The sequence below is a fragment of the Cupriavidus sp. C3SS-1 genome (assembly GCF_057073755.1).
Genome location: NZ_CP172699.1, coordinates 2712787 through 2769046, shown reverse-complemented (window position 1 = coordinate 2769046; position 56260 = coordinate 2712787). Strand labels below are relative to the sequence as shown.

Here is a 56260-nt window from a genome sequence, read left to right as displayed (position 1 = left end):
GCTCGACGCCCCGTGGCCGCTGGTCGATGAAGGCGCGCTGGTGCGCAGCGAGATCGAACTGGTACTGCAGATCAACGGCAAGGTGCGCGGCAGCGTGACCGTGCCGGCCGATGCCGACCGCGCCGCCATCGAGGCCGTGGCCGCCGCCAGCGAGACCGTGGCCAAGTTTGCCGAGGGCAAGGCGCCCAAGAAGATCGTGGTCGTGCCTGGCCGGCTGGTCAACGTGGTGCTGTAAGCGCAGGGATCGGAAACCGATAAGCGGATGAAGGAATCGCCGAGAATGGATCGACTGGACAAGGGCCGCCGCAAGCTGCTCGCTGCCATGCTGGCTACCGGCCTGCTGGCGGGCTGCGGCTTCCATATGCGCGGCAATGCCGACTTCGCGTTCAAGCGGCTCTACATCGGCATTCCGCCCAATACGCTGATGGGTTCGGATCTGCGCCGCGCGATCCGCGGCGGTTCGGACACCGTGATCGTGGCTGACCAGAAAGAGGCCGATGCGCTGCTGGACGTGCTGCAGGACACGCGCACCAAGACCATCCTGTCGATCACGACCGAAGGCGTGGTGCGCGAATACCGCCTGACGCAGCGCTTCAGCTTCCGCCTTCGCGATGCCGCCGGCAAGGAACTGATTCCGCCGTCGCAGCTCATCCTCACGCGCGACCTGACGTACAACGAAGCCAACACGCTGGCCAAGGACTACGAAGAGCAGCAGCTCTACCGCGACATGCAACGCGACATCGTGCAGCAGCTGATGCGCCGCCTGGCCGCGGTCAAGGCCATCTGAGTACGGGCCATCGCACCGGCATGCAGCTCAAGCTAGACGGACTCGACGCCCACCTGCGGCAGGCCAAGGCCAAGGGCCTGGCACCACTGTACGTGGTCCATGGCGATGAGCACCTGCTGGTGCTCGAGGCCGTCGACCGCCTGCGCCAGACCGCGCGCGAGGCCGGTTTCTCCGAGCGCGACGTGCTCGTGGCCGAGCGCAATTTCCACTGGAGCCACCTGGTCGAGGCGCAGCAGTCGATGTCGCTGTTCGGCGACCGCAAGATCGTCGAACTGCGCATTCCCTCGGGCAAGCCGGGCAAGGACGGCGGCGAGGCGCTGCGCGCCGTGGCCGCCCAGCCCTCGCCCGACGTGGTGATGCTGGTGACACTGCCGCGGCTCGATTTCGCCGCGTCCAAGTCGGCATGGTTCCAGGCGCTGGAAGGCGCGGGCGTATCGATCAAGGTCGATTCCGTGGACCGTACGCGCCTGCCGGCGTGGGTGGGGGAGCGCCTCGGGCTGCAGCAGCAGCGCGTGGAAGGCGGCGAGCCCGGCCGGCGCGCGCTGCAGTTCATCGCCGACAAGGTCGAAGGCAACCTGCTGGCCGCCCACCAGGAAATCCAGAAGCTCGGCCTGCTGTATCCGCCCGGCGAACTGACGTTCGACCAGGTGCACGATGCGGTGCTCAACGTCGCCCGCTACGATGTCTTCAAGCTGTCCGAGGCCATGCTGGGCGGTGACATCCCGCGCCTGGTGCGCATGCTCGAAGGGCTGCGCGGCGAGGGCGAGGCCACGGTGCTGGTGCTGTGGGCGCTGACCGAGGAAATTCGCGTATTATCCAAGGTCCGGCAAGGCATTGCGGCCGGCAAGCCCGCCGCCGTGCTGATGCGCGAGCTGCGCGTCTGGGGCCCGCGCGAACGCCTGGTGCCGCAGGCCGCGCAGCGGCTGACGCAGGCGCGGCTCGATGCGGCGCTGGCCATGGCGGCGCGGCTGGACCGGCAGGTGAAGGGTCTGTCCGACCTGCCGCCACCGGGCAGCGGCCCGTTGCCGGCGGAGCCATGGGATGGCTTGCAGCAGCTGGCGCTGATGATCGCGCGCTGATCCTTGCCCCGCTCTCCCGCTCGCGGGAGAGAAGAAACATTCTCAGACGGCCGTCGTCTGAAGGCCACGAACATGACCGAGCTCGACCTCAACCAATACATGGACCGCGTCGGCCGCCAGGCACGCGCGGCATCGCGCGCCATGGCGCGTGCCTCCACCGCCGACAAGAACCGCGCGCTGCTGACCATCGCAGCGGCGATCCGCCGTGACGCCGACAAGCTCAAGGCCGTCAACGCGCGCGATGTCGAGCGCGCCCGCGCCAATGGCCAGGACGCCGCCTTTGTCGACCGCCTGACGCTGTCGGACAAGGCCATCAAGACCATGGCCGAGGGGCTGGAGCAGATCGCCGCGCTGGCCGACCCGATCGGCGAGATCTCGAACATGAAGTTCCGCCCGACCGGCATCCAGGTCGGACAGATGCGCGTGCCGCTCGGCGTGATCGGCATCATCTACGAGTCGCGTCCCAACGTGACCATCGACGCGGCGGCGCTGTGCCTGAAGTCGGGCAATGCCACGATCCTGCGCGGCGGTTCGGAAGCGATCGAATCCAACACCGCGCTGGCCGCGCTGGTGGCCGAAGGCCTGGCCAGCGCCGGCCTGCCGCCCGAGGCCGTGCAGGTCATCGGGACCACGGACCGCGCAGCGGTCGGCCGCCTGATCACGATGACCGAGTATGTCGACGTGATCGTCCCGCGCGGCGGCAAGAGCCTGATCGCGCGGCTGATGGAAGAAGCGCGCGTGCCGATGATCAAGCACCTGGACGGCATCTGCCACGTGTTCATCGACGCCGACGCCGACCTCGACAAGGCCGTGCGCGTCTGCGACAACGCCAAGACCCAGCGCTACGCGCCGTGCAACACCATGGAGACACTGCTGGTGTCGCAGGACATCGCCGCGCGCGCGCTGCCGCCGCTGTGCCGCATATACCAGGAAAAGGGCGTCGAGCTGCGCGTCTGCGCGGCCACCCGCGCCACGCTGGACGCCGCGGGCTTTGGCGGTCTCGTCGATGCCACCGAGGACGACTGGCGCCTGGAATACCTGGCCCCGATCCTCGCCATCAAGACGGTGCCGGGGCTGGATGAAGCCGTCGCGCATATCAACGAATACGGTTCGCACCATACCGATTCGATCATCACCGAGAACTACTCGACCGGCATGCGTTTCATCCGCGAGGTCGATTCGGCCAGTGTGATGATCAATGCGTCGACGCGTTTTGCCGATGGCTTCGAATACGGCCTGGGCGCGGAGATCGGCATCTCCAACGACAAGCTCCACGCACGTGGCCCGGTGGGGCTGGAAGGGCTGACTTCGCTGAAGTACGTGGTGTTCGGCCACGGCGAGATCCGCACCTGAGAATCGAGGGCGGGCCAGCCTTGCCCGCCGCAAAGAACAACAACTACTGCCGCACGCGTCGCTGAATGCTCTGGGTCAAAGCGCTTCATATCGTCTTTGTCGTGTCCTGGTTTGCCGGCCTGTTCTACCTGCCGCGCATTTTCGTCAACCTGGCCATGGAGACCGAACCCGCCAGCACGCAGCGACTGCTGCTGATGGCGCGCAAGCTGTACCGCTTCATGACCATGCTGGCCGTGCCGGCGGTCGTGTTCGGGTTGTGGCTGTACCTTGGCTATGGCATCGGCCGTGGTCCGGGGCAGGGCTGGATGCATGCCAAGCTGGCGCTGGTGGTGGTGCTGATCGGCTACCACCACGGCTGCGGCAGGCTGCTGAAGAAGTTCGAGGCGGGCGGCAACACGCGCTCGCATACCTTTTACCGCTGGTTCAACGAACTGCCCGTGCTGGTGCTGCTGGCGGTGGTGATCCTGGTGGTGGTCAAGCCGTTCTGAAACCTGGTCCGTCGGGACTCTCCCAATCGAGCGAAAGATGAGCAAGCAGGTCGATTACTATTTCTCGCCGCAGTCTCCGTACGTCTACCTAGGGCATGAGCGCTTTGCCGCCGTCGTGGCCAGCCACGGCGCCCTGGTCAACCTGAAGCCATGCGATCTCGGCAAGGTGTTCTCGGTGTCGGGCGGCCTGCCGCTCGCGCAGCGTCCGCCGCAGCGCCAGGCGTACCGCCTGGTCGAGCTGGCGCGCTGGAGCGAGTTCCTGGGCAAGCCGCTGAACCTGCAGCCGACGTATTTCCCGGTGTCCGGCGACCCGGCCAGCAAGCTGATCATCGCGACCCAGCTCGCGCATGGCACGGCGCGCGCCATGCAGCTACTTGGCGCGATTGGCACGGCACTCTGGGCGCAGCAGCGCAATATCGCGGATGCCGCCACGCTCGCGCAGCTGGCCGACGAGGCGGGTCTTGACGGCGCCAGCCTGCTCAAGGCCGGCGACGGGCAGGCCGTGCTGGCCGCCTACGCGCAGAACACGCAGGACGCGATCTCGGCGGGCGTGTTCGGCGCCCCGTGGTACGTCTATGATGGCCAGCCCTACTGGGGCCAGGACCGGCTCGACTTCCTCGACCGCGCACTGGCGGCCGCTTGAACCGTCGCCTAGGCTAATTTGATTCCCGTCCGCCACGGCGGACGTTTTTGTTTGCAGGAAACCTGAATCCATGACCCAAGCTTTCTTTGCTCCCTGCCCGCGCGGCCTCGAGGGCGCGCTGGCCGAAGAACTGCGCGAGATCGCCGCGCGGCCCGGAATGGCGTCGGTGGCCCCGTTCGAGGTGCATCGCGAAGTGCCGGGCGGCGTCAGCTTTTCGGGCGAACTGGCGGCCGCGTATGCCGTCAACCTGCATTCGCGCATTGCCAGCCGCGTACTGATGCGCGTGGCCGCGCGCGGCTACCGGCACGAGGACGACATCTACGCGCTGGTGCGCAACCAGCGCTGGGAACAGTGGTTCTCGCCGGACGAGTCGATCCGCGTGGACCTGACCTCCACCAAGTCCCAGCTGCGCAGCCTGAACTTCACGGCGCTGCGCATCAAGGACGGCATTTGCGATGGCATGCGCGAACGCCTGGGCGCACGGCCCAGCGTGGATACCGTGAGCCCGGATGTGCGCATCTATGCCCACCTGACGGAGTACGACTGTACGCTGTACATCGATACCACCGGCGAGCCGCTGTTCAAGCGCGGCTGGCGCATGGAGAAGGGCGAAGCGCCGCTGAAGGAGAACCTGGCAGCGGGCATCCTGCGCCTGGCCGGCTGGGTGAAGGGACAGACCAACCGCCCGTTCTATGACCCGATGTGCGGCAGCGGCACATTCCTGATCGAAGCCGCGCAAGTGGCGCTGGATATCGCGCCGGGCGGCAGCCGCAGCTTTGCCTTTGAATGGCTCAAGGGTGCGGACACGAAGGCCTGGCAGAAGCTCAAGTCGGACGCGCAGCGCGCGCGCATGCTGGCATCGACCGAGGGCCTGCAGATTGCCGGATCGGACATTTCTACCGACATGCTGGCCATGGCGCATGCCAACTGGACGCGCGCCGGACTGCCCGACGAAGCCCGTACCAAGCAGGTGGATGCGCGCTTCGCGCAGCCGCCGTTCGCCGAGCCGGGCCTGATGCTGATGAACCCGCCCTATGGCGAGCGAATCGTGGTGCGCGGCGAGCGCCGCATGGCGCAGGACGAAATGCCGCGCGACGAGGCCGAGGAGGCCGCCGCCAACCAGTTCGCCAGCGCCTTCGCCACCACGCTCAAGCAGAACTTCGCGGGCTGGCAGGCCTGGGTCTTTACCGGGGATCTGTCGATGCCGAAGCGCCTGCGGCTGAAGGAGTCGCGGCGCACGCCGCTCTACAACGGCAATATCGAATGCCGCCTGTTCCGCTTTGACATGGTGCGGGGCGGCAACCGCGGGCCGCAGCAGCCGGCCTGACGGGCCGGCGCGATGGCCGCCTGAACCTCAGGGCCGCTTGCGGCCCGTCAGCGTGTCCGGGTTGCGCGCGAAGTCGGCCAGGAAGGCTTGCTGGCTGACCACCGGCTCCTGCAGCAGGTGGCGCGGCAGGTCGAACAGGGCGTAGACATATTCCTCGCGCCCCTCGCAGCGTTCGGCCGGCAGGCAATATTGCTCCCAGTCGACGCAGGCTGGCGTGTACATGCCGTTGCCGGGCCAGAAGAAGGGCACCAGGCGGCCTTCCCGCAGCCCTTCGATCAGCGCCGCCGGCGCGTCGTAGGCCTCGGCCGATTCCACCTGGCTCATCAGCCCTACGCGGGTTTCGATCACCATCAGCGTGGCATGGCCCTGCGCCGTCAGCATCAGGATGCCGACCGGATTGGGGTACAGGTAGTACTCGACAAAGCCATAGCGCGCGGTGATCTGCCGCACGCGCTCGGTCATGGCCGGATCCGACAGGAACGAGTACGAATGCCGCGTCAGCAGTTCGCGCAAGGTGCGCGACAGCGTGGCGAAGTACTGTTGCTGCAAGGCGTCAATTTCCTGGCTCAGGCGCTCGACCATATTGGCTTCGTGCTTTTTCACGTAGCGGTCGATCAGGCCATGGTTGAAGCCCTGCACGGCGATGCTTTCGTCCGCGGTGCCGGTCAGCAGGATGGTCTTGCACGGCAGGTCCTGCAGCGCCTGGCAGAATTCCAGCCCGTCCATCTGCGGCATCGAGTAGTCCACCACGATCACGCCCGGCTGCAGGAAGCGGTTGACGTCGTGGATCTGGCGGTGGATGCGGTCGATGTCGAGCTGCACGGTGCGCCGCTCGGTGAGGAAGGTCAGGTCGTCGTGCGTGACCCGCACCGGCAGGAAGGCGGGAAAGCGGGTGGCGTATGCGTCGCGGATCCACTGCAGCGCTTCGCGCGGGTCCGTGAACGTGACCACCGCGCGAGACGCGTCCATCTGGAAGGCCAGGCTGTCGATGAACGACTTGCTGTCATCGACCAGGACGGTCAGGATCGGGTGATGGAAAACCGACAGGTTCCGGTCGTGCGGGTTGAAGGTCATGGTGCGTTCGAGCCATGCGGCAACGCTGGGAATTCAGCGCAGGCCAGTATAACGCGCTGCCGCCACGGCGGGCGGCAACGCGTCGTATCCTGCACGGATTCCGGTCGATCGCGTGGTTAATCGACCGCCTTGAACATGTCCTCGACCACCTTCTTGGCGTCGCCGAACACCATCATGGTCTTGTCCATGTAGAACAGTTCGTTGTCCAGCCCGGCGTAGCCTGCGGCCATCGAGCGCTTGTTCACGATGATGGTCTTGGCCTTGTAGGCCTCCAGGATCGGCATGCCGGCGATCGGCGATTTCGGGTCGGTCTTCGCCGCCGGGTTCACCACGTCGTTGGCGCCGAGCACCAGCACCACGTCGGCCTGGCCGAACTCGCTGTTGATGTCTTCCATCTCGAAGACCATGTCGTACGGCACTTCGGCTTCGGCCAGCAGCACGTTCATGTGTCCCGGCATGCGGCCCGCCACCGGGTGGATCGCGTACTTCACGGTCACGCCCTTCTCGTGCAGCTTCTCGGTCAGTTCCTTGAGCGCGTGCTGGGCACGCGCCACGGCCAGGCCGTAGCCCGGCACGATGATGACCGTTTCGGCATTGCCCATCAGGAAGGCCGCGTCGTCGGCGGAGCCCGACTTCACGTTGCGCTGGGCCTGCGCGCCGGCCGCGCCCGCCGCTGCCGCTTCACCGCCGAAGCCGCCCAGGATCACGTTGAAGAACGAACGGTTCATCGCCTTGCACATGATGTACGAGAGGATGGCACCGGACGAACCGACCAGCGAGCCGGCGATGATCAGCATCGGGTTGTTCAGCGAGAAGCCGATGCCGGCGGCCGCCCAGCCCGAGTACGAGTTCAGCATCGACACCACCACCGGCATGTCGGCGCCGCCGATCGGGATGATGATCAGCACGCCGAGCACGAAGGCGATGGCCAGCATCACCAGGAACGGCAGCCAGTCCTGGGTCATGAAGAACGCGATGCCGAAGCCGACCATCGCAACCGCCAGCGCCAGGTTCAGCATGTGCTGGCCCGGGAACACCACCGGTGCGCCCTGGAACAGGCGGAACTTGTAGCGCCCGGCCAGCTTGCCGAAGGCGATCACCGAACCGGAGAACGTGATGGCGCCAACGAAGCAGCCGATGAACAGCTCGATGCGGTTGCCGGTCGGGATCTCATGCGAGCCCGCAGGTGCGATGCCAAACGCCGAAGGCTCGGCCACTGCGGCCACGGCAATGAACACCGCGGCCAGACCGATCAGCGAGTGCATCGCCGCGACCAGTTCGGGCATCTTGGTCATCTCGACCTTCTTCGCCACATAGGCGCCGACACCGCCGCCCACCACCAGCGCGCCGAAGATCAGCGCCAGGCCCGAGGCGACCGAGGACTGCGCCGTGCCCGCCGCCAGGAACTCGTTCTTGAGCTTGATGATCAGCACCAGCGTGGTGACCACGGCAATGGCCATGCCGATCATGCCGAAGGCATTGCCCTTGCGGGCCGAAGCCGGATGCGAAAGCCCCTTGAGCGCCTGGATGAAGCACACCGAGGCGACCAGGTAGAGCAGGGTGACAAGGTTCATGCTGACGAGTTCGGTCATCACGCACCTCCCTTGGCACCGGCCTTGGCCTTGGGCTCTTTCTTCTTGAACATCTCCAGCATGCGCTGTGTCACCAGGAAGCCGCCGAACACGTTGACGGCGGCGAGAGCGACTGCCAGCGTGCCCATGATGCGGCCCGTGGCGCCCTCGGTGAGGCCGGCCGCCAGCATGGCGCCGACGATGATGATGGCCGAGATTGCATTGGTCACGGCCATCAGCGGGGTGTGCAGCGCGGGCGTTACCGTCCACACCACGTGGTAACCCACGTAGATCGCCAGCACAAAGATGATCAGGTTGATCACCGTGTGGTTCACCATCTCCATCGACTTCTCCTCCCTTGATTGAATCCTGGATGCCGCTTGCGTTGTCTGTTTTGGAATGCGAACGACCGGGATGTCGCGGGCCCTTAAGGCGCCTGCGCCCGCACTGGTGCCAGCGTTGCCGCCGCCGCGCCCGGGGCCGGGAACACACGGGCCCAGTCGCGCTTCATGCTCACCACGGTCCAGCCGCGTTCCGCCGCGGCTTTCAGCGACGCGCCGTCGTTTTCCGCATATGCGGATTCGCGCTCGGCGTCGTCATGGTTGACCAGCAGCTGGAACGACGGCCCCTTGCGCGCCTGCGAGTACGACAGCATGGCGATATCGCCCTTGCCGCCGACATTGCCGGCCGCGAACACCGGCCGCTTGCCGATCTGCAGCGCAATGTTGACCGGCTTCATCTGTTTGTCGTTGAAGCTTTCGATCTTCGGCTCGCGCCAGATTTCATTGTCGCGGCCACTTTCGCGGAACTGTGCGGCAAGCCGCGAACCGATCACCTGTTGCGGAGGAATGCCGTAGTACGACTGCGACACGGCGCGCATGAAGTCGGTCGTGCCGCCCGAACAGATCCAGGTCTGGTAGCCATGGGCACGCAGCAATGCCAGCACTTCCAGCATTGGCTGGTAGGTGCCTTCGCGCAGCGGCGCTTTGGATTTCGGGTGGCGCGCATTGGCGAAGTAGCGCCGCGCGTCTTCCTGGAAGGCGTCGAGAGAGGTGTTGCCGTAGAGCTCGTTGAGCAGGCGCACGGCGCCTGCCTCCCCGGTCGATTTGAAATAGGCCGCGGGGTCGGCCAGGAATTCCTTGTAGGGCGAACGACCGGCCAGTGCCGGTTCGGCCCGCGCGCGCTCCTGCGCGCGGCTGACCACAAACAGCAATTCCACCACCGGGTCTTCGCGCCACAGCGTGCCGTCATTGTCGAAGACGGCGATGCGGTCTTCCGGCGCGACGAACTCGGGGCTGCCCGGCGTGGTGGTCTTGCTGACGAAATTCAGGATGGACTGCTTGGCTGCCCCATCGCGCCATGCGGGCAAGGGGTCGAGCAGCCTGGGGCCGCTGGTCGCGGCAGCGCTTGCGGAACCCGACGCACTGCCGCCGCCCGATGTCCCGCACGCCGCGCACAAGGCCAGCAGGCCGATGCCGGCCGCCTGCGCGAACCGCATGCCAAGACGGGCACGCCACGGTGCCGCCCTTGCTACGGAATTCCGACACAGGCTGGCCGTCATGGGCTTACACCTTCTTGATTTCCTTGATGCCGTTCTTCTCGTCGACCAGGATGATCTTCGGCTTGTACGTGGCGATCTGCTCCTCGGTCATCGGCGCGTAGGTGCAGATGATCAGATGGTCGCCGATATGCGCGCGGCGCGCGGCGGCGCCGTTGAGCGAGATCTCGCCGCTGCCGCGCCGGCCCTTGATGATGTAGGTGGAGAAGCGTTCACCGTTCTGCACGTTGTACAGGTCGATCTTCTCGAACTCCTTCATGTCGGCAGCTTCGAGCAGGTCCTCGTCGATGCCGCACGAACCCTCGTAGTGGAGGTCCGCCTGCGTCACGGTGACGCGGTGGAGCTTGGCGCGGAGCATGATGCGTTGCATGGGTGATACGTCCTTATCTTGATGCGGAATGCAGCCGGCGCCTGCGGGCGCCGGTAAGACTCACGCCGCCTTGCGCACGACTTCGCCGCTGTTGCACATCAGGCAGGCCGCGACGATGTCGTCTTCGAGGTTCAGCGTGAACTGGCCGTCCTTGTCGATGACCAGCTTGAGGAAATCCAGCACGTTGCGCGCATAGAGCGCCGAGGCGTCGGCCGCGACCATGCTGGCGAGGTTGGTGTGCCCGATCAGGGTGACGCCATTGCGCTCGACCACTTCGTCGGCCACGGTCAGCGGGCAGTTGCCGCCTTGCGCGGCGGCCAGGTCGACCACCACCGAGCCCGGCTTCATCTGCTGCACTGTGGCTTCCTGCAGCAGCACGGGCGCCTTGCGGCCCGGGATCAGCGCGGTCGTGATGATGATGTCGGCCTGCTTCGCCCGCTCATGCACCAGTTCGGCCTGGCGACGCATCCAGTCGGGCGGCATCGGGCGGGCATAGCCGCCGACGCCTTGCGCGATCTCGCGTTCTTCGTCGGTGATAAACGGCACGTCCAGGAACTTGCCGCCGAGCGATTCGATCTGTTCCTTCACGGCCGGGCGCACGTCCGAGGCCTCGATCACCGCGCCCAGGCGCTTGGCCGTGGCGATGGCCTGCAGGCCCGCCACGCCGGCACCGAGGATCAGCACGCGCGCCGCCTTGACGGTGCCCGCGGCGGTCATCAGCATCGGCATGAAGCGCTGGTAATAGTGCGCGGCGATCAGCACGGCCTTGTAGCCGGCGATATTGGCCTGCGAGGAGAGTACGTCCATGCTCTGCGCGCGCGTGGTGCGCGGCGCGGCTTCGAGCGCGAAGGCGGTGATCGATGCCGCCGCCATGCGCGCATTGTTCTCGACATCGAACGGATTGAGCATGCCCACCAGCACCGATCCCGGCTTCATCTGGGCCAGCTCCGCGGCTTCCGGCGCGCGCACCTTCAGCACCAGGTCGGCGCCAAGCGCCTCGGCGGCGCTGCCGATGGTGGCGCCGACGGCCTCGTAGGCGCTGTCAGGCTGGCTGGCCCGTACGCCGGCACCCGCCTGCACCACGACCTTGTGGCCCTGTGCGACATACTTCTTGACGGTTTCAGGGGTGGCGGCGACACGCGTCTCGCCGGCCCGCGTCTCCTGCGGGATGCCGATGTACATCGTCAATTTCTCCTTTGCTGGCGTCATATCTGATGGGCGGGCCGACGTCTGGCCCGTTGCGCGCCAACGGTTGTTGACACCCGCAGCGCACAATTTTTTACGCAGCTTACAGGAATCCGACGATTATTGGTGACTGAGCGGTCGGGTATTGGAAGGGGGCCGCGAGAGGATCGGACCGCCGCCGCCGCGCTGCACAATGCCCGCGCAACCGGTAAAATGCCGAATTGCCTAAAAAATGTGCATCATGCCACGTGACTGGAATGCCAGCGTGACGGTTGCCGCGGTCATCGAGCGCGGCGGGCGGTTCCTGCTGGTGGAAGAAGAAACCCGTGACGGCCTGCGGCTGAACCAGCCGGCGGGCCACCTGGATCCGGGCGAAAGCCTGATCCGCGCCGTCATCCGCGAAACGCTGGAAGAGACCGCGCACACCTTCGAGCCGCGCGCGCTGCTGGGCTGCTACATGGGCCGCGCGGCGTCGTCGCGCACCGATTCGGACGTGACCTATGTGCGCTTTGCCTTCACCGGCGACCTCGGCTCGCTCGACGCGGGCCGCCAGCTCGATACCGGCATCGTGCGCACCGTCTGGATGAGCGCCGACGAGATCCGCGCCTGCCCCGAGCGCCACCGCACGCCGCTGGTGCTGGCCTGTATCGACGACTATCTGGCCGGCAAGCGCTTTGCGCTCGATGCGCTCTACACGCACCCGTCCGTCCTGGCCACCGGAGACGGATTGTGAGCGGCAAGCGGGTCGTGGTCGGCATGTCGGGCGGGGTCGATTCGTCGGTGACCGCGTGGCTGCTAAAGCAGCAGGGCTATGAGGTCATCGGCCTGTTCATGAAGAACTGGGAGGACGATGACGACAGCGAATACTGCTCCACGCGGCAGGACTGGCTCGACGTGGTGTCGGTGGCCGACCTGATCGGCGTGGATGTCGAGGCAGTGAACTTTGCCGCCGAGTACAAGGACCGCGTGTTCGCGGATTTCCTGCGCGAGTATTCCGCGGGCCGCACACCGAACCCCGACGTGCTGTGCAATGCCGAGATCAAGTTCAAGGCCTTTCTCGACCACGCCATGTCGCTGGGCGCGGAGACCATCGCCACGGGCCACTATGCGCGCGTGCGGCAGAACGCGGCGGGCCGTTTCGAGCTGCTCAAGGCGGTGGACCACACCAAGGACCAGAGCTACTTCCTGCATCGCCTGAACCAGGCCCAGCTTTCGCGCACGCTGTTCCCGCTGGGCGAGATGCCGAAGACCCGCGTGCGCGAGATCGCCGCCGAGATCGGCCTGCCGAACGCGAAGAAGAAGGATTCGACCGGCATCTGCTTTATCGGCGAGCGGCCGTTCCGCGATTTCCTGAACCGCTACCTGCCAACCAGGCCGGGGCCGATGAAGACGCCCGATGGCAAGGTGGTTGGCGAGCATATCGGGCTGGCCTTCTACACGCTTGGGCAGCGCAAGGGCATCGGCCTGGGCGGCAGCCGCGACGGCAACGGCGACGCGTGGTATGTGGCGCGCAAGGACATGGCCAGCAATACGCTGTATGTCGTGCAGGGCCACGATCATCCGTGGCTGCTCACGCGCACGCTGGCCGCGGCCGACCTGTCCTGGGTGGCGGGCGAGCCGCCTGCTGCCGGTGCCGCCATGGCGGCGAAGACGCGCTACCGCCAGAGCGATGCGCCGTGCGTGGTCGATGGGGTCGATGGCGAGACGCTCAGTCTCGCGTTTGCCGAAGCGCAGTGGGCGGTGACGCCGGGCCAGTCGGCGGTGCTGTATGACGGCGATGTCTGCCTGGGCGGCGGCATCATCCAGTCGGCGCAGTAAGCGTGCCCTGAAAGCGAAAAACGCTCGCGCAAGCGAGCGTTTTGCATTGGCGCCAGGTTCAAGCCGCCGGTGGCTCCGTGTCGATGAACGACTGGCGCTTGGCAAGTTTTTCCTGGTACGCCGCCAGGTTCGGATGGCGCTCGCGCCAGTGGATTTCCGGGAAGCGGAAATCCAGGTAGGACAGCGCACAGCCCACGGCCACGTCGGCGAGCGAATAGTGGTTGCCGCTGCACCACTGGCGATCGGCCAGGTCGTTCGACATGGCGGCCAGTGCGGCGTCGATCTTGCCAAGCTGGCGCTGCACCCAGCGCTCGCTGCGCTCGTGCGGTTCGCGCTGGGTGTTTTCCAGGCGCGCCAGCAGCGCGGCATCGAGCAGGCCATCGGCCAGCGCTTCCCAGCAGTGCACTTCCAGGCGTTCGCGGCCGCCTTGCGGAATCAGGCGGCTGACCGGCGTCAGCGTGTCGACGTATTCGACAATCACGCGCGAGTCATAGATCGAGCTGCCGTCCTCCATGACCAGGCAGGGCACCTTGCCGAGCGGATTGTATTGGCCGATCACCGTATCGGGTGACCAGACGTTCTCTTCGATCAACTGGTAGTCGATCTTCTTTTCCGCCATCACTACGCGCACCTTGCGCGCGTAGGGACTGGTCTGGGACGCGAACAGCTTCATTTTCTCCCCTCGAGCTTGTTATGAAGTGCATCGACGCTCGGCGGCAAGCGGCGCAGGAGTCCCTGGCTTTCAGCGCTTGCCCGATGCACTTCATAACAGGCTAGTGGAACGGCGAGCGCGAGTATACCCGCGCCGCATGGCGAACGAGGTCTCCCGCACGGATGCCCCATGGCTACGCTGTAGCGTTGCCCCGGGACGGCGGCATGGGTGGTAAAATCGCCCGTTGCGCGGCGCCGGCCCGTCAGCGCCGTTCGCCGCGGAACCCACGCGGTGCGGCGCATCGGCCGCTTGCCAGTTGCCCGCGGGGTGCCCCCCGCGCCTGGCGCGCTTGCGATCCAATCCCGTACTCCCCTCATTTTTCCCCGGTTGCCAGCATGTCCACCTCTTCGCTTTCGCCGCTCACCGCCCTGTCCCCCATCGATGGCCGTTATGCCTCCAAGGCCGATGCGCTGCGCGAATGGCTGTCCGAAGCGGCCTTCATGCGCAACCGCGTCAAGGTCGAAGTGCACTGGCTGATCGCACTGGCCCAGGCCGGCCTGCCCGACATGCCCAAGTTCTCCGCAGCCTCGGAAGCCGCGCTGCTGGCGCTGGTCGATAACTTCTCCGAAGCCGACGCAGCCCGCATCAAGGACATCGAAGCCGTCACCAACCACGACGTCAAGGCAGTCGAGTACTGGCTCAAGGAGCAGGTCAAGGGCAACGCCGAGCTGGAAGCGGCCAGCGAGTTCATCCACTTCGCCTGCACTTCGGAAGACATCAACAATACCTCGCACGGCATGATGCTCAAGGGCGCCCGCGAGGGCGTGGTGGTGCCGGCGCTCAAGCGCGTGCAGGCCCGCCTGGTGGAGCTGGCCAAGGCCAACGCCGCCCAGCCGATGCTGTCGCGCACCCACGGCCAGCCGGCCAGCCCGACCACGCTCGGCAAGGAAATGGCCAACGTGGCCGCGCGCCTGGCGCGCGCCATCGAGCGCATCGAACGCGTGGAGCTGCTCGGCAAGATGAACGGCGCCGTGGGCAACTACAACGCGCACCTGTCGGCCTACCCGACGTTCGACTGGGAAGCGTTTTCAAAGCAGGTCATCGAAACGCGCCTGGGCCTGACCTTCAACCCGTACACCATCCAGATCGAACCGCACGACTACATGGCCGAGCTGTTCGATGCCGTGGCGCGCGCCAACACCATCCTGCTGGACCTGAACCGCGACATCTGGGGCTATATCTCGGTCGGCTACTTCAAGCAGAAGACCAAGGCCGGCGAGATCGGCTCGTCGACCATGCCGCACAAGGTCAACCCGATCGACTTCGAGAACTCGGAAGGCAACCTGGGCCTGGCCAACGCGGTGCTGCGCCACCTGTCGGAGAAGCTGCCGGTGTCGCGCTGGCAGCGCGACCTGACCGATTCGACCGTGCTGCGCAATATCGGCGTGGCCTTCGGCTACAGCCTGCTGGCCTATGAGGCCTGCCTGCGCGGCCTGGGCAAGCTGGAAACCAACCCGGAACGCCTCAACGAAGACCTCGACAACTGCTGGGAAGTGCTGGCCGAGCCGGTGCAGACCGTGATGCGCCGCTTTGGCGTGCCCAACCCGTACGAGCAGCTCAAGGAACTGACGCGCGGCAAGGGCATCTCGCGCGAGGCACTGCAGACGTTCATCACCGGCCTGGCCATTCCGCAGGACGCCAAGGACCTGCTGCTGGCCATGACGCCGGCGAGCTACATCGGCAAGGCTATCGTTCTGGCCGAGCGGATCTGACGCGCCTCCTCGCTTGAAGCAAAAAAGCCACCCGATCGGGTGGCTTTTTTGCTTGTTTCGATCGGAATGGTGGGGGCATGCCCTGCGACAGAATGCCACTTCAAATCATTTGAATAACTTAATTAAGGACTGTCCTGCATCGGCGCACACTCCACCGCAATAATGCGAGAATCTGAAGCGCGGGGCCAGGTTTCCCGTTGCAGAGTTGCCCAAAGATTGTGAAATGCCCGCGACAAGGGCTGAGGAATTTGATGCGTTCGAACGCTACTGCTACCGGCTACGGTGCCACGGCCATCGGCCTGCACTGGATCATTGCCTTGCTGATCTTCGCCGCCTTCGGGCTCGGCTGGTACATGACCGGCATCCCCGGGCTGACGCCGACCAAGCTCAAGCTGTTCTCGTGGCACAAATGGCTCGGCGTTACCGTGTTCATCATCGCCGTGCTGCGCGTACTCTGGCGCGCCACGCATGCCGCGCCCCCGGTTGCCCCGGGCACGCCGGCATGGCAGGCCAAGGCCGCCGCGGGCGCCCATCACCTGCTTTACATGCTGATCATCGTGGTGCCGGTCACCGGTTACCTGTACAGCATGGCAGCGGGCGTGCCCGTGGTCTACCTGGGCCTGTGGAAGATGCCGGTGCTGATCGAGGCCAATGAAGAACTCAAGGCCGTCTTCAAGGTCGCGCATGTCGCGCTGAACTACCTGATGGCGGGCGTCGTGGCGGTGCACGCGGCCGCTGCCATCAAGCACCAGGTCGTCGATCGCGACGGCACGCTTGGCCGCATGCTGCCGTTCCTGCGCTAGGCCTCGCGACCGGAGCAGGTCGCTTCGGTCGTTGCTGTTCGGGAAATCCCTTTTCGGTTCTGATGCGCGGCGCAGGGCGCCGCCCACTGACAGGAGTCATTGATGAAACGCATTCCCCGCCCCGGTTCGCTGCTGCTGGCCGCCGTGCTGACCACCACCGGAGTCGCCGCCAACCTTGCCTGGGCGCAGATCGACACCGCCAGGAGCGCGGTGACCGCGGTGGCGCGCCAGATCGGCGTGCCCATGGAAGGCAAGTTCAAGAAGTTTGACGCCAACGTCGACTTCGATCCCGCCAGGCTCGCGACGTCGTCGGCCAAGGTCGAGATCGACGTGTCGAGCTTCGAGATCGCCGACGCCGAGACCACCAAGGAAGTGAAGGGCAAGGACTGGTTCGACGCGGCGAAGTACCCGAAGGCCGTGTTCCAGTCCACCAGCATCAAGAACGGCACGCCGGGCAAGTACGAGGTGGCCGGCAAGCTGACCATCAAGGGCAAGACCCAGGACATCGTCATCCCGGCTACGTATCGCCAGGACGGCGCTGCCCAGGTGTTCGAAGGCGTGCTGCCGATCAAGCGCACGGCCTTCAATATCGGCGACGGCGAATGGAAGGATACTTCCGTGGTCGCCGACGACGTGCAGATCAAGTTCCGTATCGTGACGGCAGCAAAGAAGTGAAGCCCGGCTGCGCCGGTCTTCTCGAACTGAACAGCTGTTGCCATTCCCGTTGATGTTCCTCTCCAACCTTTTGTCGGGAGATCCCATGAAACTGCGTACTCTTATGACCGCCATGGCGGCCGTTGCTGCAACTGCCGCCTTCGGCGTGGCTTCGGCCAACACCGTGACCTATAACCTTGATCCGACCCACACCTACCCGAGCTTCGAAGCCGACCACCTCGGCGGACTGTCGACCTGGCGCGGCAAGTTCGAGAAATCCAGCGGCGTGGTCACGCTGGACCGCGCCGCCAAGAGCGGCACGGTGGACGTGAAGATCGATCCGGCCTCGATCGACTTTGGTAATTCCAAGCTGAACCAGCACGCCAAGAGCCCGGACATGTTCGATGTCGAGGCCTTCCCGGAAGCCAGCTACAAGGGCAAGTTCAGCAAGTTCAAGGGCGACGTCCCGACCGAAGTGGAGGGCGTGCTGACCCTGCGCGGCGTGTCCAAGCCGGTCAAGCTGGAAATCCGCGACTTCAAGTGCATCCAGCACCCGATGCTCAAGCGCGAGGCTTGCGGCGCCGACGCGATTGGCCAGTTCAACCGTGCCGACTTCGGCCTCGACTATGGCGTGAAGATGGGCTTCAACCCGCAGGTCAAGCTGGCGATCCAGGTCGAAGGCGTCCGCGCGGAGTAATCCTGGGCGCTGCAGCCCAATTTGAAAAGGCCGGCCTTGCCGGCCTTTTTTGTTTTCCGCATGCTTGCCCACACATGTACCAGGGAGTACGGGGGACGTTTCATCCACTTGGTTGTATGGGCCGCTCTTGCCACAGTACAATGACCCGCAGCAAATTGTCTTGAATCAGATTCTTCCCGATACAGGCGGGCAACCGGAGCACCCCCGGTGACCAAGCCTCCAACAGGCATTCGCGCACCCGACATGAGCATTCGCTGTACATTCCGAAAACGGTAGGCGTCTCCGCGACCCTGTTGCCCCTCCTGTGCTGTACCTGGCCGCCCGGTCCGTCCGGCTGCATGGCCTCCAGCCTTTCTCGGATTTCCCTGGCGTAATACCGTGTATTCCAAAACGCAAATCGATCCGGTAGTCAGCTTTCGCAACTCGCAGGGCGAGCAGGTGCGGGGCACGATCATCAATCTCCAGAGAAAGTCTCTGGTGATGGAAATCTACAATCCGTATTCGATCGTGCAGGTCAGCGAGGTGCTGAGCGAACTCAGCATCCGCATGGGGCCAAAGAACGCCTATCTCGGCAAGGCCGTGGTGATGAGCCTGGTGAATACCGGCCTGACTGCGGTCGTGTCACTCACGCTGATCGACGAGTGGCTGGAGCTGAGCAACCTCGACAACGAGCCGAATTCGGTTGCGCGCGAGTCGCAGCGCTTCGTGCAGGACTGGAACGAGCGTTTCAATATCCGGCGCGACTACCAGATCGTGGTCAATGAAATGCGCGCATTCCTGTCGGAGGTGTCGCGCTGGGTCGAGCAGGTCGACATGTCTAGCGCGTTGCCCAAGGAGGGCGATACGCTGCGCATGGACGTCTTCGAGGAGCTGGCCACGCCGATCGCCCTGAAGATACGCCAGTATTCCGCCGTGCTCGATGGCGAAGCCGCGAATGTGCCGGAAGAGCAGACCGTGATGCACCGCACCTTCACGCAGGCGGCGCTGCATCCGTTGCTGCTGCGCTCGCCATTCGTGTTTCGCACCTACACCAAGCCGCTCGGCTACGCGGGCGACTATGAGATGGTGAACCAGATTCTCTCGGATCCGCGCGAGGGCCCGAACACCTATTTCCAGATCGTCAACGCGACCTTCCTGCAGTCCTCCGTGGCCGCTGCCCACCGCAACCGCATCGACCTGCTGGTCGATTTCCTGGTGCGCGTGGCCGAGCAGGCCAAGGCCGCTGGCAGGCCGTTTCGCCTGCTCAATGTCGGTTGCGGGCCCGCGGTGGAGATCCGCCGTTTCATTGCCGAGTACCCGGAACCGCAGTGGCTGTCGTTCCAGCTGCTCGACTTCAGCGAGGAAACGCTGGATTACACCCGCGCGCGCATCGAGGAAAGTTGCCGGCAGGCCGGTGTGAAGGTCGATGTCGAATACGTCCATCACTCGGTGCATGAGCTGCTCAAGCGGCGCATCGAGATAGATCCGTCGCTGCGCGAGTTCGACGGGGTCTATTGCGCCGGCCTGTTCGACTACCTCTCGGATCGCGTTTGCGCGCGCCTGCTCAATTATTTCTCGTCGCGCACGCACCCCGAGGGACGCATCCTGGCCACCAACGTTCACGTCAACAATCCGGAACGGTACAGCATGGAACATATGCTGGAGTGGTACCTGATCTATCGCGATGAGCCGGGCATGCAAGCGCTGCTGCCCTCCAACACGCGCGACGGCCGCACGTACGTCGATGTCACCGGCGTCAATGTGTTCGTCGAAGCCGTCGTGACCGATCCGGCCAAGGCCTGACTACCATGTTGAAACGGACTGCAGGGCAGTATTCCCGGTACGAGGCCGAGCTGGGCGACTTCCGCCTGATTTCGAGCCGGGCCGGCGCGCTGACGGCCATCGTGCTGGTGATGGCTGGCGTCGGTCTCGACTACGGTATCTATCCCGGCCACCAATTGCAGTTCTTCGTGGCACGCCTGGTGGTCTCGGTATTGATCGGGCTGATTTTCCTGCTGCTGGTAAAGGGGGCCGGACGGCGCTTTGTCCAGCCGCTCACGCTGGCCTGGCTGCTGCTGCCGCAGGTGATGATCGCCTGGATGATTGCCACGACCGACGGCGCCTCCTCTATCTACTATGCGGGACTGAACCTTGTCATCTTCGCGGTCGGCATAGCGATGCCCATGGGCCTGTGGCAGACCGTCGGCTTCGGCGCGGTGACCTATCTGCTGTACTTCGTGGCCTGCCTGGTCCATCCCGAAGGCCTGGCACAGAATGGGCACTTCCTCGTCAATTCGCTGTTCATCGTGTTTTCGATCGTGGCCAGCGCCGTCTACACGTTCATGAACGAGCGCGGTCACTTCCACCTGATCCGGCTCAAGCAGGAGCTGGCGGGCAAGAACGAGGAACTGGCCGACATCAACCGCCGGCTCGCGGACATCAAGGGCCAGATGCTGCAGCAGGAAAAGATGGCGGCCATCGGTACGCTCGCGGCAGGCCTGCTGCATGAGGTGAACAATCCGGTCAACTTCTGCCTGATGGCCATCGAGGTGGCCATGGAAGAGCCGCAGACCAAGGAAAATCCGTCGCTGGAGGAATGCCTGGTCGATGCCAAGCAGGGCATGCAGCGCATCCAGCATATCGTGTCGGACCTGAAGACCTTCGCCTACCGCAAGCCCGGTGCCGAGGTAGAAGGCACGCCGTTCCTGTTCGAGAAGGCGCTCGATTCCTCCGTCCGCCTCACGGCCCACGAGCTGCGCGGCGTCAAGATGACGCGCGAACTGCCCGATGACACGCTGGTGCTCGGCGACGAAGCGGCCGTCATCGGCGTGCTGATCAACCTGTTCTCCAACGCCGCGCTGGCGATGCGCAAGGCAGGCACGGTGGCGCCGGCCATCCATACCACGATCCGTTGGGTGGAAAGCCGCCTGCATGTGCGAGTCCAGGACAACGGCCCGGGCATTGCGCCGGAGAACCTGGCGCGCGTGTTCGAGCCGTTCTTTACCACGCGCGACGTAGGGCAGGGGCTGGGGCTGGGCCTGTCGATCAGCTATGCGGTGATCGAGCGGCACGGCGGCCAGCTGTTTGCCGAGAGCGAATTCGGCAAGTGGGCCGCCTTCAGTTTCGACCTGCCGCGCGCGGAGTGATCTGGCCATGAGCGAAGTCCAGCAGGCACGGCCGACCGTGCTTTACGTCGACGATGAAGACATGGCGCTCAAGTACTTTGCGCGCGCCGTGGGCAACGAGTATGAAGTCCTGACCGCCGCCGGCGCCGACGAGGCGATCGACATTCTGCGTGGCGCCGGCGCGCGCACGGCAATCCTGGTCACCGATTTCCGCATGCCGGGACGCGATGGCGGCGACCTGTTGCGCCAGGTGGCCGAGGAATTCCCGCAGATCGTCCGCATTCTCGTCACGGCGTATGCCGACAAGGACGTGCTGCTGCAGACCGTCAACAGCGGCGAAGTGTTTCGCATCCTGGAAAAGCCGCTGAGCGTAGGCGATGTGCGCAATGTCCTGCGCCTGGCCGTGGAGCGCTCGCGCGAGCGGGCCCTGCGGCAGCAGCGGTTGATGGCGATCGACGAAACGCTGGCCTTCCTGGCCCACGAGCTGAATACGCCGCTCGCGGCCATTGCCAATTTCGCGCGCGGCATCGAGGGGCGCGTGACGGCCGAATACACAGCACAGCGCCAGGGCGAGATCGGCCAGGCCGCCAGCGCCATGCGCGACAACGCCCAGTATTGCCTGGCGGTGCTGTCGTCGTTCCTGCAATCCGTGCGCAGCAGTGCGGGCAGTACGCCGGGGCGGCAGGAGCCGGGCACCGAAGTGAGCGCGGGCGCGCTGGTCGCGTCGCTGCTCGATAGCTATCCGTTCAATGCCGACCAGCGCAACTGGGTCCAGGTGGAGATGCACGGCGATTTTCCCGTGCAGACGCTGCCCAACTGCGTGGCGCTGGTGCTGTCCTCGGTCATGAGCAATGCGCTGCGCGCGCTCGGCGACGTCGGCGCGCCCCTGCTGCGCTTTGTCGTGGTGTCGAAGCCGCGTCAGGAGATCCGCATCTGCGACAACGGCCCGGGGATTCCGCCCGAGGTGATGGAGCGCCTGCTCGTGGACCCCGTCACCACCCACGCGGGGGCCGGCGGCAGCGGCCTCGGCATGATTTTCTGCAACCGCGTCATGCAGTCGTTTGGCGGCGGCATCCGGATCGCCTCAGCGTCCGGAGCCGGCACGACCGTGACGCTGGACTTCCCAAATTTCAAGAATCGAATGAACAGGAGTGACCGATGAACGAACCGAATGCCACCCAGGCACCACCCCCGGCGATTCTGTTCGTCGACGACGAAGCCACGGCCGTCAAATATTTCCAGCGCGCGATCGGCGCGCTGGCCCCTGTGGTGACCGCCGGCTCGGTGGAAGAGGGCAAGGCACTGCTCGAAGCGCACGCCGACAGCCTCGCGGTACTGGTGTCCGACCAGCGCATGCCGGGCGAGTATGGCAACGAGCTGCTGCGCCATGCGCGCGAGCGCTATCCGCATATCGTGCGGATCCTGACCACCGCGTATTCGGAACTGGACCAGACCGTCGAGGCCGTCAACCAGGGGCAGATCCACCGCTATATCAAGAAGCCGTGGGACATCACCGCGCTGCGCATGGAACTGAAGCAGGCACTGGAGATGGCCGGCCTGCGCAAGGAGCGCGACCAGCTCGTGCGCGAAAAGTTGGGCGTGCTGCAGACCCAGACCGTGGCCACGCGCATCGGCATGATCCACGCGCTGTGCGCGAGCCTGATCGGCCCGGGCCGCTTCCAACCCGTCGAGACCTACCTGGCCGGCACGGAGCTGGGCGGCGCGCGCAATGCCGAACCCGACTGGCAGCGCATGGACTATGCCGACCTGGTAGGCGCCGAGAGCGAGCGCAGCGGTACCTTCGGCCATGCCGTGGGCACGCAGCTGGCGGCCTTGCGCACGCAGCATGCCGGGCGCGGCGCCGCCGATGCGCTGCAGGTGGTGGCCGAGGCGCTGGGCGACAGCACCGTGCGCCGCGAAGGCGAGACCGTGGTATGGACCGCACCGTCCGCGCTCAGCGAATTCCTTGCCAAGCCGGTGGGCGAGGCGGTTTCCGCGCAGCATGCGGCGTGGCTGGCCAGCCTGCTGTGGCTCGAAGAAGCCGGCGGCGCGCTGCAGTTCTCGCGCGAAGGCGAGACCATTGCCTGCCGTGCCGGCACACGCACGGCCAGCTTTTCGACGGACCGGCTGGCGATCTGGATCGAGCGGTTTTCGGAACGGGGGTGAGCGGCCGCACCGGCTCAGCAACCTTGATCCGAGCAACAAAAAAGCGCACCGAAAGGTGCGCTTTTTTTGTCCGGCATCAGTCTCAGGCCTGCGCGCCGTAGTTCGGATCATCGCGATCCGTGCCCCCGGCCTTCTTGTCGCCCTTGACCAGGTCTTCGCGCTTGACGCCAAACCACATGGCCAGCGCCGCGGCAACGAACACCGACGAGTAGATACCGAACAGGATACCGACCGTCAGCGCCAGGGCGAAGTAGTGCAGGGTGGGGCCGCCGAAGAAGAACATCGACAGCACCATCATTTCGGTCGAGCCGTGGGTGATGATGGTCCGCGACATCGTGCTGGTGATCGCGTGGTCGATGACCTCGTGCGTGGTCATCTTGCGGTACTTGCGGAAGGCCTCGCGGATCCGGTCGAAGATCACGACCGACTCGTTCACCGAGTAGCCGAGCACCGCCAGGATAGCCGCCAGCACCGACAGCGAGAATTCCCACTGGAAGAACGCGAAGAAGCCCAGGATGATCACCACGTCGTGCAGGTTGGCGATGATGCCCGCCACCGCGAACTTCCACTCGAAGCGGAAAGACAGGTAGATCACGATGCCGATCACCACGCACAGCAAGGCCAGCAGGCCGTCGGTGGCCAGTTCCTTGCCGACCTGCGGGCCGACGAACTCCACGCGTTGCAGCTTGACGTCAGGCGTGGCCGCCTGCAGTGCGCCCATGACCTGCTCGCTCTGCTGGGCCGAGGTGACGGGCTTGCCGTCCGGGCCCTTCTGCAGCGGCAGGCGGATCATGACGTCGCGCGAGGTGCCGAAGTTCTGCACCTGCACGTCGGTATAGCCGAGCTTGCCCACCTGGCCGCGGATCTTTTCGAGATCGGCCGCCTGCTGGTAGTTGACCTCCATCACCGTGCCGCCGGTGAACTCGATCGACAGGTGCAGGCCCTTGTGCCACAGGAAGAATACGGCGGCGGCAAACGTCAGGAAGGACACCACGTTGAAGATCAACGCGTGCTTCATGAACGGAATGTCGCGCCGGATGCGGAAGAATTCCATGATGTTGTCCTGATGTATCCGTGCTTACTTGGCGACCGGGGTGTCCGCACCCGGCTTCCAGATCTGGCCGATGGCCACGCTCTGCAGCTTCTTCTTGCGGCCGTACCAGAGGTTGACCAGGCCGCGGTTGAAGAACACCGCCGAGAACATCGAGGTCAGGATGCCCAGGCAGTGCACCACGGCAAAGCCGCGCACCGGACCGGAGCCGAAGGCCAGCAGCGCCAGGCCCGCGATCAGCGTGGTCACGTTGGAGTCCAGGATGGTGGCCCAGGCGCGCTCGAAGCCGACGGCGATCGCCATCTGCGGCGAAGCGCCCCCGCGAAGTTCCTCGCGGATACGCTCGTTGATCAGTACGTTGGCGTCGATGGCCATGCCCAGCACCAGCGCGATAGCGGCAATGCCCGGCAGCGTCAGCGTGGCCTGCAGCATCGACAGCACCGCAATCAGCAGCAGCAGGTTGATGCCGAGCGCCGCCACCGAGAACACGCCGAACAGCATGTAGTACAGCACCATGAACACGGCGATGGCGCCGAACCCATAGGCCACCGAGTCAAAGCCCTTCTGGATGTTGTCAGCGCCCAGCGACGGGCCGATGGTGCGTTCCTCGATGATTTCCATCGGCGCGGCCAGCGAGCCGGCGCGCAGCAGCAGGGCCAGGTCGTTGGCGGCTTCGGTCGAGTAGGAGCCGGTGATCTGGAAGCTCGAACCGAGTTCGGACTGGATCGTTGCCACGGTCAGGACCTCGCCCTTGCCCTTTTCGAACAGCACGATGCCCATCGGCTTGCCGATGTTTTCGCGCGAGACGTCGCGCAGCACGCGGCCGCCCTGGGCGTCGAGCTTGATGTTGACCGACGGGCGCTGGTTCTGGTCGAAGCCGGCCGATGCGCTTTCGATGCGGTCGCCGGTGAAGATCACCTGCTTGCGCAGGATCACCGGGGCGCCGTTGCCTTGCGTGAACAGTTCGTCGCCAAACGGCACGGGGTCGCCCGGGCGCGGGTTGCGCGGCGCGTCGGGATCGGCCAGGCGGGCTTCCAGCGTGGCGGTACGGCCGATGATGTCCTTGGCCTTGGCGGTGTCCTGCACGCCGGGCAGCTGCACCACGATACGATCCGCGCCTTGCTGCTGGATCACGGGCTCGGCCACGCCAAGCTCGTTCACGCGGTTGTGCAGGGTCGTGATGTTCTGCTTGACGGCGGCGTCCTGCACGGCCTTGCGGGCGGCATCCGTAAAGGTGCCGACCACGTTGTTGCCGTCCATGGCGAAGGCGAGTTCGCGCAGGTTGTCGGCCAGGATGGCGAGCGCCTTGTTGGCGTCGTCGGCATTGCTGAAGCGCACGGTCAGCTTGTCGCCGTCGCGGTCGATGCCGCCGTGGCGAACGTTCTTGTCGCGCAGCAGGGTACGGGCATCGCCCGAAAGGCTGTCGAGCTTCTTGTCGACGGCACCCTTCATGTCGACCTGCAGCAGGAAGTGCACGCCGCCGCGCAGGTCCAGGCCCAGGTACATCGGCAGCGCGTGCATGGCGGTCAGCCAGCGCGGCGAGCCCGAGAGCAGGTTCAGCGCCACCACGTAGGTCGGGTCGGCCGCGTCGGGGTTGAGCGTGCGCGTCAGGACGTCCTTGGCCTTGAGTTGGTCGTCGGTGGTGCGAAAGCGCGCCTTGACCGAGCCGGACTGGCCCGAAACATCGAAGAACACGCCGTCAGGCTTGAGCTGGTTCTGGGCCAGGATCTCTTCCACATGCTTCTGCATGGAGAGGTCCACCTTGACCGTAGCCTTGCCCGAGGAGACCTGCACGGCGGGCGCCTCGCCGAAGAAATTCGGCAGCGTGTAGGTGATGCCGATGGCCAGGGCCACCAGGATCACGACATATTTCCAAAGCGGATAACGATTCATCTCTGGCCAGTCATTCTGCGGTTGGCGGATTCGCCGGGGGCCCAAGGGGCACGCCGGCGGAGCCGGACCGGTTGGCAAACAGCCGCCTGGCCGCCACGGGAAGGCCTTTTACAGGCCCACGGGCTGATCAGGCGGCTGCCAGGGCATGCGCATGCGGCATGCCGGAAAAGACAAAGGGCAGTGTCGCGAACGGGAGTCAGAGCGACTTCAGCGAGCCCTTCGGCAGCACCGTGGTCACGGCGTTCTTCTGCACGGTGATTTCGGTGCCTGCGGCGATTTCCAGGCTGACGTACTGGTCGGTCACCTTGGTTACCTTGCCCAGGATGCCACCGGCCGTGACGACTTCGTCGTTCTTGGCGAGGGCTTCCAGCATGGCCTTGCTTTCCTTCTGGCGCTTCATCTGCGGGCGGATCATGATGAACCACAGCACGCCGAACATCAGGATGATGGGCAGGAAGCTCATCAGGCCACCCGCTGCGCCGCCGGCACCGGCGGTCTGGGCGAATGCATTAGAAATCAGCACGTTGATTCTCCGTCACAAAAGTCATTCAAGTAATCGACCATTCTATCACCCGACTCGGTCACGCCCCGGCATTCTAGGCCGGAATTCGGGTTTGTTCGGGGTGCGTTCTGGACGACTTGCCGCTAAGGGCGGCAAGGCCGTCACAACCCCGGTATTCGACCATGCCGGGCCGGAAAGTTCTCGGCTCAGCGCGCGCCGCGCGCGCGGTCGCTGGCGAACTGCCGACGGAAGTCGCTGAAGCGGTGTTGTTCGATCGACTCGCGCACTTCGCGCATCAGCTGCAGGTAGTAGTGCAGGTTGTGGATGGTGTTCAGGCGCGCACCCAGGATCTCGCCGACGCGATGCAGGTGGTGCAGGTAAGCGCGCGAGAAGTTGCGGCAGGTGTAGCAGGCGCAGCTTTCGTCGAGCGGGCGCGGGTCGTTGCGATGCGCGGCGTTCTTGATCTTGACGTCGCCGAAACGCGTGAATAGCCAGCCGTTGCGCGCATTGCGGGTCGGCATCACGCAGTCGAACATGTCGACACCGGCGGCCACGCCTGCCACCAGGTCTTCGGGCGTGCCCACGCCCATCAGGTAATGCGGCTTGTTGGCCGGAAGGCGCGGCGCGACGTGCTCGAGCACGCGCATCATGTCCTCCTTGGGCTCGCCCACCGACAGGCCGCCGATGGCGAAACCGTGGAAGTCCAGCTCCGACAGGCCGGCCAGCGATTCATCGCGCAGGTCCTCGAACATGCCGCCCTGGACGATGCCGAACAGCGCATTCGGGTTGGCCAGGCGTTCGAATTCATCGCGCGAGCGCTTGGCCCAGCGCAGGCTCATGCGCATCGACGTGGCCGCCTCTTCGTGCGTGGCGGGACGGCCTTCGATCTCGTACGGCGTGCATTCGTCGAACTGCATGACGATGTCCGAGTTCAGCGTGCGCTGGATCTGCATCGAGATTTCGGGCGACAGGAACAGCTTGTCGCCATTGACCGGCGACGCGAACGTGACGCCATCTTCGGTGATCTTGCGCAGATCACCGAGCGAGAACACCTGGAAGCCGCCCGAGTCGGTCAGGATCGGCTTGTCCCAGCCGATGAAGCGGTGCAGGCCTTCATGCGCGTTCACCACGTCCAGCCCCGGGCGCAGCCACAGGTGGAAGGTGTTGCCCAGGATGATCTCGGCGCCGATCTCGTTCAGTTCCAGCGGCGACATGGCCTTGACCGAGCCATAGGTCCCGACCGGCATGAAGATGGGCGTCTCGACCACGCCGTGGTTCAGGGTGACGCGGCCGCGGCGCGCGTTGCCGTCGGTGGTGAGGAGTTCGAAGTTAAGCATGGCGGGATTCGGAATTCGGTTCTGGCTTCAGGGCTGGCGCGGATCTGCGAGTTTCACTGGCGGGTCAGGAACATCGCGTCGCCGTAGCTGAAGAAACGGTAGCGCGCCTCGACCGCGTGGCGGTAGGCGGCGCGGATGGCTTCCACGCCGGCCAGCGCCGACACCAGCATCAGCAGCGTCGACTTGGGCAGGTGGAAGTTGGTGATCAGGGCATCGACCAGGCGGAACTGGTAGCCCGGCGTGATGAAGATGTCGGTGTCGCCGCTGCCGGCGTCCAGCGTGCCGTCGGGCTTCGCGGCCGATTCGAGCGCGCGCAGCGAGGTCGTGCCCACCGCAATGACGCGCCCGCCACGCGCACGCGTTTCGCGCACGGCGTCCGCCAGTTCCGGCGAGATGGCGTACCACTCCGAGTGCATCTTGTGTTCGGCGATATTCTCGGTGCGCACCGGCTGGAAGGTGCCGGCGCCGACGTGCAGTGTCAGAAACGCCCGGCGCACGCCGGCGGCGTCGAGCCTGGCAAACAGCGCATCGTCGAAATGCAGCCCGGCGGTCGGCGCGGCCACCGCGCCAGGGTTGCGCGCGTAGACGGTCTGGTAGCGCGTTTCGTCGTAGGCGTCCGGGTCGTGCGTGATGTATGGCGGCAGCGGCAGGCGTCCATACTGCTCGATCAGGTCCAGCGCTGGTGCGGGGAAGCGCAGCGTGAAGAACTGGTCGACGCGCGGGCCGACCGTGACGGCGAAGGCGTCGTCGGCCAGGTGCAGTTGGCTGCCCTCGGGCGGTGTCTTGGACGCGCGCACCTGGGCCAGGACGGTGTGCGAATCCAGCACGCGCTCCACCAGCACCTCGACCTTGCCACCGCTGCGCTTGTGCCCAAAGAAGCGCGCCTTGATCACGCGCGTGTCATTGAACACCAGCAGGTCGTCGGGCCGCAGGTATTCGGTGATCTCGCTGAACGCGCGGTCGACTAGCCGGACAGCGTCGGGCTGCTCGCCCGGCGCCAGGCGCTTGACGACCAGCAGCCGGCTGGCGCTGCGGTCGGGCAGGGCGCTTTGTGCAATCAGTTCGGGCGGCAGCGGGAAATCGAAATCGGACAGCGTCAGCATGAGGAAACGGCAAGACCCGGCCAGGCGCTGTACGCAGGGTACGGAGCGGCAACCGGGATAGGTACAATCGGCGAATCCGATATTGTAAGGCTTGGGCGCCAGGCGCCGCCCGGCCCTGTGTGATACCCCTTATTTCTCCGCCTGCCCGACTGCCGATGCCCGGAACCGCCACCGAACCGACCCAGGACAAAGCCGCAGCCCCTGACTCAGCGCCGTCTGCAAGGGGCAAGGCCGCGGGCAAGGACAGCAAGCCGTCGTCCGCGGTCGCGCGGCTGGCCAAGATGGGCCTGCGGCGCAGCGTCGACCTGGTGTTGCACCTGCCGATGCGCTACGAGGACGAGACCACGCTGATGCCGATCGCCGAGGCGATCCGCCGCGCGGGTCTCGGTCAGGCCGCGCAGGTCGAGGGCGAGGTCATTTCCAACGAGGTCACCTTTCGTCCGCGCCGCCAGCTCGTCGTGAAAATCGCCGATGACAGCGGCGAGCTGACGCTGCGGTTCCTGAATTTCTACGGCAGCCAGACCAAGCAGATGGAGGAAGGCGTGCGCCTGCGCGTGCGCGGCGAAGTCCGGGGCGGCTTCTTCGGTGCCGAGATGGTGCATCCGACGGTGCGCCCGGTCGCGCCCGACGAGGCCTTGCCTGACCGGCTCACGCCGGTCTATCCGGCCACGGCCGGCATTTCGCAGGCCTATCTGCGCAAAGCGATTTCCGGCGCGCTGACGCGCACGCCCATGCCGGAAACACTGCCCGCGGCCGTGCTGAAGGGGCCGCTCGCCAAGCTGAAGCTGCGCCCGCTCGCCGAATGCCTGCGCCTGCTGCACACGCCGCCACCGCAGGAAAGCGAGGCGGCGCTGGCCGACCGTTCGCATCCGGCCTGGCTGCGCATCAAGTTCGACGAACTGCTGGCCCAGCAGATCTCGCTGCGGCGCGCCCATGAGGCCCGGCGCGAAAAGAATGCGCCGTCCATGCCCCGGCGGGAGGGCGGCCTGCTGACGCAGTTCCTGGCCGCACTGCCGTTCCGCCTGACCGGCGCGCAGCAGCGCGTGGTCGAGGAAATCGCGGCCGACATGACCGCGCAGCACCCGATGCACCGCCTGCTGCAGGGCGACGTGGGCAGCGGCAAGACCATCGTGGCGGCGCTGGCGGCGTGCCAGGCGATCGACGCCGGCTACCAGGCCGCGATCATGGCGCCGACCGAAATCCTGGCCGAGCAGCACTACCGCAAGCTGTCGGCGTGGCTGGAACCGCTGGGCGTGCCGGTGGTGTGGCTGGCCGGCAGCCTCAAGGCGCGCGACAAGCGCGCGGCCGTGGCGCGCGTGGAATCGGGCGAGGCCCGGCTGGCGATCGGCACGCATGCGCTGATCCAGGACACCGTGCGCTTCGCCAAGCTCGGCCTGTCGGTGGTGGACGAGCAGCACCGCTTCGGCGTGGCGCAGCGGCTGGCGCTGCGCGGCAAGGCCGCTGCGACCGAGCCGGCGCCCGACGCGGCGCCCGCTGCGGCCCCGGCCGGGCCGGAAACCGTGCCGCACCAGCTCATGATATCGGCCACGCCGATCCCGCGCACGCTGGCCATGACGTACTACGCGGACCTCGATGTGTCGGTGATCGACGAACTGCCGCCGGGCCGCACGCCGATCGTCACGCGGCTGGTCAACGACGAGCGCCGCGACGAGGTCATCGAGCGCATCCACCATGCCGCCGCCGAGGGCCGGCAGGTCTACTGGGTCTGCCCGCTGATCGAGGAAAGCGAGGCGCTGCAGCTGCAGACCGCCGTCGAGACCTACGAAACGCTGGTTGCCGCCTTGCCGGACCTGCGCGTCGGGCTGGTCCACGGCCGCCTGCCGCCGGCCGAGAAGGCATCCGTGATGGACGATTTCAGCGCCAACCGCCTGCAGGTGCTGGTCGCTACCACCGTGATCGAAGTCGGCGTGGACGTGCCCAACGCCTCGCTGATGGTGATCGAGCATGCCGAGCGCTTCGGGCTGGCGCAACTGCACCAGTTGCGCGGCCGCGTGGGGCGCGGCACCGCCGAGTCGGTCTGCCTGCTGATGTACCAGGCGCCGCTGTCGCCCACCGCGCGCGAGCGGCTGGCCACCATGCGCGAGACCACCGATGGCTTCGAGATCGCCCGGCGCGACCTGGATATCCGCGGACCGGGCGAATTCCTGGGCGCGCGCCAGTCGGGCGAAGCCATGCTGCGCTTTGCCGACCTGAATACCGATGCCTGGCTGGTCGAGTACGCGCAGGAAGCCGCCCAGCTCATGCTGACGCAGTTTCCGGAGGCCGTGGAGGCCCATCTATCACGCTGGCTCGGCGGCCGCGAGCATTACCTGAAGGCCTGAAAACCGGGCAAACTTCGCGTTTTGGTGTCCCATGCGCCGCATTCGCGCAGTGTTCTGACAGATTGCGGAATCGAAGGTAAAATCTATCGCCTATCGAAAATTGATAAGTCATGACGCTCACCGAACTGAAGTACATCGTCGCCGTGGCGCGGGAGCGCCATTTCGGCCGTGCTGCCGAGGCCTGCTTCGTGTCGCAGCCGACCCTGTCGGTGGCGATCAAGAAGCTGGAAGACGAACTCAACGTGCAGATCTTCGAGCGCGGCACGTCCGAAGTCTCCGTGACCTCCGTGGGCGAGCAGATCGTGGCCCAGGCCCAGCGCGTGCTCGAACAGACCATGGCCATCCGCGAGATCGCCAAGCAGGGCAAGGACCCGCTGGCCGGTCCGCTGCGCGTGGGCGTGATCTACACCATCGGGCCCTACCTGCTGCCGTCGCTGGTCAAGCAGATGATCGGAGCCGTGCCGCAAATGCCGCTGATGCTGCAGGAGAACTACACGGTCAAGCTGATCGAGCTGCTCAAGCAGGGCGAGATCGACTGCGCCATCATGGCGGAGCCGTTTGCCGACTCCGGCCTCACGGTGCGCCCGCTCTATGACGAACCGTTCGTCGTCGCGGTGCCGCGCGGGCACCAGCTTGCCGAGGTCAGCCACGTCGATCCGGACGAGCTGAAGCAGCAGACCATGCTGCTGCTCGGCAGCGGCCACTGCTTCCGCGACCACGTGCTGGGCGTTTGCCCGGAGCTGTCGCGCTTCTCGCAGGCTTCCGACGGCATCCAGAAGACCTTCGAAGGCTCGTCGCTCGAAACCATCCGCCATATGGTTGCCAGCGGCGTCGGCATTACCGTGCTGCCGCGCACCTCGGTGCCGGACATGAAGGCCAAGGGCGATATGCTGGCCTACGTGCCGTTCGCCGAGCCGGTGCCGGACCGCCGCGTGGTGCTGGCCTGGCGCAAGAGCTTCACCCGGCTGCCCGCCATGGAAGCGCTGGCGAGCGCGGTGGCGGCGTGCGAGTTGCCGGGCGTGCGCAGGCTCAACGCCAAGGAATTGGCCGAGGCCGCCTGAGTCTTTTCTGTACGTCGTGAATCAATGGCCGCCATGAGCGGCCGTTTTTGTTTTTCGACTGCGGCGGGCTGGCCCCGGGTTTGTCCGGGCTTGCAGGGTAGTGCAATAATGTCGGGGCTATGCCGCTCGGCCGGGTCCGGCCCGGTCGTTTGGCAATCCTCGTGCTTTTCCAGAATGGAGCGTACTTACCATGGCAAAGAAGAATGAGATGAGCGTGAATATCGGTATCTCGGACAAGGACCGCAAAAAGATCGCGGAAAGCCTGTCCAAGCTGCTGGCCGACACCTACACCCTCTACCTCAAGACCCACAACTTCCATTGGAACGTGACGGGCCCCATGTTCAACACGCTGCATCTGATGTTCGAGACGCAGTACACCGAACTGGCCCTGGCCGTGGACTTGATCGCCGAGCGCATCCGCGCGCTGGGCTACCCGGCTCCGGGCACCTACAAGGAATATGCGCGCCTGTCGTCGATCCAGGAAGAAGACGGCGTGCCGGAAGCCACCGAGATGATCCGCAAGCTGGTCGAAGGCCAGGAGTCCGTGATCCGCACCGCGCGCTCGATCTTCCCGCTGGTCGACGCGGCCAGCGATGAACCGTCGGCCGACCTGCTGACGCAGCGCATGCAGACGCACGAGAAGACGGCGTGGATGCTGCGCTCGATGCTGGCCTGATCGTCGCCTGACTGCCATGCCGGCACGACGCGCCGCAACCGTCTCGGGGGCGGCGCGTTTTTGTTCTGAGCGTCACTGCGCTCCCTGTCTTTCTGATTCCTTCCGCCCCCGCTGCTGCCGTGCTGATTTCCTGTCCCCGAGCTCCCATGTCTGAACGTCTTGCCCTCTATGCGCGCCTGGTGCGCATCGACAAGCCCATCGGCACGCTGCTGTTGCTGTGGCCCACGCTGTGGGCACTGTGGATGGCTGCCGGCGGGCCGCCGGCGCTGGGCGTGTTCTGCATCTTTTTTGCCGGCACGTTCCTGATGCGTTCGGCGGGCTGCGCCATTAACGACTACGCCGACCGCGACTTCGACAAGCACGTCAAGCGCACCAGGGAACGGCCGCTGACGGCGGGCAAGATTGCCGCGTGGGAAGCGCTGGCGGTGGCGGCGGTGCTGGCGCTGGCCGCATTCGCACTGATCCTGCCGCTGAACGGCCTCACCAAATGGCTGGCAGTGGTGGCCGCCGTAGTGGCCGGGACCTATCCGTTCTTCAAGCGCTTCTTTGCGATTCCGCAGGCTTACCTGGGTATCGCTTTTGGATTTGGCATTCCGATGGCGTTTGCCGCCGTGCAGGATCAGGTGCCGCTGGTGGCGTGGGTAATGCTGCTGGCCAATGTGTTCTGGGCGGTCGCCTATGACACGGCGTATGCGATGGTGGATCGCGACGATGACCTGCTGATCGGCATCAAGACATCAGCCATAACGTTCGGCCGTTTCGATGTGGCCGCGATCATGGTTTGCTACGCGGTCTTTTTGGGGCTGATGGCCTGGGCAGGTGTGATGCTGTCGCTGGGATGGCCGTACTGGGCAGGGCTTGTCGCAGCGGCGATTTGCGCTGGCTATCACTACACCCTGATTCGCGACCGAGACCGTATGCGCTGTTTTGCAGCGTTCCGCCATAACAACTGGCTGGGTGCCTGTGTGTTTGCAGGAACGGCGCTGGCCTACGCGATGCGCTAGGTTTTCTCCCCTCTCCCATAAATGGGATAGGGGAGATGACCTGCGGCATGCGGAAGCCGGTGATATCAGGTAGAGCGCTCGCTCAATCCTTCCCGAACTCTTCCCCCATCTCTTTCCCACGCGCCGCCGCCGCGTGCATGGCCCGCACGAACGCATCGGCAATGCCCGCGCTCTGCATAGCCGTCACGGCGGCATACGTCGTACCGCCCTTGGACGTCACGCGTTCGCGCAGCGTGGACACCGCTTCCGGCGATTCGCCAGCCAGCGTGGCAGCGCCCAGGAAAGTCTGCACGGCAAGTTCACGACCTTGCTGGGCACTCAGTCCCAGTTCGGTAGCCGCGCGTTCCATCGCTTCGATAAAGAAGAACACATAGGCCGGCCCGCTGCCGGAAATAGCCGTGACGGCATCGATCTGGTCATCGCCATCGACCCACGCGCACTTGCCCACGGCTTCGGCCACCGCTGTGGCGATCGCGCGGTCGTGCGCCGACAAGCCCGCAGGGGAAGCCAGGCCCGTCATGCCCATGCCCGATAGCGCGGGCGTGTTCGGCATGGCACGCACCAGCCGCGAGCGGCCGCCCAGCCAGCGCTGCATGTCCTGCAGGCGGATGCCGGCGGCGACGCTGATCACCAGGTTGCCGGCACCGGTCGCGGGCAGGTGCGGCAGCAGGCTGGCCGCGGCTTCGCGGAACTGCTGCGGCTTGACGGCCAGCACCAGTACGTCAGACGCGCCGAAGGCCGCATCCGGCGCCCCGTACGCATGCACGCCCAGGTCGCGCGCCAGGCGCTGCCGGGCATCGGGAAACGGATCGACCACGCGGATCGATCCGGCGGGCACGCCGCGCGCGATCAGGCCGCCGATCAGGGCGGTGGCCATGTTGCCGCCACCAAGGAAGCCGAAGGTCAGGGTTTCGAGCATGTCAGTCTCTGGCTGGAAGGGAATCAGGGAATGCGGTGGCGGCGCTTACGCACGCGCGCCGAAGATGGCGGTGCCGATGCGCACGATGGTGGCGCCTTCGGCGATGGCGGCATCCATGTCGCCCGACATGCCCATCGACAGGGTATCGAGCGGCAGGCCTGCCGCTTGCAGCGACTGCAACAGGGTCCGCATCGCGGCAAACGGCAGGCGCTGCGCGGCCGGATCGCTCGCCGGCTCGGGAATCGCCATCAGCCCGCGCAAGCGAAGCCCCGGCAGCGCGGCCACCGCGCGCGCCAGTTCCGGCACGTCTTCAGGGGCGACGCCGCTCTTGCTGGCTTCATGGCTGATATTCACCTGGATGCAGACCTGCAGCGGCGCCATGCCGGCCGGGCGCTGCTCCGACAACCGCTGCGCGATTTTGAGCCGGTCGATCGCATGCACCCAGTCGAAATGCTCGGCCACCAGCCGCGTCTTGTTGCTTTGCAGCGGCCCGATGAAATGCCACGCGACCTGGCTGCGCAGGTCGGCCAGCGCCACGATCTTTTCCACGCCTTCCTGCACGTAGTTTTCGCCAAAATCGCGCTGTCCGGCGTCGAATGCCTCGCGCACGATGCCGGGCGCGACGGTCTTGGAAACCGCCAGCAAGGCCACGTCTTCAGGGACTCTTCCGGCTTGTTGTGCCGCCGCCGCGACGCCACGGTGCACAGCTTGCAAGTTGGCGGCAATTACAGACATAATCCGGCGGACATACAGAAGAAGTAAAAAGAAGTACGAAAAGTACAAACAATTAATCGGGTGGGGTCATTATAGATGGACATCGCGCAGCTATTGGCTTTCGCAGTCAAGAACAAGGCGTCCGATCTACACCTCTCGGCGGACATGCCGCCGATGGTGCGTATTCACGGCGACATGCGGCGCATCAACGTCGCCCCCATGGCGCACAAGGATGTCCACGCCATGGTGTACGACATCATGAGCGACTCCCAGCGCAAGAGCTACGAAGAACGCCTGGAGATCGATTTCTCGTTTGAAATTGCCGGCCTGTCGCGTTTCCGGGTCAATGCCTACAACACGCAGCGCGGCGCTGCCGCGGTGTTCCGTACGATTCCCTCCAAGGTTCTCACGCTCGAAGAGCTGCGCGCGCCGGCCGTGTTCGCCGACCTGTGCATGAAGCCGCGTGGCCTGGTGCTGGTGACCGGGCCGACCGGCTCGGGCAAGTCGACCACGCTGGCGGCGATGGTGGACCACCGCAACGACAACGACATGGGCCACATCCTCACGGTGGAGGACCCGATCGAATTCGTTCACCAGTCCAAGAAGAGCCTGATCAACCAGCGCGAACTTGGCCCGCATACGCACTCGTTCGCCAACGCGTTGCGCTCGGCACTGCGCGAAGATCCGGACGTGGTGCTGGTCGGCGAATTGCGCGACCTCGAAACCATCCGCCTGGCGCTGACCGCGGCCGAAACCGGCCACCTGGTTTTCGGCACGCTGCACACCAGCTCCGCGGCCAAGACCATCGACCGCGTGGTCGACGTGTTCCCGCCTGAAGAAAAGGACATGGTGCGCACCATGCTGTCCGAATCGCTGGAGGCCGTGATCTCGCAGACGCTGCTGAAGACGCGTGACGGCAACGGCCGCACCGCCGCGCACGAGATCATGATCGCCACGCCGGCGATCCGCCACCTGATCCGCGAGAACAAGATCGCGCAGATGTACTCGATGATGCAGACCAGCAGCGGGCTGGGCATGCAGACTCTGGACCAGTGCCTGTCGGACCTGATCAAGCGCAGCATGATCAGCTACAGCGACGCACGGGCCATTGCCAAGAACCCCGACGCCTTCATGGGCTGAGGCCCGCGCCTCGCCCGCCGGCCGCGCCTTTGGGGCGGCCGCTTCTTCGCAGGACCATGCCATGCTCGACCGCGAATCCGCCGCCAAGTACATCAACGACCTGCTCGAGCTGATGGTGAGCAACCGCGGGTCGGACCTGTTCATCACCTCCGACTTTCCGCCGGCCATCAAGGTGGACGGCAAGGTCACGCCGGTCTCGCAGCAGCCGCTCAACCCGACGCAGGCGCTGGGCCTGGTGCGCTCGATCATGAACGAGCGCCAGGTCAAGGAGTTCGACGACACCCGCGAATGCAACTTCGCCATCTCGGCGCCCAAGGCCGGGCGCTTCCGCGTCTCGGCCTTCATCCAGCAGGGCAAGGCCGGCATGGTGGTGCGGACCATCAACACGCGCATTCCGTCGGTGGCGGACCTGGACCTGCCGCCAACGCTGCATGAGATCGTCATGTCCAAGCGCGGCCTGGTGATCGTGACCGGCGCCACGGGCTCGGGCAAGTCGACCACGCTGGCGGCGATGCTCGACCACCGCAATGCGCATTCCTACGGCCACATCATCACGATCGAGGACCCGATCGAATACGTGCACGCGCACCAGAACTGCGTCGTCACGCAGCGCGAGGTCGGCATCGATACCGAGTCCTGGCACATCGCGCTGAAGAACACGCTGCGCCAGGCGCCCGACGTGATCCTGATCGGCGAAATCCGGGACCGCGAGACCATGGAATACGCGATGCAGTACGCGGAAACCGGGCACCTGTGCCTGGCCACGCTGCACGCCAACAACGCCAACCAGGCCATCGACCGCATCGTCAACTTCTTCCCCGAGGAAAAGCGCCAGCAGTTGCTGATCGACCTGTCGCTGAACCTGAAGGGCATGATCTCGCAGCGCCTGCTGCCGCGTGCCGGGCGCAAGGGACGCGTGCCGGCCGTCGAGATCATGATCGGCACGCCGCTGGTGGCCGACCTGATCTTCAAGGGCGAGATCCACGAACTCAAGGAAGTGATCAAGAAATCGCGCGAGCAGGGCATGATCTCCTTCGACCAGGCATTGTTCGACCTGCACGAAAGCGGCAAGATCACGTACGAGGACGCGCTGCGCAATGCCGATTCGCTCAACGACCTGCGGCTGATGATCAAACTGCACAGTGCCACCAGGAAGGACGCCGACCTGGGCGCGGGCACCGAGCACCTGAACGTGATCTGATGCGCAGCCTGCAAAAGCCAGATCCGGAAGCCAAGTCGCCATGAGCAATGTCTACCAGTTCGAAGCCAATTCCCTCGCCGGGCAGCCGGTGCCGCTGTCGCAGTTCCGCGGCAAGGTGCTGCTGATCGTCAACACCGCCAGCGAGTGCGGCTTTACCCCGCAATACGCCGGCCTGCAGGCGCTGCACGATGCGTATGCCGCGCGCGGGCTCGAAGTGCTGGGCTTTCCGTGCAACCAGTTCGGCAAGCAGGAGCCCGGCGATGCGCAGCAGATCGGCCAGTTCTGCGAATCGCGCTTCAGCGTGACGTTCCCGATGTTCGCCAAGATCGACGTGAAGGGGCCCGACGCGCATCCGCTGTACCAGTGGCTGACCAGCGAGAAGCGCGGGGTGCTGGGCACGCAAGCCATCAAGTGGAATTTCACCAAGTTCCTGCTGCGCCGCGACGGCACGGTCTACAAGCGCTACGGGTCGATGACCAAGCCGGAGGAGATCCGCGCGGACATCGAGAGGCTGATCGCCGATCCTGCCGCCTGAGGCTTAGGCGCCGCTGGCCCGTACCGCGCGCAGGAAGCCATTGAGCGAGCGGTCCGGCGTTTCGTGGAAACGGTCGTCGAGCATGCTGATCGCGCGGCAGCGGTCCAGGCGGAAGCTGCGGTAGTCGGTGCGCGTCGTGCACCATGCCGCCAGCAGCCACGCATTGCCCCAGAAAAACAATCCCAGCGGCTGCACCACGCGTTCGGTGACGCGCTGCTCCGCATCGCAATAGTCGAGCAGCAGCAGCTTCTGCGCGCCCAGCGCACCATGCACGACATCGAACGCCTCGCGCACCTGCGCGCGGTTGACGTACTCGGGGGCGAACACGCGGCTTTGCTGCGCGGCCAGCCGGCGTGGCGGCGGCAGCGCGGCCATCAGTTTTTCCAGCGCGGGATCGGCCGCGGCCGCCAGCGCGCCGCCACCCCAGGCCTTCAGCAGGCGCAGGCCGGCTACCAGCGCTTCGACTTCGAGAGCGGTGAACATCAGCGGCGGTACATCGAAATCGGCGCGCAGCCGGTAGCCGATGCCGGCCTCGCCTTCGACCGGCACGCCTGACAGCGACAGCGCCTGGATGTCACGGTAGACCGTGCGCTCGGACACCCCGAGCCGCTGCGCGAGCAGCGCAGCCGTGGTCAGGCGGCGTCCGCGCAGGACCTGGACGATCTGGAACAGGCGATCGGCGCGGCGGCTCATCGGTCCTCAGCCCGCGATCGGCTCGTGCAGGCCGATGCGGTTGCCTTCGCTGTCGGCGATATGCGCAATGCGGCCGATGTCGCCGGGCAGCTGCAGCGGGCCGAACACGGTCTTGCCGCCGGCATGGGCCACGCGCTGGAGCAGGGCGTCAAGCCCCGGCGCATGCAGGTAGGGCACCGGGCCATAGTGCTGGCTGGGCCGGTAGCCTTCGCCGGCTACCAGCGCGCCGCCGGGGTCGGGATTCGGGAACACCGCCATGTCGACCTGGCTCATGGTTTCGCGGCGCAGCGTCGTTTCGAACACCTGTTCGTAGAAGTGGATCGCACGCTTCATATCGTCGACGGGGATCTCAAGCCAGTTGATCAGGCCATTGCTCATGATGGACTCCTGGGTCACGGGGAAAGGAGTCCGCATCATGCGCGCGGGCTGCTGACAGCGTCCTGTCAGGAGCCTGGCAGCAGGGTCAATGCGGCATCCACGCCGCCAGCACCGGCACCATGATGGCGGTCAGCACGCCATTCAGGCCCATGCCCAGCGCGGCGAACGCGCCGGCCTCCTGGTTCACCTGGAACGCGCGCGCGGTGCCGATGCCGTGCGCCGCCACGCCGGTGGCGAAGCCGCGCACGGTGTAGTCGCGGATGCGCAGCAGGTTCAGCAGGCTGGTCGCGCTGACGGCGCCGATGATGCCGGTGGCCATCACCAGCACGGCAGTCAGCGAGGGCAGGCCGCCGATCTTCTCGGCCACGCCCATTGCGATCGGGATCGTCACCGACTTGGGCGCGAGCGACAGCACCGTCTCGCGCGAGGCGCCGAGCAACCATGCGATGCCAACGGCCGATACCACTGCCACCAGCGATCCGGCCACCAGCCCGATCAGCAGCGGGAACACATGCGTGCGCAGCTTGGGCAGCTGCAGGTAGAGCGGCACGGCCAGCGCCACGGTGGCGGGGCCGAGCAGGAAGTGCACGAACTGCGCGCCATCGAAGTAGGTCTTGTACGGCGTGCCGGTAACCGTCAGCACGGTGACCAGCAGTGCGACGGCGATCATCACCGGATTGGCGAGCGGCGAGAAGCGTGAGCGCTCATAGATGCGGAACGCGAAGACGTAGGCCAGCAGCGTGGCGGTCAGCCCCACCAGCGGGCTCGCGGCCAGGTAGACCCAGATCTCGTTGAGGCGGGGCGTCATCATGCCTGTTCTCCGCTGTTGTTCTCGGCGCTGGTCGCCTTGCGCATCAGCATGCGCGTGACCACGGCGGTGGTGGCGATGGCGAGCCACGTCGATACCACCAGCGCGACCAGGATCGGAAACCATTCGCCTTCGATGCGACTGGCGTGGACCATGATGCCGACGCCGGCCGGCACGAACAGCAGCGACAGGTGCTTGAGCAGTTCGCTGGTGGTGCCCTGGATGATGGGCAGCAGGCGGTCGTCGAAGACCAGCCAGCCGAACAGCAGGATCATGCCCAGCACGGGGCCGGGCACCGGCAGGTGCAGCGCGTAGCTGATCACCTCGCCGACGGATTGGAAAACCAGGAGGATGGCAAAGGTCTGGAGCATGGGGCGTCTTGGGTTGTACTGTTTTCCCCTCTTCCGCAGGCGGGAGAGGGGCGACAACCACACCGCCCCGATTCCGGGGCGGTTCAGCCCAGCATCTTGTCCACCAGTTCGATCCAGTGCATGACCGGCGTTTCGGTACCGCCCTGCAGGTGGGTGATGCAGCCGATATTGGCCGACACGATGGCTTCGGGCTGGGTCGCCTGCAGTTTGGCGAGCTTGTCGTCGCGCAGGCGGTAGGCCAGTTCCGGCTGCAGCACCGAATACGTGCCCGCCGAACCGCAGCACAGGTGGCTGTCAGCGCAGAGTTTGACTTCCACGCCGAGGCCGGTCAAGAGCGCTTCGACCTTGCCGCGGATCTGCTGGCCGTGCTGCAGCGTGCACGGCGGGTGGTAGGCCACGCGGCGGCCGTCGCGCGGCACCGCGCCGGCGCGTGCATGCAGCGCATCGGCAAAGTCGGGCAGGATCTCCGACAGGTCGCGCGTCAGCGCCGAGATGCGGCGCGCGCGCTCGGCATACGCCGGATCGTTGCGCAGCAGGTGGCCGTAGTCCTTCACCATCGCGCCGCAGCCCGATGCGGTCATGACGATCGCTTCCGCGCCCGCTTCGATATGCGGCCACCATGCATCGATATTGCGGCGCATATTGTCGAGCCCGCCATCGTGGTCGCCAGTGTGGAAGCGGATGGCGCCACAACAACCGGCTTCGCGCGCCACCACCAGTTGTACGCCGACACGATCGAACACTCGGGCCGTCGCGGCATTGATGTTGGGCGACATCGCAGGCTGCACGCAACCGTCGAGCAACAGCATCTTGCGCGCGTGCGCCGTGCGCGGCCATTGCCCGGGATCGGCGGTCTTGCTCAGTTCCGGCACCTTGTTGCGCAGCGTGGCCGGCAGCATCGGGCGCACCATCTGCCCGAGCTTCAGTGCCGTGCCGAACAGCGCCGGACGCGTCAGGCCTTCGCGCAGCACCCAGCGCGTCACGCGTTCGCGTGCGGGGCGGCGGATGCCGCGCGCTTCGAGCTGGTCGTCCACCACCTGCCGGCCGATATCGACCAGCCGCCCGTAGCGCACGCCCGACGGGCAGGTCGATTCGCAGTTGCGGCAGGTCAGGCAGCGGTCCAGGTGCAGCCGCGTGCTTTCACTGACGGCATTGCCTTCGAGCACCTGCTTCATCAGGTAGATACGTCCGCGCGGGCCGTCGAGTTCGTCGCCGAGCAGTTGGTACGTCGGGCACGTGGCGGTGCAGAAGCCGCAATGCACGCATTTGCCGACGATGGACTTGGCTTCTTCGCCTTCGGGCGTATTGCGCAGAAAATCGGCCAGGGTCGTTTGCATGGTGTGGGGTGTGGTTGCCTTGGCGTTGAACGGAGCGCGCGGCTCAGAGGCCGGGGTACATGCGCTGCGGGTTGAAGATGCCGGCCGGGTCGAAGCTGGCCTTCAGCCGCGTATGGATCGCGGCCAGCGGCGAGGCCAGCGGCGTAAACACTCCCGCCGACTTGTCGCCGTTGCGGAACAGCGTCGCGTGGCCGCCGACCGCCTGCGCAATGCCGCGCACGAGTCCGGCATGGTTGCCGTCGGGACCCGCTTCGGGCAGCCACCAGCGCTGTCCGCCGCCCCATTCGACCAGTTGCGAGCCGGGCAGGTCCAGCGGCGCCGAGGTCGGCGGTACTGCCAGGCGCCACAGCGCGCGTCCCTGCAGCGCCGGGGTGAAGAACGCATGCGTCTGCTCGCGCAGCGATTGCCAGAACGCCACGCCTTCGTCCTGCGCGACGGTCTCGCCGCCGAGCCGTGCGCGTGCGGCCTGCACCGCGGCGGTGGCGCCGGACAGGCGTACATGCAGCACGCCTTCGTGCCACGCCGATGCCGCGATCGGCAACGGCTGGCCACCCCACTGGTTCAGGCGGTCGATGGCCTCGGCCTGGCTCATCGCGAAGCGCAGCGTGGCATCGCCGAACGGGATCGGCAGCACCTTGACGGAGACTTCCAGGATCAGCCCGAGCGTGCCGAGCGAGCCCGCCAGCAGCCGCGACACGTCATAGCCCGCGACGTTCTTCATGACCTGGCCGCCGAAGTTCATCACCTCGCCGTGGCCGTCCATCAGTTGCGCGCCGAGGACGAAATCGCGCAGCGCACCGACCGACTGCCGGCGCGGGCCGGAGAGGCCGGCGGCCACGGCGCCGCCGAAGGTGGCTGCACCGGGCTGTCCTGCAGCCGCGAAGTGCGGCGGCTCGAAGGCCAGCATCTGGCGCTTTTCCGCGAGCGCGGCTTCGATCTCGGCCAGCGCCGTGCCGCAGCGCGCGGTGATGACAAGCTCGGCCGGATCGTATTCGACGATGCCTCGATACGCGCGCGTATCCAGCAGCTGGCCGTCCATGGCCTGGCCGTAGAAGTCCTTGCTGCCACCGCCGCGCAGGCGCAGCGGCGTGCGGGTCTCGGTGGCATGCCGCACGGCATCGCGGAAGGAGTCGAGAGTGGCTTGCATGTGGGTCCGGTTCGGTCAGGTATCTTTGCGGCGTTGGCCGGCGGGGCCGCCCGGGACCTCCGGGCGATCATTCTGGTATTCGGGCAACTCGCTGCCGCAATGCTTGCAGTGCGCCGCGTCCGGGTCATGCCCTTCGGTCAGGCAGTGGGTGCAGCTGCGCGTGGTGAGCGGGCGCTTCATGATGCTGGCCGCCAGCTCGGCGCCGACGATGCCGGTCGGGAAGGCGATGATGCCGTAGCCCAGCAGGATCGTCAGCGACGTAATGAACTGCCCCAGCGGCGTCTTGGGCACCATGTCGCCGAAGCCGGTGGTGGTCAGCGTCACCACGGCCCAGTACATGCTTACGGGAATGCTGGTAAAGCCATGCTGCGGGCCTTCCACCACATACATGATGGTGCCCAGGATCACGGTGATGATGAACACCGTGCCGAGGAACACGAAGATCTTGCGGCGGCTGTTGGCGAGCGCGCGGTACAGGATCTCGGCTTCCTCGAAGTACACCGTGAGCTTGAGGATCCGGAACACGCGCAGCAGCCGCAGCAGCCGCACGTCGATCAGGAACGCCAGCTCCGGCGAGAAGAACGCCAGCCAGGTCGGCATGATCGAGATGAAGTCGATGACGCCGAAGAAGCTGAAGACATAGCGCAACGGCCGCCGCACCACCAGGATGCGCATCACGTACTCGGCCGTGAACAGCAGTGTGAACATCCACTCGAGCACGGTGAACAGCATGCGCAGGTGTGCGTTGATACCCTGCAGGCTGTCGGCCATCACGGTCAGCACGCTGGCGACAATGGCGACGAGCAGCGTGATATCGAACGCGCGCCCCTCGCGGGTGTCGGCTTCGAAGATGATCGTGTACCAGCGCTCGCGCCAGCCGGCTTCGGGCCGGCCCAGGCGCTGGCGCAGGGTCTCGTTGGTCTGGCGTGGCGGCATGGCTGGCGTGCCGTTCAGAAGCGGGGCAGGTCGGGGTGGGGCAGCAAGCCCTTCTTCACGTGCAGCTTGCCGTATTCGGCGCAGCGCGCGAGCGTGGGAATCGCCTTGTCCGGGTTCAGCAGGCGCGCCGGGTCGAACGCGGCCTTGACGCCGAAGAAGGCTTCGCACTCGGCGCGCGAGAACTGCACGCACATCGAGTTGAGCTTCTCGACGCCCACGCCGTGCTCGCCGGTGACGGTGCCGCCGAGTTCCACGCAGGCTTCCAGGATGTCCGAGCCGAACAGCTCCGCGCGGTGCCATTCGTCCTGGTCCGCACCATCGAACAGGATCAGCGGATGCATATTGCCGTCGCCGGCATGGAACACGTTGATGCAACGCAGCGCGTACTTGCGCTCCATTTCCTCGATGCGCCGCAGCAGCGTGCCGATGTGCTTGCGCGGAATGGTGCCGTCCATGCAGTAGTAGTCGGGCGAGATGCGGCCCGCCGCCGGGAACGCGTTCTTGCGCCCGCTCCAGAAGCGCAGGCGCTCGGCCTCGTTCTGCGACACCACGATGCGCGTGCAGCCGGAGGCGGTAAGTACGTCGCTCATGCGCTGGATTTCCTCCGCCACTTCCTCGGGCGTGCCGTCGGACTCGCACAGCAGGATGGCGGCGGCGTCGAGGTCATAGCCGGCATGCACGAATTCCTCCACGGCGGCCGTGGCGGGCTTGTCCATCATCTCCAGGCCGGCCGGGATAATGCCGGCCGCGATGATCGCGGCCACCGCGTTGCCACCTTTCTCCACGTCGTCGAAGCAGGCCATGATCACCTGCGCGAGTTGCGGCTTGGGGATCAGCCGCACGGTCACTTCGGTCACTACGCCGAGCATGCCTTCGGAGCCGATCATCGCGGCCAGCAGGTCAAGGCCTGGGGCGTCCGGCGCTTCGGAGCCGAACACCACGATTTCGCCTTCCATCGTTACCGCGCGCACGCGCAGCACGTTATGTACGGTCAGGCCGTACTTCAGGCAGTGAACGCCGCCGGAGTTTTCGCTGACGTTGCCGCCGATGGTGCAGGCGATCTGCGACGACGGGTCCGGCGCGTAGTACAGGTTATGCGGCGCGGCCGCGTCGGAGATGGCCAGGTTGCGCACGCCGGGCTGGACCACGGCGGTGCGCGAAAGCGGGTCCATCTTCAGGATGCGCTTGAACTTGGCCAGCGACAGCACCAGGCCTTCGGCGATCGGCATGGCGCCGCCGGACAGGCTGGTGCCGGCGCCGCGCGGCACTACGGGAACGCGCAGCTTGTGGCACAGGCGCAGGATCGCGCAGACCTGTTCCTCAGTGTCGGGCAGCGCCACGGCCATCGGCACCTGGCGGTAGGCGGCCAGGCCATCGCATTCATAGGGGACGGTGTCTTCCGGCTTCCACAGCAGCGCGGCATCCGGAAGGATCTGCGCCAGGCCCGCCAGCAGCGCGCTGCGGCGGCCGTCGTCGGCGCCGTGATTGCCGGGGCTGGCGCTCAGTGGGGCTTCGTGCGGGGCATTCATGGCAACTCCTGTGGGGGCCTGTCGGCGAGGCCGGCGCGGGCCGGAGGGGACGGGTGACTATAGCGCAGCGCCTGCGCCGCGAGCATATCGGGGTACGTGAATTCGGCGAGGCAGGCCGATCAAAAATGCTCATCATGCGGGCCGACCAATGCACTGGCGGTGGCCGGGGACTGGTTGGCGTGCTTGGCGAGCGCTGAGCACGACACCCCATCCATCCACCCCAACCCTAATCCCCACACTCCAGTGAAGCCAGATAAATCGCACCGATGCCAACGCATCCTTACCAGTCCAGACTCAACAGCCAGTCGACAAAATAACGCGCCTCAGGCTTGAGCGGCGCATGTTCGCGCTCGACGATGTAATACCCATGCGGCGAGACCGATTCGACATCGAGCAGCCGCACCATCTGCCCCAGCGACAGCCAGTGTCGCGCCATGCGCTGGCGCACCAGCGCCACGCCCTGGTTCGAGGCGATCGCTTCCAGCATCAGGCCGATATCGTTGAACTGCGGGCCGGTCTGCGGCTCGGGCCAATCCAGCCCGGCAGTCTCGAACCACGGCTTCCACGGCTCCAGCGGGCTGCGCAGCAGCACCAGGCCGTGCAGGTGCTCGGGCCTGGTGATGGCGCGGCCGTTGACGCGCTCGTAGTACTCGCGCCCGCAAGCCGGGAACACGGGTTCAACCAGCAACCTGGTGGTCTTCAGGTCCGGGTAGCGGCCGGTGCCATAGCGGATCTCGACGTCGCTGTCCTCGGCCTTCACGTCCAGGAACGGGATGGCCAGGTGCAGCTCGATGTCGATATGCGGATACAGCGCGCCGAACTCGGGCAGGCGCGGCACCAGGTGCTGGCGGCCGAAGGTCGGCGGGATCGCCACGCGCAGGCGCGTGCGCAGCTTGTTGTACTCGGGCCGCGCCAGTTCGTTGAGCGACTTGAGCGCGTCCTGCACATTGCGCAGGTAGCGCGTGCCGGCCGCCGTCAGGCGCAGCGCGGCGTTGGAGCGCACGAACAGGTCTTCGCCCCAGAGTTCTTCCAGGTTCTTGATGCGGTGCGATACCGCACTTGGCGTGACCGACAGCTCCTCGGCCGCGCGCGCGAAACTGCCCAGGCGCGCCGCGGCCTCGAAGGCGACCAGCAAGTGCAGCGGAGGAACGCGGTTGAACATCGATGCCATCCCGCTCAGCCGCCCGGGCCGCGCACGGAGTGGAAGATCTTGCCCGGGTTCAGAATGCCGTTGGGATCGAGCGCTTGCTTGATCACGCGCATCAGGTCGAGTGCGTCTTCGCCGTGCTCGCGCACCAGGAAATCCATCTTGTGCAGGCCCACGCCGTGCTCGCCGGTGCACGTGCCGCCCATCGACAATGCGCGCTCGACGATGCGGCGGTTGATGTCCTCGGCCTCGGCCATCTCTTCCGGCTTGTCGGGATCGACCAGGATCGCCACGTGGAAATTGCCGTCGCCGACATGGCCGACGATCGGGCAGGGCAGCGTGGAGGCGATCAGGTCCTGCTCGGTCTCGGCCACGCAGTCGGCCAGGCGCGAGATCGGCACGCACACGTCGGTGGTGACTGCCCGGCAGCCGGGCTTGAGCTGCAGCATGGCGAAGTACGCGGTATGGCGCGCGTTCCACAGCCGGCTGCGGTCTTCGGGCCGCGTGGCCCATTCGAAGTCCTGGCCGCCATGCTCGGCCGTGATCTGCTGCACGGTCTCGGCCTGCTCGCGCACGCCGGCCTCGGTGCCGTGGAACTCGAAGAACAGGTGCGGCATTTCCGGCAGCGTCAGGTTGTCGTGCCGGTTGATCGCTCGGATGGCCAGCGCATCGACGAACTCCACGCGCGCGATCGGCACGCCAAGCTGGATGGTCTGGATCACGGCCTGCACGGCGCTGCTCATGCTGGGGAACGCGCAAACCGCGGCGGAAATCGCCTCGGGCTGCGGGTACAGGCGTACGGTGACCTCGGTGATGACGCCGAGCGTCCCCTCGCTGCCGACAAACAGGCGCGTCAAGTCATAGCCCGCCGACGACTTGCGCGCATGCGTGCCGGTGCGGATCACGCGCCCGTCGGCCGTCACCACGGTCAGGGCCAGCACGTTTTCGCGCATGGTGCCGTAGCGCACGGCATTGGTCCCGGAGGCCCGCGTGGCGCACATGCCGCCCAGCGACGCATCGGCGCCCGGGTCGATCGGGAAGAACAGGCCCGTGTCCTTGATCTCCTGGTTGAGCTGCTTGCGCGTGACGCCGGGCTGCACGGTCACGGTCAGGTCTTCCGGCTGGATCGCCAGCACCCGGTTCATCTGCGACAGGTCCAGGCTGATGCCGCCGGCCACGGCCAGCAGGTGCCCTTCGAGCGATGAGCCTGCCCCGTAGGGAATCAGCGGCACGCCGTGCGCGTTGCACAGGCGCGCGACTTCGGCCACTTCCTCGGTGCTGTGGGCGAACACGACGCCGTCCGGCAGGGCCGGCGGGAACGGCGATTCGTCGCGGCCATGGTGTTCGCAGACGCCGGCGGAGGTCGAGAAGCGGTCGCCGAAGCGCGCCTGCAGCGCATCACGCAGGGCGTGCGGCAAGGGGCGGCGTGCCAGGGCGGCGTGTGGCGTGGGGTGGTTCATGCAGGTCTCCGGCGGGTCGCTGCGGCGTGCGGCCAGTCTCCGGAACCGTCGGCGGGTGTCGGCGGCGGAATGGGGCGCGACCCGATTGTTGATTGGGGAATGCCGCCATTCTACGCCGCGCGGCGGCTGATGCACCCCTTCCCCTGGACCGGGACGAGCGGACGCGCGGCGCTCGCGCGGGCGGCAAAGCACGCCATAATGCGCGCCATCCCAAAGACTTCCAGAGGAGACCGGCATGGGCCACCGCCTGTCCAAGATAGCCACCCGCACCGGCGACGCCGGCACCACCGGCCTCGGCGACGGCAGCCGCACGGGCAAGGACAGCCTGCGCATCGCCGCCATCGGCGACGTCGACGAGACCAATTCGCAGATCGGCGTGCTGCTCACCGAAACGCTGCCGGCCGACGTGCGTGACGCGCTGCTGCATATCCAGCATGACCTGTTCGACCTTGGTGGCGAACTCTCCATCCCCGGCTACACCTTGCTCAAGCCCGAGCAGGTGGCGCAGCTCGACGCGTGGCTGGCTCACTACAACGCGGGGCTGCCGCGCCTGGCCGAATTCATCCTCCCGGGCGGCAGCCGGGCCGCCGCGCAGGCCCATATCTGCCGCACCGTGTGCCGGCGCGCCGAGCGGGCGCTGGTCGCGCTGGGCGCCACGGAGGCGCTCAATGAAGCACCACGCCAGTACCTGAACCGGCTGTCGGACCTGATGTTCGTGTTGGCCCGGGTGCTGAACCGTGTCGATGGGGGAAGCGACGTTTTGTGGCAGCGCGGACGGGATACGGCGAATTCTTCGGGTAAAAGTGACTGAAGAATTGCTTTTTGCCGTCGAAAATCGCTTGCGGCACGGGTTGTTCAAGGCCGGACGCGGGCGCGCCGTTGACCGGATGGAAGTAACCGAGAAAATTACTCGGATTTGCAGATTCCGCCCTTGAAATGGCCTCGGACGGCCACATTTCGCACTCAGGATGAATTGCGGCCGCGCGGATAGCGATGGCTCAATAGGAGAGAACAAATGGGAAAGATCATCGGTATCGACCTCGGTACCACCAATAGCTGCGTGGCGATCCTGGAAGGCAGCACGCCCAAGGTCATCGAAAATTCGGAAGGCACCCGCACCACGCCTTCGATCATCGCCTACATGGAAGACGGCGAGATCCTGGTCGGTGCGCCGGCCAAGCGCCAGGCCGTGACCAATCCGCGCAACACGCTGTATGCCGTGAAGCGCCTGATCGGCCGCAAGTTCGAAGAGAAGGAAGTCCAGAAGGACATCGGCCTGATGCCGTATTCCATCGTCAAGGCCGACAACGGCGACGCATGGGTGGGCGTGCGCGACCAGAAGCTGGCGCCGCCGCAGGTGTCCGCCGAAGTGCTGCGCAAGATGAAGAAGACCGCCGAGGACTACCTGGGCGAGCCGGTGACCGAGGCCGTGATCACGGTGCCCGCGTACTTCAACGACTCGCAGCGCCAGGCCACCAAGGACGCCGGCCGCATCGCCGGCCTGGACGTCAAGCGCATCATCAACGAGCCGACCGCGGCCGCGCTGGCCTTCGGCCTGGACAAGAACGAGAAGGGCGACCGCAAGATCGCCGTGTATGACCTCGGCGGCGGTACCTTCGACATCTCGATCATCGAGATCGCGGACGTGGACGGCGAGAAGCAGTTCGAAGTGCTGTCGACCAACGGCGATACGTTCCTGGGCGGCGAAGACTTCGACCAGCGCATCATCGACTACATCATCGCCGAGTTCAAGAAGGACCAGGGCGTCGACCTGTCGAAGGACGTGCTGGCCCTGCAGCGCCTGAAGGAAGCCGCTGAAAAGGCCAAGATCGAACTGTCGAGCTCGCAGCAGACCGAGATCAACCTGCCGTACATCACGGCCGATGCATCGGGTCCGAAGCACCTGAACCTGAAGATGACCCGCGCCAAGCTCGAATCCCTGGTGGAAGAGCTGATCACGCGCACCATCGAGCCGTGCCGCACCGCGATCAAGGATGCGGGCGTCAAGGTCAGCGATATCGACGACGTGATCCTGGTCGGCGGCATGACCCGCATGCCCAAGGTGCAGGAACAGGTCAAGGAGTTCTTCGGCAAGGAAGCGCGCAAGGACGTGAACCCGGACGAAGCCGTGGCCGTCGGTGCCGCGATCCAGGGCTCGGTGCTGTCGGGCGACCGCAAGGACGTGCTGCTGCTGGACGTGACGCCGCTGTCGCTGGGTATCGAGACCCTGGGCGGCGTGATGACCAAGATGATCACCAAGAACACCACCATCCCGACCAAGCATGCGCAGGTGTTCTCGACCGCCGACGACAACCAGCCGGCGGTGACCATCAAGGTGTACCAGGGCGAGCGCGAAATGGCGACCGGCAACAAGCTGCTGGGCGAGTTCAACCTCGAAGGCATTCCGCCGGCACCGCGCGGCACGCCGCAGATCGAGGTGTCGTTCGACATCGACGCCAACGGTATCCTGCACGTGGGCGCCAAGGACAAGGCGTCCGGCAAGGAAAACCGAATCACCATCAAGGCGAATTCGGGCCTGTCGGAAGACGAGATCCAGCGCATGGTGAAGGACGCCGAGGCCAACGCCGAGGAAGACAAGAAGGCCCGCGAGCTGGCTGACGCCCGCAACCAGGCCGACGCGCTGATCCACTCGACCAAGAAGGCGGTCACCGAATACGGCGACAAGCTGGAAGCCGGCGAGAAGGAAAAGATCGAAGCTGCGGTCAAGGAACTGGAAGACGCCGCACGCGGTGGCGACAAGGCCGAGATCGACGCCAAGGTTGCCGCGCTGTCGGAAGTCAGCCAGAAGCTGGGCGAGAAGGTCTACGCCGACATGCAGGCCAAGGCCGGCGAGCAGGGCGCGGCGGGTGCCGCAGGCGCCGGTGCCCAGCAGCAGGCCCAGCCGCAGGACGATAACGTGGTCGACGCCGAGTTCAAGGAAGTCAACGACAAGAAGTAATCGGGAAGGGCGGCGCGGGCATGCGCCGGCGCCGCCCCTGTCCCGACGCCGGGCGACGGACATCGGACCCAGCGGGAAACCGCCGTCGGATGCCTCGCTCGGCTTTTTTGCTATTCGCCGGGAGCCGCAGTAGCGGCGGTTCCGGGCCAAAAGGTAATGAGCCACCATGGCAAAACGTGACTACTACGAAGTGCTCGGGGTAGGCAAGAACGCGAGCGACGACGAGATCAAGAAGGCTTATCGCAAGCTCGCGATGAAATACCACCCGGACCGCAATCCGGACAGCAAGGAATCCGAGGAAAAATTCAAAGAGGTCAAAGAGGCCTACGAGATGCTTTCCGATGCGGAGAAGAAGGCAGCATACGACCAATATGGCCATGCCGGCGTGGATCCGAACATGGCCGGCGGTTTCGGCGGCGGCCAGGGCTACGGCGGCTTTGCCGAGGCCTTTGGCGATATCTTCGGCGACATCTTCGGCCAGCAGGGCGCGGGCGGGCGCCGCGGCGGCGGCGGCCCGCAGGCCTATCGCGGCGCCGACCTGCGCTACAGCATGGAAATCTCGCTGGAGCAGGCCGCGCACGGCCACGAGGCACAGATCCGCGTGCCCCACTGGGACGAGTGCGACCACTGCCACGGCAATGGCGCCGAGCCCGGCTCGAGCGTGGAAACCTGTCCGACCTGCCACGGCGCCGGCCAGGTGCGCGTATCGCAGGGCTTCTTCAGCATGCAGCAGACCTGCCCGAAGTGCCACGGCAGCGGCAAGTTCATCCCGAAGCCGTGCACCAAGTGCCACGGCCAGGGCAAGCTGAAGTCGCAGAAGACGCTGGAAGTGAAGATTCCGGCCGGCATCGACGAAGGCATGCGCATCCGCTCGTCCGGCAACGGCGAGCCGGGCATCAACGGCGGCCCGCCGGGCGACCTGTATGTGGAAGTCCACATCAAGGCGCACCCGGTGTTCGAGCGCGACGGCGACGACCTGCACTGCCAGATGCCGATCTCCTTCGCCACGGCGGCGCTGGGCGGCGACCTGGAAGTGCCGACGCTGAACGGCAAGGCCACCTTCCCGGTGCCCGAGGCGACGCAGTCCGGCAAGACCTTCCGCCTGCGCGGCAAGGGCATCAAGGGCGTGCGTTCGGGCTATCCGGGCGACCTCTACGTGCATGTGGCCGTGGAGACGCCGGTCAAGCTGACCGACGCCCAAAAGGACATGCTGCGCCAGTTCGACCGCTCGGTCCATGAAGGCGGCTCGCGCCACAGTCCGCAGGAGCAGTCCTGGCTGGACAAGGTGAAGAGCTTCTTTAGCTGATCCGCCCCGCAAACCGGCCACGCACGCGCGTGGCCGGTTTGCTTTTGTGCCCGCAATGCGGGCCGGCAGCGCATAATGCAGGCGCTGTGTTTTTCCCCGCTTTCCGCTGTGCCTTTCCCGCATCCCTGCTCCAATTCCGAACCCTTCGTGCTGCTGGACGATGCAACTGCGTTGCCCGGCGAAGCGGCCTCGCGCCTATACACTGGCCTGATCCACGAAGACCTGCTGCCAGCCGGCAGTGACGTCACCCAGCTCGACATCCTGCTCGCCGAAGGCTGGCGCCACGGCTGGCATGCCACGCTGTTCGCGCCGTACGAATTCGGCGGCGCGCTGGTCGGTGCGCCTGCGCATACGGACAACCGGCTGCCGTTCCATGACGGTGCCGTGCATTTGCTGTGGTTCCGCGAAATGCAACGCCTGGACGGCGATGCCGTGCGCGCGTGGCTTCCGGCGCCGGATGCGCAAGCGCCCGCGGGGCTCATGGATATCACCGCCGACACCCCACGCGAAGCCTTCGATGCCGCGATCGCGCGCATCCATGCATGGATCGAGGCTGGCGACACCTACCAGGTCAACTTCACGCAGCGGCTCGCGTTCTCCGCCTTCGGCGATCCGCGTGCCCTGTATGCGGCGCTGCGCGCTGCACAGCCAGTTCCATTCGGCGTGCTGGCCTGCCTGCCGGGCGATGCCTGGGTGTTGTCGCTGTCGCCTGAGCTGTTCGTCCGGCACGACGGCGAAGGCGGCCTTGTGACGCGCCCGATGAAGGGCACCGCGCCGCGTTCCGGTGATCCGGCAAAGGACGCGCAAGCCTCGGCCGCTCTTGCTGCCGATGCCAAGAACCGCGCCGAGAACGTCATGATCGTCGACCTGCTGCGCAATGACCTGGGCCGCATCGCGCAGCCGGGCAGCGTGGCGGTGCCCGACCGCTTCGTCGTGCAGCCATTCGGCGCCGTGCTGCAGATGACTTCGACCGTCACGGCGACCGCGCGGCCGGATACGCGCTTTGGCGAGCTGTTCGGCGCGCTGTTTCCGTGCGGCTCGATCACCGGCGCGCCCAAGCGGCGCACCATGCAGATCATTGCCGAACTGGAATCCGCCCCGCGCGGACTCTATACGGGCGCAATCGGCTGGCTCGACGCGCCGGCTGCCGGCGATCACGGCCTGTGCCGCTTCGCCATGTCGGTGGCCATCCGCACGCTGGCGCTGTCGCCACGGGCGGCTGACAGGCTACGTGCCGGCGAGATGGGCGTGGGTGGCGGCATCGTGCATGACAGCGTGGCGTCGGACGAGTTTGCCGAGTGCGGCTGGAAGGCGCGCTTCGTGACCCGCCATGATCCGGGCTTCACGCTGTTCGAAACCCTGCGAGTCGAGGACGGCCATTGCCTGCGTCTTGATCGGCATCTTGCGCGCCTGGCCTCATCGGTGGCGACGTTCGGGTTTGCCTTCGACCGCGCGGCAGCGAGAGCCGCTATCGAGGGGGAGGCCGCACGTCTTGGCGCCGGCGACTGGCGCTTGCGCATGAGCGTCGACAAGGCCGGCAAGCTTGTATTCGCCAGCGGAGCACTGCAGCCGCTGGCTGCGCAGACGGTCATGCTCGACTGCGCTGTGGAACCGCTGCCGGATGCCGATCCGCTGCGCCGGCACAAGACCAGCGTGCGCGCCGTCTACGACGCCGCCTGGCAGGCGGCGGAACGGGAAGGCTGCTTCGACCGGCTGTTCTTCAACACGCGTGGCGAACTGCTGGAAGGCGGCCGCAGCTCGGTGTTCGTCAAGGTCGAAGGCGAATGGCTGACGCCGCCGCTGGCCGCCGATATCCTGCCCGGTGTGATGCGTGCCGTCGTGCTGGAGGAGGGCGATGCAGTGCTCGATGGCCCGGCCCGCGAGTCTATCGTGACGCGTGCGATGCTGATGCGCGCGCAGGCGATCGTGGCGGTCAATTCGCTGCGCGGGGCGATGCGGGCCACGTTGCGTTAGCCACTGATGGCGGTCGCACCACTACCTATGGTGCGTATCCAGAACCCCGTCGCCGAGCTTCCAGCGCACCACTCCCGGCAGGTTGATCAGGTCGCGGTCGTGGCAGATCATCACCACGGTGCGGCCCTCGGCCGCCAGTTCGCGCACCAGCGCAATGACCTGTTCGCGCGCCTGTCCGTCCAGGCTCGAAGTCGGCTCATCGAGCAGCATCAGTTCCGGCTCCAGCACCTTGGCGCGCGCCAGCGCGACGCGCTGGACTTCTCCGCCGGACAGGCGCTCGGGCGCGGTGTCCTGCAGGTGCGCGACGCCGGCCCACGCCAGCGCCTCGTTCACCCGCTGCGCGATCTCCGGCTGCGGCAGCCCGCGCGCGTGCAGGCCGTAGGCGATGTTCTCGCGCACGGAAGTGCGGAACAGGTAGGGGTGCTGATGCAGATACGCGATGCGTTCGCGCAGTTCACGCGGCAGCGGATCGAGCGGAGCGCTGCGTGCCGCGGCGTTGCCGCCGGTCCAGTGCACCGTAGCGCCGGGCGCAGGTTCCAGGCCGGCCACCATGCGCAGCAGCGTGGTCTTGCCCGCGCCGTTCTGCCCCGTCAGCACGATAGCCGCGGCGCGCGGAAAGACCAGTTCGCCGATCTCGAACAGCCGGCGCGCGCCGATGCTGCGTGACAGTCCGCGCACGGTCAGCAATGGCGTGGGCGAAGCGTTCATCGGCGGAAGCCTCCGGCGCCCTGCAGCCACGCCAGGGCAATGTTCACCAGCAGCGCCAGCGCTACCAGCACGATGCCGAGCGCGATCCCCTGCGCGAATTCGCCTTTGCTGGTCTCCAGCGCGATCGCCGTGGTGATGGTGCGCGTCGAGCCTTCGATATTCCCGCCGATCATCAACGCAGATCCGACTTCGGCAATCACGCGGCCGAAGCCGGCAACGATGGCCGCCATCAGCCCGAAACGCAGTTCCCGGATGACCGTGACGAACGTGCGCCAGCGTCCCGCGCCGAGCACGCGTGCGGTTTCGTGCAGGCGCGGATCGGCACCCTGCAGCGTCGACAGCGAAAACGCGAGGATCACGGGAAAGCCGATCACCGCCTGCCCGAGCACCATGCCGGCCGGCGTGAACAGCAGCGCCAGGCTGCCGAGCGGTCCCTGGCGCGTCAGCAGCAGGTAGAGGATGAGCCCGACCAGCACGGTCGGAAACGAGAGGAAGGCCTGCGCCACCACGACCACCGCGCGGCGGCCTGGAAACTGATGCGTGGCGATCAGCCACGCCGCGCCCACCGCGGGGGCGGTAGCGATGGCGAGCCCCAGCACCGCCACCATCAGCGAGGTCCAGACAATGAACCAGAGTGCCGCGTCGCCGCTGGCGAGCAGGCGGAACGCGGCCAGCGTGGCGGCGCCGATCTCCACCGGTCAGGCGGAGAAGGTGTGCTCGGCTGCGGGGAAGCTGCCGTCCTTCACGGCGGCCACGTAGGCGCGGATGGCGCCTTCGATCGTGGTCTGGCCTTCCATGAAGTTGCGCACGAACTTGGCCTTGCGCCCCGGGTAGACGTTGATCATGTCCTGCAGCACCAGCACCTGGCCGGAGCATTCGGCACCGGCGCCGATGCCGATGGTCGGCACCTTGAGCTGCCGCGTGATCT

Annotated in this window: 55 protein-coding genes (2 of these 55 running past the window's edge); 28 read left to right on the top strand and 27 right to left on the bottom strand. The window is 66.1% G+C overall.

Annotated elements, in window-relative coordinates:
• The 7 genes from leuS to ACIGJC_RS12835 all read left to right on the top strand — a co-directional run.
• On the top strand, positions 1-235 hold the 3' portion of the coding sequence (gene leuS / locus ACIGJC_RS12865) for a leucine--tRNA ligase (protein ID WP_483709244.1). Its footprint begins 2387 nt before the window's first position; the window shows 235 of its 2622 coding nt (coding positions 2388-2622); its start codon lies off the left edge, out of view; it ends in the stop codon at positions 233-235.
• 45 nt (positions 236-280) lie between these two features.
• The gene (locus tag ACIGJC_RS12860) at positions 281-787 is read left to right on the top strand and encodes an LPS-assembly lipoprotein LptE (RefSeq protein WP_276098459.1); all 507 of its coding nucleotides are present in this window, start codon (positions 281-283) and stop codon (positions 785-787) included.
• Between the two features lie 20 nt (positions 788-807).
• Positions 808-1866, top strand: a complete 1059-nt coding sequence (holA, locus tag ACIGJC_RS12855) for a DNA polymerase III subunit delta (RefSeq protein WP_483709243.1) — start codon at positions 808-810, stop codon at positions 1864-1866.
• Between the two features lie 72 nt (positions 1867-1938).
• Positions 1939-3219: a glutamate-5-semialdehyde dehydrogenase gene (locus ACIGJC_RS12850; protein WP_483709241.1), complete on the top strand. Its 1281-nt coding sequence runs from the start codon at positions 1939-1941 to the stop codon at positions 3217-3219.
• A gap of 65 nt (positions 3220-3284) precedes the next feature.
• Complete coding sequence (locus ACIGJC_RS12845) at positions 3285-3707, top strand: CopD family protein (protein WP_483709240.1); 423 nt, start codon at positions 3285-3287, stop codon at positions 3705-3707.
• 37 nt (positions 3708-3744) lie between these two features.
• Positions 3745-4350, top strand: coding sequence for a DsbA family protein (locus tag ACIGJC_RS12840; protein WP_483709239.1), 606 nt, complete (start codon positions 3745-3747; stop codon positions 4348-4350).
• 70 nt (positions 4351-4420) lie between these two features.
• Positions 4421-5677: a THUMP domain-containing class I SAM-dependent RNA methyltransferase gene (locus tag ACIGJC_RS12835; protein ID WP_483709238.1), complete on the top strand. Its 1257-nt coding sequence runs from the start codon at positions 4421-4423 to the stop codon at positions 5675-5677.
• A gap of 27 nt (positions 5678-5704) precedes the next feature.
• Here the strand turns inward: ACIGJC_RS12835 and ACIGJC_RS12830 are convergent, their stop codons facing one another.
• From ACIGJC_RS12830 to ACIGJC_RS12805, 6 genes are all read right to left on the bottom strand, one after another.
• Positions 5705-6751, bottom strand: a complete 1047-nt coding sequence (locus ACIGJC_RS12830; protein WP_483709237.1) for a response regulator — start codon at positions 6749-6751, stop codon at positions 5705-5707.
• A 116-nt stretch (positions 6752-6867) separates the two neighbouring features.
• Positions 6868-8343 carry an NAD(P)(+) transhydrogenase (Re/Si-specific) subunit beta gene (locus tag ACIGJC_RS12825; RefSeq protein WP_483709236.1) on the bottom strand — a complete coding sequence of 492 codons (1476 nt, stop codon included), beginning with the start codon at positions 8341-8343 and terminating at the stop codon, positions 6868-6870.
• Positions 8343-8666: an NAD(P) transhydrogenase subunit alpha part 2 gene (locus ACIGJC_RS12820; RefSeq protein WP_211945740.1), complete on the bottom strand. Its 324-nt coding sequence runs from the start codon at positions 8664-8666 to the stop codon at positions 8343-8345. The genes ACIGJC_RS12825 and ACIGJC_RS12820 overlap by 1 nt, the downstream gene beginning before the upstream one ends.
• Positions 8667-8749: 83 nt before the next feature.
• The gene (locus ACIGJC_RS12815) at positions 8750-9883 is read right to left on the bottom strand and encodes an HAD family hydrolase (protein ID WP_483709234.1); all 1134 of its coding nucleotides are present in this window, start codon (positions 9881-9883) and stop codon (positions 8750-8752) included.
• Between the two features lie 4 nt (positions 9884-9887).
• On the bottom strand, positions 9888-10250 hold the full coding sequence (gene panD, locus ACIGJC_RS12810) for an aspartate 1-decarboxylase (RefSeq protein WP_483709233.1): 363 nt from the start codon (positions 10248-10250) through the stop codon (positions 9888-9890).
• Between the two features lie 60 nt (positions 10251-10310).
• Positions 10311-11432: a Re/Si-specific NAD(P)(+) transhydrogenase subunit alpha gene (locus tag ACIGJC_RS12805; RefSeq protein WP_483709232.1), complete on the bottom strand. Its 1122-nt coding sequence runs from the start codon at positions 11430-11432 to the stop codon at positions 10311-10313.
• 244 nt (positions 11433-11676) lie between these two features.
• On the opposite strand from ACIGJC_RS12805, the gene ACIGJC_RS12800 reads away from it, so the two are divergent.
• Positions 11677-12168 (top strand): NUDIX hydrolase, encoded by a 492-nt coding sequence (locus tag ACIGJC_RS12800; protein ID WP_483709231.1) that lies wholly within the window; start codon positions 11677-11679, stop codon positions 12166-12168.
• Positions 12165-13253 (top strand): tRNA 2-thiouridine(34) synthase MnmA, encoded by a 1089-nt coding sequence (mnmA, locus tag ACIGJC_RS12795; protein ID WP_483709230.1) that lies wholly within the window; start codon positions 12165-12167, stop codon positions 13251-13253. The genes ACIGJC_RS12800 and mnmA overlap by 4 nt, the downstream gene beginning before the upstream one ends.
• 58 nt (positions 13254-13311) lie before the next feature.
• Here mnmA and ACIGJC_RS12790 read toward each other — a convergent pair whose 3' ends face one another.
• Positions 13312-13926: a glutathione S-transferase family protein gene (locus tag ACIGJC_RS12790; RefSeq protein WP_483709229.1), complete on the bottom strand. Its 615-nt coding sequence runs from the start codon at positions 13924-13926 to the stop codon at positions 13312-13314.
• Between the two features lie 374 nt (positions 13927-14300).
• On the opposite strand from ACIGJC_RS12790, the gene purB reads away from it, so the two are divergent.
• The 8 genes from purB to ACIGJC_RS12750 all read left to right on the top strand — a co-directional run bounded on the left by purB (position 14301) and on the right by ACIGJC_RS12750 (position 23101).
• Positions 14301-15677 carry an adenylosuccinate lyase gene (gene purB, locus ACIGJC_RS12785; RefSeq protein ID WP_483709228.1) on the top strand — a complete coding sequence of 459 codons (1377 nt, stop codon included), beginning with the start codon at positions 14301-14303 and terminating at the stop codon, positions 15675-15677.
• Positions 15678-15928: 251 nt separating this feature from the next.
• A complete protein-coding gene (locus ACIGJC_RS12780) occupies positions 15929-16480 on the top strand; it encodes a cytochrome b (RefSeq protein ID WP_483709227.1) in 552 nt (183 codons plus the stop codon).
• A 102-nt stretch (positions 16481-16582) separates the two neighbouring features.
• Entirely contained in the window at positions 16583-17155 is a 573-nt protein-coding gene (locus ACIGJC_RS12775) for a YceI family protein (RefSeq protein WP_483709226.1), read from the top strand.
• 85 nt (positions 17156-17240) lie between these two features.
• Positions 17241-17831, top strand: a complete 591-nt coding sequence (locus ACIGJC_RS12770; protein ID WP_483709225.1) for a YceI family protein — start codon at positions 17241-17243, stop codon at positions 17829-17831.
• A gap of 378 nt (positions 17832-18209) precedes the next feature.
• Positions 18210-19613: a class I SAM-dependent methyltransferase gene (locus tag ACIGJC_RS12765; RefSeq protein ID WP_483709223.1), complete on the top strand. Its 1404-nt coding sequence runs from the start codon at positions 18210-18212 to the stop codon at positions 19611-19613.
• A 5-nt stretch (positions 19614-19618) separates the two neighbouring features.
• On the top strand, positions 19619-20956 hold the full coding sequence (locus tag ACIGJC_RS12760) for a sensor histidine kinase (protein WP_483709221.1): 1338 nt from the start codon (positions 19619-19621) through the stop codon (positions 20954-20956).
• Between the two features lie 7 nt (positions 20957-20963).
• Positions 20964-22097, top strand: a complete 1134-nt coding sequence (locus tag ACIGJC_RS12755; protein ID WP_483709220.1) for a hybrid sensor histidine kinase/response regulator — start codon at positions 20964-20966, stop codon at positions 22095-22097.
• A complete protein-coding gene (locus ACIGJC_RS12750) occupies positions 22094-23101 on the top strand; it encodes a response regulator (protein ID WP_483709218.1) in 1008 nt (335 codons plus the stop codon). The genes ACIGJC_RS12755 and ACIGJC_RS12750 overlap by 4 nt, the downstream gene beginning before the upstream one ends.
• Before the next feature lie 82 nt (positions 23102-23183).
• Here the strand turns inward: ACIGJC_RS12750 and secF are convergent, their stop codons facing one another.
• From secF to queA, 5 genes are all read right to left on the bottom strand, one after another.
• Entirely contained in the window at positions 23184-24155 is a 972-nt protein-coding gene (gene secF / locus ACIGJC_RS12745; protein WP_483709217.1) for a protein translocase subunit SecF, read from the bottom strand.
• A 24-nt stretch (positions 24156-24179) separates the two neighbouring features.
• Positions 24180-26045, bottom strand: coding sequence for a protein translocase subunit SecD (gene secD, locus ACIGJC_RS12740; protein ID WP_483709216.1), 1866 nt, complete (start codon positions 26043-26045; stop codon positions 24180-24182).
• A 196-nt stretch (positions 26046-26241) separates the two neighbouring features.
• On the bottom strand, positions 26242-26568 hold the full coding sequence (gene yajC / locus ACIGJC_RS12735; protein WP_483709215.1) for a preprotein translocase subunit YajC: 327 nt from the start codon (positions 26566-26568) through the stop codon (positions 26242-26244).
• 185 nt (positions 26569-26753) lie between these two features.
• Entirely contained in the window at positions 26754-27884 is a 1131-nt protein-coding gene (gene tgt, locus ACIGJC_RS12730) for a tRNA guanosine(34) transglycosylase Tgt (RefSeq protein WP_483709214.1), read from the bottom strand.
• A gap of 53 nt (positions 27885-27937) precedes the next feature.
• Positions 27938-28987, bottom strand: a complete 1050-nt coding sequence (gene queA / locus ACIGJC_RS12725) for a tRNA preQ1(34) S-adenosylmethionine ribosyltransferase-isomerase QueA (protein ID WP_483709213.1) — start codon at positions 28985-28987, stop codon at positions 27938-27940.
• 155 nt (positions 28988-29142) lie between these two features.
• Here queA and recG point away from each other — a divergent pair, with 155 nt between their 5' ends.
• The 4 genes from recG (at position 29143) to ubiA (ending at position 34070) form a co-directional block, all read left to right on the top strand.
• The gene (gene recG / locus ACIGJC_RS12720) at positions 29143-31329 is read left to right on the top strand and encodes an ATP-dependent DNA helicase RecG (protein WP_483709212.1); all 2187 of its coding nucleotides are present in this window, start codon (positions 29143-29145) and stop codon (positions 31327-31329) included.
• 110 nt (positions 31330-31439) lie between these two features.
• Entirely contained in the window at positions 31440-32390 is a 951-nt protein-coding gene (locus tag ACIGJC_RS12715) for a LysR substrate-binding domain-containing protein (protein ID WP_483709211.1), read from the top strand.
• 190 nt (positions 32391-32580) lie between these two features.
• Positions 32581-33066 carry a Dps family protein gene (locus tag ACIGJC_RS12710; RefSeq protein WP_483709209.1) on the top strand — a complete coding sequence of 162 codons (486 nt, stop codon included), beginning with the start codon at positions 32581-32583 and terminating at the stop codon, positions 33064-33066.
• Positions 33067-33212: 146 nt separating this feature from the next.
• Positions 33213-34070, top strand: coding sequence for a 4-hydroxybenzoate octaprenyltransferase (gene ubiA / locus ACIGJC_RS12705; RefSeq protein ID WP_483709208.1), 858 nt, complete (start codon positions 33213-33215; stop codon positions 34068-34070).
• 82 nt (positions 34071-34152) lie between these two features.
• On the opposite strand, the gene proC is transcribed toward ubiA, so the two are convergent.
• Both proC and ACIGJC_RS12695 read right to left on the bottom strand, forming a co-directional pair.
• The gene (gene proC / locus ACIGJC_RS12700; protein ID WP_483709206.1) at positions 34153-34989 is read right to left on the bottom strand and encodes a pyrroline-5-carboxylate reductase; all 837 of its coding nucleotides are present in this window, start codon (positions 34987-34989) and stop codon (positions 34153-34155) included.
• 45 nt (positions 34990-35034) lie between these two features.
• Entirely contained in the window at positions 35035-35724 is a 690-nt protein-coding gene (locus ACIGJC_RS12695) for a YggS family pyridoxal phosphate-dependent enzyme (RefSeq protein ID WP_483709205.1), read from the bottom strand.
• A 75-nt stretch (positions 35725-35799) separates the two neighbouring features.
• On the opposite strand from ACIGJC_RS12695, the gene ACIGJC_RS12690 reads away from it, so the two are divergent.
• From ACIGJC_RS12690 to ACIGJC_RS12680, 3 genes are all read left to right on the top strand, one after another.
• Positions 35800-36843, top strand: coding sequence for a type IV pilus twitching motility protein PilT (locus ACIGJC_RS12690; RefSeq protein ID WP_483709204.1), 1044 nt, complete (start codon positions 35800-35802; stop codon positions 36841-36843).
• A gap of 61 nt (positions 36844-36904) precedes the next feature.
• Complete coding sequence (locus ACIGJC_RS12685; RefSeq protein ID WP_483709203.1) at positions 36905-38044, top strand: PilT/PilU family type 4a pilus ATPase; 1140 nt, start codon at positions 36905-36907, stop codon at positions 38042-38044.
• Positions 38045-38084: 40 nt separating this feature from the next.
• The gene (locus ACIGJC_RS12680; protein ID WP_483709202.1) at positions 38085-38579 is read left to right on the top strand and encodes a glutathione peroxidase; all 495 of its coding nucleotides are present in this window, start codon (positions 38085-38087) and stop codon (positions 38577-38579) included.
• Between the two features lie 3 nt (positions 38580-38582).
• Here ACIGJC_RS12680 and ACIGJC_RS12675 read toward each other — a convergent pair whose 3' ends face one another.
• From ACIGJC_RS12675 to ACIGJC_RS12630, 10 genes are all read right to left on the bottom strand, one after another.
• Positions 38583-39272, bottom strand: a complete 690-nt coding sequence (locus ACIGJC_RS12675; RefSeq protein ID WP_483709201.1) for a helix-turn-helix transcriptional regulator — start codon at positions 39270-39272, stop codon at positions 38583-38585.
• 6 nt (positions 39273-39278) lie between these two features.
• Positions 39279-39650, bottom strand: coding sequence for a VOC family protein (locus tag ACIGJC_RS12670; protein WP_211945710.1), 372 nt, complete (start codon positions 39648-39650; stop codon positions 39279-39281).
• Between the two features lie 85 nt (positions 39651-39735).
• Positions 39736-40461 carry an LrgB family protein gene (locus ACIGJC_RS12665; RefSeq protein WP_483709199.1) on the bottom strand — a complete coding sequence of 242 codons (726 nt, stop codon included), beginning with the start codon at positions 40459-40461 and terminating at the stop codon, positions 39736-39738.
• Positions 40458-40829 carry a CidA/LrgA family protein gene (locus tag ACIGJC_RS12660; protein WP_483709198.1) on the bottom strand — a complete coding sequence of 124 codons (372 nt, stop codon included), beginning with the start codon at positions 40827-40829 and terminating at the stop codon, positions 40458-40460. The genes ACIGJC_RS12665 and ACIGJC_RS12660 overlap by 4 nt, the downstream gene beginning before the upstream one ends.
• Positions 40830-40912: 83 nt before the next feature.
• A complete protein-coding gene (glcF, locus tag ACIGJC_RS12655) occupies positions 40913-42166 on the bottom strand; it encodes a glycolate oxidase subunit GlcF (protein WP_483709197.1) in 1254 nt (417 codons plus the stop codon).
• 43 nt (positions 42167-42209) lie between these two features.
• A complete protein-coding gene (glcE, locus tag ACIGJC_RS12650; protein ID WP_483709195.1) occupies positions 42210-43313 on the bottom strand; it encodes a glycolate oxidase subunit GlcE in 1104 nt (367 codons plus the stop codon).
• A 15-nt stretch (positions 43314-43328) separates the two neighbouring features.
• Positions 43329-44249 carry an ion transporter gene (locus tag ACIGJC_RS12645; RefSeq protein WP_483709194.1) on the bottom strand — a complete coding sequence of 307 codons (921 nt, stop codon included), beginning with the start codon at positions 44247-44249 and terminating at the stop codon, positions 43329-43331.
• Between the two features lie 14 nt (positions 44250-44263).
• Positions 44264-45778: an FAD-linked oxidase C-terminal domain-containing protein gene (locus ACIGJC_RS12640; protein ID WP_483709193.1), complete on the bottom strand. Its 1515-nt coding sequence runs from the start codon at positions 45776-45778 to the stop codon at positions 44264-44266.
• 280 nt (positions 45779-46058) lie between these two features.
• Positions 46059-46949 carry a LysR substrate-binding domain-containing protein gene (locus ACIGJC_RS12635; protein ID WP_211945704.1) on the bottom strand — a complete coding sequence of 297 codons (891 nt, stop codon included), beginning with the start codon at positions 46947-46949 and terminating at the stop codon, positions 46059-46061.
• A gap of 5 nt (positions 46950-46954) precedes the next feature.
• Entirely contained in the window at positions 46955-48385 is a 1431-nt protein-coding gene (locus ACIGJC_RS12630) for an FAD-binding oxidoreductase (RefSeq protein WP_483709192.1), read from the bottom strand.
• A gap of 235 nt (positions 48386-48620) precedes the next feature.
• Here ACIGJC_RS12630 and ACIGJC_RS12625 point away from each other — a divergent pair, with 235 nt between their 5' ends.
• The 4 genes from ACIGJC_RS12625 (at position 48621) to ACIGJC_RS12610 (ending at position 54624) form a co-directional block, all read left to right on the top strand.
• Positions 48621-49196, top strand: a complete 576-nt coding sequence (locus ACIGJC_RS12625; RefSeq protein WP_483709191.1) for a cob(I)yrinic acid a,c-diamide adenosyltransferase — start codon at positions 48621-48623, stop codon at positions 49194-49196.
• 204 nt (positions 49197-49400) lie between these two features.
• A complete protein-coding gene (gene dnaK, locus ACIGJC_RS12620) occupies positions 49401-51344 on the top strand; it encodes a molecular chaperone DnaK (protein ID WP_483709190.1) in 1944 nt (647 codons plus the stop codon).
• Between the two features lie 166 nt (positions 51345-51510).
• Positions 51511-52650 (top strand): molecular chaperone DnaJ, encoded by a 1140-nt coding sequence (gene dnaJ, locus ACIGJC_RS12615; RefSeq protein WP_483709188.1) that lies wholly within the window; start codon positions 51511-51513, stop codon positions 52648-52650.
• Positions 52651-52725: 75 nt separating this feature from the next.
• Positions 52726-54624, top strand: a complete 1899-nt coding sequence (locus tag ACIGJC_RS12610) for a chorismate-binding protein (protein WP_483709187.1) — start codon at positions 52726-52728, stop codon at positions 54622-54624.
• Between the two features lie 21 nt (positions 54625-54645).
• Here the strand turns inward: ACIGJC_RS12610 and ACIGJC_RS12605 are convergent, their stop codons facing one another.
• The 3 genes in view from ACIGJC_RS12605 to panB are tightly spaced (at most 3 nt apart) and all read right to left on the bottom strand, a layout consistent with a single transcriptional unit that may run on beyond the window.
• Positions 54646-55332, bottom strand: a complete 687-nt coding sequence (locus ACIGJC_RS12605) for an energy-coupling factor ABC transporter ATP-binding protein (RefSeq protein ID WP_483709186.1) — start codon at positions 55330-55332, stop codon at positions 54646-54648.
• Positions 55329-56027, bottom strand: a complete 699-nt coding sequence (locus ACIGJC_RS12600; RefSeq protein WP_483709185.1) for an ABC transporter permease — start codon at positions 56025-56027, stop codon at positions 55329-55331. The genes ACIGJC_RS12605 and ACIGJC_RS12600 overlap by 4 nt, the downstream gene beginning before the upstream one ends.
• Before the next feature lie 3 nt (positions 56028-56030).
• Positions 56031-56260, bottom strand: the 3' portion of a protein-coding gene (gene panB / locus ACIGJC_RS12595) for a 3-methyl-2-oxobutanoate hydroxymethyltransferase (protein ID WP_483709184.1). 592 nt of this gene lie beyond the right edge of the window; only the last 230 of its 822 coding nucleotides appear in the window; its start codon lies off the right edge, out of view; it ends in the stop codon at positions 56031-56033.

Excerpts from the sequence above, each read along its gene's own strand:
- ACIGJC_RS12830 (WP_483709237.1), bottom strand. The coding sequence starts at position 6,751 with ATGACCTTCAACCCGCACGACCGGAACCTGTCGGTTTTCCATCACCCG.
- ACIGJC_RS12850 (WP_483709241.1), top strand. The coding sequence starts at position 1,939 with ATGACCGAGCTCGACCTCAACCAATACATGGACCGCGTCGGCCGCCAG.
- ACIGJC_RS12775 (WP_483709226.1), top strand. The coding sequence starts at position 16,583 with ATGAAACGCATTCCCCGCCCCGGTTCGCTGCTGCTGGCCGCCGTGCTG.
- ACIGJC_RS12625 (WP_483709191.1), top strand. The coding sequence starts at position 48,621 with ATGGGCCACCGCCTGTCCAAGATAGCCACCCGCACCGGCGACGCCGGC.
- ACIGJC_RS12630 (WP_483709192.1), bottom strand. The coding sequence starts at position 48,385 with ATGAACCACCCCACGCCACACGCCGCCCTGGCACGCCGCCCCTTGCCG.
- glcF (WP_483709197.1), bottom strand. The coding sequence starts at position 42,166 with ATGCAAACGACCCTGGCCGATTTTCTGCGCAATACGCCCGAAGGCGAA.
- ACIGJC_RS12825 (WP_483709236.1), bottom strand. The coding sequence starts at position 8,343 with ATGACCGAACTCGTCAGCATGAACCTTGTCACCCTGCTCTACCTGGTC.
- ACIGJC_RS12860 (WP_276098459.1), top strand. The coding sequence starts at position 281 with ATGGATCGACTGGACAAGGGCCGCCGCAAGCTGCTCGCTGCCATGCTG.
- ACIGJC_RS12660 (WP_483709198.1), bottom strand. The coding sequence starts at position 40,829 with ATGCTCCAGACCTTTGCCATCCTCCTGGTTTTCCAATCCGTCGGCGAG.
- ACIGJC_RS12835 (WP_483709238.1), top strand. The coding sequence starts at position 4,421 with ATGACCCAAGCTTTCTTTGCTCCCTGCCCGCGCGGCCTCGAGGGCGCG.
- ACIGJC_RS12760 (WP_483709221.1), top strand. The coding sequence starts at position 19,619 with ATGTTGAAACGGACTGCAGGGCAGTATTCCCGGTACGAGGCCGAGCTG.
- ACIGJC_RS12635 (WP_211945704.1), bottom strand. The coding sequence starts at position 46,949 with ATGGCATCGATGTTCAACCGCGTTCCTCCGCTGCACTTGCTGGTCGCC.
- panD (WP_483709233.1), bottom strand. The coding sequence starts at position 10,250 with ATGCAACGCATCATGCTCCGCGCCAAGCTCCACCGCGTCACCGTGACG.
- ACIGJC_RS12715 (WP_483709211.1), top strand. The coding sequence starts at position 31,440 with ATGACGCTCACCGAACTGAAGTACATCGTCGCCGTGGCGCGGGAGCGC.
- ACIGJC_RS12690 (WP_483709204.1), top strand. The coding sequence starts at position 35,800 with ATGGACATCGCGCAGCTATTGGCTTTCGCAGTCAAGAACAAGGCGTCC.
- dnaK (WP_483709190.1), top strand. The coding sequence starts at position 49,401 with ATGGGAAAGATCATCGGTATCGACCTCGGTACCACCAATAGCTGCGTG.
- ACIGJC_RS12840 (WP_483709239.1), top strand. The coding sequence starts at position 3,745 with ATGAGCAAGCAGGTCGATTACTATTTCTCGCCGCAGTCTCCGTACGTC.
- ACIGJC_RS12710 (WP_483709209.1), top strand. The coding sequence starts at position 32,581 with ATGGCAAAGAAGAATGAGATGAGCGTGAATATCGGTATCTCGGACAAG.
- holA (WP_483709243.1), top strand. The coding sequence starts at position 808 with ATGCAGCTCAAGCTAGACGGACTCGACGCCCACCTGCGGCAGGCCAAG.
- ACIGJC_RS12820 (WP_211945740.1), bottom strand. The coding sequence starts at position 8,666 with ATGGAGATGGTGAACCACACGGTGATCAACCTGATCATCTTTGTGCTG.
- ACIGJC_RS12755 (WP_483709220.1), top strand. The coding sequence starts at position 20,964 with ATGAGCGAAGTCCAGCAGGCACGGCCGACCGTGCTTTACGTCGACGAT.
- proC (WP_483709206.1), bottom strand. The coding sequence starts at position 34,989 with ATGCTCGAAACCCTGACCTTCGGCTTCCTTGGTGGCGGCAACATGGCC.
- ubiA (WP_483709208.1), top strand. The coding sequence starts at position 33,213 with ATGTCTGAACGTCTTGCCCTCTATGCGCGCCTGGTGCGCATCGACAAG.
- purB (WP_483709228.1), top strand. The coding sequence starts at position 14,301 with ATGTCCACCTCTTCGCTTTCGCCGCTCACCGCCCTGTCCCCCATCGAT.
- ACIGJC_RS12685 (WP_483709203.1), top strand. The coding sequence starts at position 36,905 with ATGCTCGACCGCGAATCCGCCGCCAAGTACATCAACGACCTGCTCGAG.
- ACIGJC_RS12815 (WP_483709234.1), bottom strand. The coding sequence starts at position 9,883 with ATGACGGCCAGCCTGTGTCGGAATTCCGTAGCAAGGGCGGCACCGTGG.
- secD (WP_483709216.1), bottom strand. The coding sequence starts at position 26,045 with ATGAATCGTTATCCGCTTTGGAAATATGTCGTGATCCTGGTGGCCCTG.
- ACIGJC_RS12680 (WP_483709202.1), top strand. The coding sequence starts at position 38,085 with ATGAGCAATGTCTACCAGTTCGAAGCCAATTCCCTCGCCGGGCAGCCG.
- ACIGJC_RS12805 (WP_483709232.1), bottom strand. The coding sequence starts at position 11,432 with ATGTACATCGGCATCCCGCAGGAGACGCGGGCCGGCGAGACGCGTGTC.
- ACIGJC_RS12610 (WP_483709187.1), top strand. The coding sequence starts at position 52,726 with ATGCAGGCGCTGTGTTTTTCCCCGCTTTCCGCTGTGCCTTTCCCGCAT.
- ACIGJC_RS12675 (WP_483709201.1), bottom strand. The coding sequence starts at position 39,272 with ATGAGCCGCCGCGCCGATCGCCTGTTCCAGATCGTCCAGGTCCTGCGC.
- ACIGJC_RS12645 (WP_483709194.1), bottom strand. The coding sequence starts at position 44,249 with ATGCCGCCACGCCAGACCAACGAGACCCTGCGCCAGCGCCTGGGCCGG.
- tgt (WP_483709214.1), bottom strand. The coding sequence starts at position 27,884 with ATGCTTAACTTCGAACTCCTCACCACCGACGGCAACGCGCGCCGCGGC.
- ACIGJC_RS12670 (WP_211945710.1), bottom strand. The coding sequence starts at position 39,650 with ATGAGCAATGGCCTGATCAACTGGCTTGAGATCCCCGTCGACGATATG.
- ACIGJC_RS12800 (WP_483709231.1), top strand. The coding sequence starts at position 11,677 with ATGCCACGTGACTGGAATGCCAGCGTGACGGTTGCCGCGGTCATCGAG.
- ACIGJC_RS12605 (WP_483709186.1), bottom strand. The coding sequence starts at position 55,332 with ATGAACGCTTCGCCCACGCCATTGCTGACCGTGCGCGGACTGTCACGC.
- ACIGJC_RS12845 (WP_483709240.1), top strand. The coding sequence starts at position 3,285 with ATGCTCTGGGTCAAAGCGCTTCATATCGTCTTTGTCGTGTCCTGGTTT.
- ACIGJC_RS12695 (WP_483709205.1), bottom strand. The coding sequence starts at position 35,724 with ATGTCTGTAATTGCCGCCAACTTGCAAGCTGTGCACCGTGGCGTCGCG.
- secF (WP_483709217.1), bottom strand. The coding sequence starts at position 24,155 with ATGGAATTCTTCCGCATCCGGCGCGACATTCCGTTCATGAAGCACGCG.
- dnaJ (WP_483709188.1), top strand. The coding sequence starts at position 51,511 with ATGGCAAAACGTGACTACTACGAAGTGCTCGGGGTAGGCAAGAACGCG.
- queA (WP_483709213.1), bottom strand. The coding sequence starts at position 28,987 with ATGCTGACGCTGTCCGATTTCGATTTCCCGCTGCCGCCCGAACTGATT.
- ACIGJC_RS12750 (WP_483709218.1), top strand. The coding sequence starts at position 22,094 with ATGAACGAACCGAATGCCACCCAGGCACCACCCCCGGCGATTCTGTTC.
- ACIGJC_RS12780 (WP_483709227.1), top strand. The coding sequence starts at position 15,929 with ATGCGTTCGAACGCTACTGCTACCGGCTACGGTGCCACGGCCATCGGC.
- ACIGJC_RS12770 (WP_483709225.1), top strand. The coding sequence starts at position 17,241 with ATGAAACTGCGTACTCTTATGACCGCCATGGCGGCCGTTGCTGCAACT.
- ACIGJC_RS12640 (WP_483709193.1), bottom strand. The coding sequence starts at position 45,778 with ATGAATGCCCCGCACGAAGCCCCACTGAGCGCCAGCCCCGGCAATCAC.
- ACIGJC_RS12790 (WP_483709229.1), bottom strand. The coding sequence starts at position 13,926 with ATGAAGCTGTTCGCGTCCCAGACCAGTCCCTACGCGCGCAAGGTGCGC.
- glcE (WP_483709195.1), bottom strand. The coding sequence starts at position 43,313 with ATGCAAGCCACTCTCGACTCCTTCCGCGATGCCGTGCGGCATGCCACC.
- ACIGJC_RS12665 (WP_483709199.1), bottom strand. The coding sequence starts at position 40,461 with ATGATGACGCCCCGCCTCAACGAGATCTGGGTCTACCTGGCCGCGAGC.
- recG (WP_483709212.1), top strand. The coding sequence starts at position 29,143 with ATGCCCGGAACCGCCACCGAACCGACCCAGGACAAAGCCGCAGCCCCT.